This is a genomic window from Streptomyces sp. NPDC059534 (assembly GCF_042743475.1).
Taxonomy (GTDB): Bacteria; Actinomycetota; Actinomycetes; order Streptomycetales; family Streptomycetaceae; genus Streptomyces.
This window is the reverse complement of the sequence record NZ_JBHWAQ010000044.1, coordinates 1-54200: the sequence shown is the minus strand read 5'-3', so window position 1 is coordinate 54200 and position 54200 is coordinate 1. Positions and strand designations below refer to the sequence as shown.

Sequence of the window (54200 nt, the reverse complement as noted above, 5' to 3'; positions counted from 1 at the left end):
GCCTACGTCGAACAGGACCTCCACGAGATCTACCAGGGCGAGGTCCGCTACGCCCGCGACGCCTTCGAGGGCCTGCGCCTCATGGACGCCCTCATGGGCGTCAAACGCGGCGTCCCCGGCGCCGCCCTCCCGCCGCTCAAACAGCGCCGCGTCCCCCCGCGCGCCACCCCGCTCGCGGAAGCACGGGAACCCGAACCGGCCGGCCGCTCCGACATCGCCGCCGACAACCCCGTACCCGAACCCCCCTTCCTCGGGACCCGGGTCGTCCAGGGCATCCCGCTCGCCGAGTACGCCCCCTGGCTCGACGAGAGCGCCCTCTTCAAAGGCCAGTGGGGCCTCAAGGACGCCGGGTCCGCCGAGACGGAGGGCAGACCGCGGCTGCGGGCGCTGCTCGACCGCGTCGCCCGCGAGAACCTGGTCGAGGCGGCCGTCGTCTACGGCTGGTTCCCCTGCGTGTCCAAGGGCGACGACCTGATCGTCCTGGACGAGGACGGAGGCGAGCGGACCCGCTTCTCCTTCCCCCGCCAGCAGCGGGGCCGCCGCCTCTGCCTGGCCGACTTCCACCGCGCCGAGGACTCCGGCGAGGTCGACGCGGTCGCCCTCCAGATCGTCACCGTCGGCTCCCGGATCGGCCAGGAGACGGCCCGCCTCTTCGCCGCCGACGCCTACCGCGACTACCTCGAACTCCACGGCCTCTCCGTCCAGTTGGCCGAAGCACTCGCCGAGTACTGGCATGCCCGGGTGCGCACCGAATGGGGCATCGCTCAGGAGGACCCCTCCGGCCTCGACGGCATGCTGCGCACCGAGTACCAGGGCTGCCGCTACTCGCTCGGCTACCCGGCCTGCCCCGACCTGGAGGACCGGGCGAAGATCGCCGCACTCCTGCGCCCCGAGCGGATCGGCGTCGAACTGTCGGAGGAGTACCAGCTCCACCCCGAGCAGTCGACGGACGCGATCGTCGTCCACCACCCGGAGGCGAGCTACTTCAACGCGGGAGGCCGACGCCTGTGAACCCCACGTACTCGTTCGAGTTCTTCCCGCCCAGGACGGACCGGGGAGAACAGACCCTCTGGGACGCGATCCGGCGCGTCGAGGCGCTCAGGCCGGACTTCGTCTCCGTGACCTACGGCGCCGGCGGCTCGTCCCGCGACCGGACCATCGACGTCACCCAGCGGATCGTCACCGAGACCACCCTGCGGCCCGTCGCCCACCTCACGGCCGTCGGCCACTCGGTCGCCGAACTGCGCTCCATCATCGGCGCGTACGCGGACGCCGGCGTCCGCGACGTCCTCGTCCTGCGCGGCGACCCGCCCGGCGACCCGCGCGGCACGTGGACCCCGCACCCCGACGGATTCACCCACGCCCACGAACTCGTCGCCCTCGTCCGCTCCCTGGGCGACTTCCGGATCGGCGTCGCCGCCTTCCCCGAAGGCCACCCCCGGTCCCCCGACCCCTCCACGGACCTCGCGCACTTCGTCGCCAAATGCCGGGCAGGCGCCGACTACGCCATCACACAGATGTTCTTCGACCCCGAGGACTACCTGCGGCTGCGCGACCGGGTCGCCGCCGCCGGCTGCGACACCCCGATCATCCCGGAGATCATGCCGGCCACCGACGTACGCCAGATCCGGCGCTTCGCCGAACTCAGCGACGCCGCCTTCCCCGAAGACCTGGCACACCGCCTGGACGCGGCCAGGAACGACCCGGCCGCCGCGTACCGCATCGGCGTCGCGCACGCCACCGCGATGGGCCTGCGGCTGCTCGACGAAGGCGCGCCCGGCCTGCACTACATCACGCTCAACAAATCGACGGCGGCCCTCGAAATCCACCGAACCATCCTCAGCGCAAGGAGCGTTGTCCATGTCTGACGTCACCACCGGGTTCACCGACTACAAGGTCGCCGACCTCTCCCTCGCCGCCTTCGGCCGCAAGGAGATCACCCTCGCCGAACACGAGATGCCCGGCCTCATGTCGATCCGCCGCGAATACGCCGCCACCCGGCCCCTCGCCGGCGCCCGCATCACCGGCTCCCTCCACATGACCGTGCAGACCGCCGTCCTCATCGAGACCCTCGTCGCCCTCGGCGCCGAGGTCCGCTGGGTCTCCTGCAACATCTACTCCACCCAGGACCACGCCGCCGCCGCGATCGCCGCCGCCGGCATCCCCGTCTTCGCCTGGAAGGGCGAGACCCTGGAGGAGTACTGGTGGTGCACCGAGCAGGCCCTGACCTGGCCGAACTCGCCCACCGGCGGCCCGAACATGATCCTCGACGACGGTGGTGACGCCACCGTCCTCGTCCACAAGGGTGTGGAGTACCAGAAGGCCGGCGCCGTCCCCGACCCGTCCACCGCCGACAACGACGAGCACCGGGTGATCCTGGAACTGCTGCGGAGCACGACCCTGGACTGGTCGGTGATCGCCGCCGGCATCCGCGGCGTCACCGAGGAGACCACCACCGGCGTCCACCGCCTGTACGAGATGCAGCAGGCCGGCGACCTCCTCTTCCCGGCGATCAACGTCAACGACGCCGTCACGAAGTCGAAGTTCGACAACAAGTACGGCTGCCGCCACTCCCTCATCGACGGCATCAACCGCGCCACCGACGTCCTCATCGGCGGAAAGACCGCCGTCGTCTTCGGCTACGGCGACGTCGGCAAGGGCAGCGCCGAGTCGCTGCGCGGCCAGGGCGCCCGCGTCATCGTCACCGAGATCGACCCCATCTGCGCGCTCCAGGCGGCGATGGACGGCTACCAGGTCGCCACCCTGGAGGACGTGGTGGAGACGGCCGACATCTTCATCACCACCACCGGCAACAAGGACATCATCATGGCGTCCGACATCGCCCGCATGAAGCACCAGGCCATCGTCGGCAACATCGGCCACTTCGACAACGAGATCGACATGGCCGGCCTCGCGCGGATCCCCGGAATCGTCAAGGACGAGGTCAAACCGCAGGTCCACACCTGGACGTTCCCCGACGGCAAGGTCGTCATCGTCCTCTCCGAAGGCCGCCTCCTCAACCTCGGCAACGCGACCGGCCACCCCTCCTTCGTCATGTCGAACTCCTTCGCCGACCAGACCCTCGCCCAGATCGAGCTGTTCACGAAGCCCGAGCAGTACCCGGTGGACGTCCGCACCCTCCCCAAGCACCTCGACGAGAAGGTCGCCCGCCTCCACCTCGACGCCCTCGGCGTCCACCTGACGACCCTCCGCCCCGAGCAGGCGTCGTACATCGGGGTCCCCGTCGAGGGCCCGTACAAGCCGGACCACTACCGCTACTGAGGACCGCATGTGTACCGACTGTTCGCCCGCGCAGGACGTACGTGACCCGTGGCTCCCCGACCGTCTCCTCACGACGGAACGGGACCTCCTGATGCCGCTCCTCCGCCGCACCCCCGAAGAGGCGTACGCACTCCGCACCGCCTGCCCCGGCTGGACCACCCGACAAGTCCTCGCCCACTGCGGAGCAGCCCTCGTCCGCATCGTCGAGGACCGCCTGGAAGAAGGCGTCTTCCTGCCCGAAGCCAACGCCGCCGACGTCGCCGAACGCGAGGACTGGCCCCTCGGCCGCGTCCTCGACGAACTCGAACACGGCCTCACCCAGGCGGGACCCGTCATCGCCGCCCGCGACGACGACCGGCTCGACGCCGTCGCCCTCGGCGAATGGGTCCACGCCGGCGACGTCCGCGAGGCGCTCGGCGAACCCGGCGCCTACTGCGGCGCCAGCCTCGACCTCGCCCTCCCCCTCCTCTCCGTCACCAGCCGCAACCGCTCCACCCCCCGCCTCATGGGCCTCCTCGCCGACCGCGACGACCACCCCGTCGCCCTCGGCAACCCCATCCCCGGCCGGGCCCCCGCCACCTTCCACGGCGACTCCGCCACGCTCATCCGCATCTACTCCGGACGTCCCCTCGTCCGCACCCGCTACCACCTCACCGGCGCCACCGAACAAGAACTCCTCCTCTACCGCTAACCCCCACCCGTGGTGCCCGCACCCCGTGGGCCCCGCACCCCGTGGGCCCTGCTCGTGGCGCCCACCCCCAAGCGGGCCCACCCGCGAGTGGACCCCGCACCCCGTGGACCCCGCCCGTGGTGCCCGCACCCCTGGGCCCCGCCCGTCGCGTTCCGGTCCGTGGCCCCGCCACCCGTGGGACCCACGCCCCCGGGGCGCCCTCGTGCGGCCCCACCTCCGTGTGGGCAATCGTCCCGCTGGGGCGGGACGGGTGGGCACACGGGACGGCGCCCTTGGCGGCGCCTCCGCCCCTTGTGCCTGGGCCCGCACCCGTACGACGCCGAGCTGTCGGTGCGGGTTCGGGCGCGGAAGCCTAGGCCCGGCAAGGGGCGCCGTTCCGTTGTGCCCACCCGTTCCGCCCCAGCGGAACGATTGCCCACAACGGGGTGGGCCCGGACTGGCCGGCCCGGCTCGGCCTGCCCGGCAACGAGTGCCGTCCGTGGTGCCCACCCGTTCCGCCCCAGCGGAACGATTGCCCACAACGAGGGGGGGGGCTCGGACTGGCCGGCCCGGCAACGGGCGCCGTCCGTGGTGGCCACCCGTTCCGCCCTGGGGGAGGCACCTCCCGGACGGGCGGAACGCATGCCCACAGCGGGGGCCCGGCCCGGCCTCGCCTCAGTAGGCCGACGCCGCTCGACGGCCCGGCCCGGCCGCCTGTTTCGCATCATCGACCCGAAGGGACCCAGTCATGTCCGCAACGCTCGACCGTCTGCTCCGCGCGGAGACCTTGGCGCACGCCGACGCCCCGGCTGTCGAGTTCGAGGGGGAGGGGCTGACGTTCGGGGAGTTGTCGGAGGCGGCGTTGGTGGTGGCGGGGAGGTTGAGGGGGTTGGGGGTGGGTGCGGACGTGCGGGTGGGGGTTTATGCGGAGCCGTCGTTGGAGTTGGTGGTGGGGGTGTGGGGGGTGGTGTGTGCGGGCGCCGCGTATGTGCCGCTGTCGCCGGAGTATCCGGAGGAGAGGGTCCGGTACATGATCGAGGACAGCGGGGCGCGGTTGGTCGTGACGCAGGAGCATCTGCGGGATCGGGTGGGGGAGTTGGCGCCGCCGGGGACGGTGGTCGTGACGCTGGGGGACGCCGTGCGGCACGCGTGGCGGTCGGCGGACGCGAGAGACGCGAGGGACGCGAACGACGCGACGGACGCGAACGACGCGAGCGAGCCGGAGGCGTACAGCGTCGGCGAGAGGGATCTCGCGTATGTGATCTACACGTCGGGTTCGACGGGGAAGCCGAAGGGCGTGATGGTCGAGCACCGCTCGATCGTGTCGCAGATGCGGTGGATGGCGGAGGAGCACCGGCTCGGCCGGGGCGCCGTCGTGCTGCAGAAGACGCCGATGAGTTTCGACGCGGCGCAGTGGGAGATCCTGGCGCCGGCGGTCGGGGCGCGTGTGGCGGTGGGCCCGCCGGGGGTGTACCGGGATCCGGAGGGTCTGGTCGATTCCGTGCGGGCGCACGGGGCGACGATGCTGCAGGGCGTGCCGACCTTGCTGCAGGCGTTGGTGGACACGGAGCGGCTGGCGACCTGCACGACGCTCCGCCGGGTGTATTCCGGCGGCGAGATCCTTTCCCGGAACCTTGCCGCGCAGCTCCTCGCGGAGCTTCCGGACGTGGAGTTGATCAATCTCTACGGGCCCACCGAGTGCACCATCAATGCTTCCTCGCACACGGTCGACCGTGCCACGGTCGGGGCGGAGGGTCCGTCCGCGATCCCGATCGGGAGACCGGCTCGGGGCACGACGTTCCACATACGCGACGGTGAGTTGTGCATTGGTGGTGTCCAGGTGGCGCGGGGGTATCTGGATCGCCCGGAGCTGACGGCGGACCGTTTCGTCGTGGCGGAGTCCGGGGAGCGGTTGTACCGTACGGGCGATCTGGCGCATTGGAACGAGGACGGCACCGTCCAGTTCGCGGGCCGGGCGGACAACCAGATCAAGTTACGCGGCTTCCGTGTCGAGCTGGACGAGATCGCGCTCGCGATCGAGGACCACGACTGGGTCAGGAACGCGGCGGTCATCGTGAAGGACGAGCTCCGCACCGGCTTCCAGAATCTCGTGGCCTGCGTCGAGCTGTCCCCGAAGGAGGCCGCCCTCATGGACCAGGGCAACCACGGCGCGCACCATCGGTCCAAGGAGTCGAAACTCCAGGTCAAGGCCCAGCTTTCCCATGCCGGTACCCGTGATGACGCCGACCTCGCCGGCCGTCTCGCCGTGCAGCTTCCGGGCGTCGTTCCCACCGCCCGCATGCGAAGTGCCGTCTTCGCCCGCAAGACCTACCGCTTCTACGAGGGCGGCACTCTCACCCGCGGGGACCTCCTCGCGGCCTTGGCCCGCCGTCCCGAGGGCATCGGCTCGCGTGCGATCGGCAGTCTGACGCTCGCGGATCTCGGCGAGATCCTGCGCTGGTTCGGCCAGTTCGCCAGTGAGGAGCGTCTTCTTCCCAAGTACGGCTATGCCTCGCCGGGCGCCCTGTACGCCACGCAGCTCCATCTCGAAGCCCGCGGTATCGCCGGCCTCGATGCGGGCACGTACTACTACCACCCGGTCCGGCACCGGCTGTACTTGACGGCTGCCGCGGCGGCCGACGGGGACCCGGTGCTCCGCTTCTCCTTCCACGGCAAGCGGTCCGCCATCGAGCCCGTGTACAAGAACAACATCCAGGAGGTCCTGGAGATCGAGACCGGCCACATGACGGGTCTCTTCGAGGAGATCCTCCCGGGGTACGGCCTCGACGTCCGCCCGTACGGCGAGCACGGCGGCGTCGAGGTGGTGCCGTACGACGTCGGGACGCGCACCGACCCGGACCTGGACCTCTACGTCCAGGTGCACGGCGACGGGATCCCCGACCTTCCGCGCGGCCACTACGCCTACGCCGACGGCGACCTGCTGCGTATCTCGGACTCCCTCGTCGAGAAGAAGCACGTCATCGCGATCAACCAGGCGGTGTTCGAGCGCGCCTCCGTCGGCATCACCGCCGTCAGCCGCACGACCGACCCCTCCCGCGCCTACGTCGACCTGGGCCGCGCCCTCCAGCGCCTCCAACTCGGTGACCACGATCTCGGGTTCATGTCCTCCGGCTACAGCTCCAGGACGGGTCACCCCCTCCCCGCGGCCCGCCGTGTCGACGAGATCCTCGCCGCCGCCGGCCGCCCCACCGGCCCGTCCTACTTCTTCGTCGGAGGCAGGGTCAGCGAGGAGCAGCGGGCGAGTGAGGGCATGTACGAGGACACGGTCCACATGAAGGGCCCCGCGGAGATGATCCGCGACGACCTCGTGCACCACCTCCCCGACTACATGATCCCCAACCGGGTCGTCGTCCTGGACCGGCTTCCCCTTTCCGCCAACGGCAAGGTCGACACCAAGGCCCTGGCCGACCTGGCGGTCGTCAACGCCGGCCTCCACGGCCGTCCCCACGTCCCGCCCCGTACGCGCACGGAGGGCCGCCTCGCGGAGATCTGGGCGGCGGCCTTGAAGTACGAGGACGTGGCGGCCGTCTCCGTCCTGGACGACTTCTTCGAATCCGGCGGCAACTCCCTGATAGCCGTCACGCTGATCACGAGGATCAACCGCGAGTTCGACGCCCGGCTCCCCTTCCAGATCCTCTTCGACCGTCCCACGGTGGAGAAGCTCGCCCATCAGCTCGACGGCGCCGCCGCCACCCCCGCCTCCCGTCTTGTCCGGCTCCACGCGCCCGGCGCCCAGTCGCCCGTCTACTGCTGGCCCGGCCTGGGCGGGTACACCATGAACCTCCGCCATCTGGCCGAGGAGATCGGCATCGACCGCCCCTTCTACGGGGTCCAGGCGCACGGCATCAACCGGGGCGAGGAGCCGTACTCCACCATCAGCGCCATGGCCGCCGCCGACGTCGCCGCCATCCGCCGCCGTCAGCCCACCGGCCCCTACACCTTGTGGGGTTACTCCTTCGGTGCCCGCGTGGCCTTCGAGTCCGCCCACCTCCTGGAGGCGGCCGGCGAGCAGGTCGAGCACCTGTTCCTGATCGCGCCGGGTTCCCCGAAGGTCCGCTCCTCGGAGACGGGCGGCGCGACCTACGACAACCCGGCGTTCGTGGCGATCCTGTACTCCGTCTTCGCCGGCACGATCGACCCGACGGTGACGGCCGCCGACCGGGAGGGGTTCGTCTCCCGGGTCGCGGAGGACTTCCCGTCCCTGGACCCGGACCTGGTCTCCCGCATCGTGGCCGTCGTCGAGGAGACCTTCGAGTTCACCTACACCTTCCGCGAGCTGCGGGAACGCCAGGTCCGCTGCCCTGTCACCCTCTTCAAGGCGCAGGGCGACGACTACTCCTTCCTGGAGCACGCCACCGGCTGGTCCACCCGCCCCCCGACGGTCGTCGAACTGGACGCGGACCACTACAGCCTGTTGCGGCAGCCGGACCTGAGGGAGCTGGTGAAGAAGATCCGCTATCGGCTGGGGTTGTAGCCGGGAGGGGGAGGCATGGCCGCGAGGGTGGCCCGGAAGGCGCGGGTGTCGGGGTGATCGGGCCCCTGGACCCGTTCGGAGTCCGCCACCACTTCCTGCCACAGGCGGTGCGCGTCGGCGTGGCGGCCTGTGTCCCCGTAGAGGGTGGCGAGGTTGGCGCGGCTGGCGAGAGTGTCAGGGTGGTCGCCGCCCAGGAGGCGTCGGCGGGCTTCTGCGACCTCCTCGGTGATCGCAAGGGCTTCTGTGTCGCGGCCCAGGTTCGAGTAGACGGCGGCGAGGTTGCCGCGGGTGATGAGAGTGTGGGGATGGTCGGCGCCCAAGAGGTGCAGGCGCGCGGTGAACACGTCTTCGAGGATCTCGGCGGCTTCGTTGTTGCGATCCGCTTGCCAGTAGCCGGTGGCGAGGTTGTTGAGGGCGGCGAGGGTGTCCGGATGCTCGGCGCCCTGGAGCCGACGTCGGCGCGCGACCACGAGTTCCTGGATCTCGATGGCCTCACGGGTGCGGAGTGCTTCCCAGTAGCTGCTGGCGAGGGTGTTGAGGACGGTAAGGGTTTGGGGGTGATCGGCGCCCAGATGTCGCTGACAGGTGGTGACCACTTGTTCTTGGATCTCGATGGCCTCGTTGACGCGGCCCGCACGCAGGTAGCTTGAGGCGAGGTTGTTGAGGGCGGCGAGGGTGTCCGGATGCTCGGCGCCCAGACGCTCCTGACGGACCGCGGCCACCTGTTCTTCGATCTCTATTGCTTCGTTGACGCGGCCCGCACGCAGGTAGTTCGCGGCGAGGTTGCCGAGGGCCATGAGGGTGTCGGGGGCGTCCGCGCCGAAGAGTCGCCGACGGGTGGCGACTACCTGCTCTTGGATCTCCATGGCTTCGCTGATCCGACCCATTGCCCCGTAGCTGCCGGCGAGGTTGTGGAGGGCGGTGAGCGTGTCACGGTGCTCGGGGCCCAGGATGCGTTCGTGGTCGGCGGCCACCCGCTCCTCGATGGCGATGGCTTCGCCGGTCCGTCCCGCCTGGTCCAGTGCCAGGGCTACATGAGCGCGGGCGATGAGGGTCTCGCTGCGCTCGGCGCCCAGCAACCTGTGGGCGGTGTCCGTCATGACCGTCCAGAAGGCGATTGCGGACTCGGCGAGACCCGCGTCGAGGAGGCTGCTGCCGGAACGGTGCAGTACCGGATGCGGCTGAGGACGCCACAGGTGGTTCTGAGCATGGTCGGCCAGGACGTCCGTATTGGCACGCAGGATGGCTGCCAGTTCCTGGTGCACCTGGTCGACCTGTGGCCAGATGTCGAGGAGCGCGTCCCCCACCGTGATCGCCAGCGGACCGAGGACGGACTCGGGCATGGCTTCCCGGACCGCTCGTGCGGTGAGGGCGTGGATGCGGACCGCCCGGGGCTCGGCGCGGGTGTCGTAGGTGATCAGCGCGTAGCGGTGGAGGAGGCGCAGTACCGCGTGCGTCCGGTCCGGCGTGGCGGGGGCGTCTCCGGCCACGGAGAGGTGGTCGAGAAGCGGCGTCGTCGTCCACAGGCTGTGGGGATGGCCGGCCGGGTCGAGCAGGGCGGCCATGCGGAGGGCGGGGACGGCGACGCCGGTGCGGTCGGTGGCCTGGGCGGCTTCCAGGGAGAGGAGCAGTGCGGCGGAGATCTGGCGGCCGTAGCCCTCGGCGTCCGCGGTCTCCGGGAGGGCTTCGTCGAGTCGGGTGCGGCGGTCGGTGAAGAGGTGGAGGTAGGCGGTGCAGGTCAGCTCTTCGTTGATCATGTGGGCGGCGGCGAGGCCGAGGGCGAGGGGGAGGTGGCCCAGGGCCTCCGCGAGGCCCGGGGCGCGGTCGTCGAGGAGGTGGGCCATGTCGTCGCCCGTGAGGCGCTCCCGCAGGTAGGCGTCGGCTTCCTCGGGGGAGTACACGTCGATGTCGATGCGGTTCCGCCCGCCGCCCGTCAGTCGGGAGTCGTTGAGGCGGGTGGTGGCGAGGACCCAGCCCGTGCCGGTGCGTCCGGCGGGCCACCAGGAGCCGAGGTCGGTGGGGTGGGTGATGTCGTCGAGGACGACGAGCCAGCGGCGGTCCGTCGTGGCGAGCCAGCGGAGGAGAGTGCGCGCGTCGGACTCGGGGTCCTTGCCGGTCGCGCCGGGGAGGTGGAGGTCTGCTGCGGCCTGGGCGTACTGGGTGATGACCTGCTGGGCCTCGGTCGCGGACGCCCAGATCACCAGGTCCACCCCGTCGGCCAGCGCGTCGAGGGCGCAGGACGCGGCCAGTTGGGTCTTGCCGAAGCCGCCGCCGCCGGAGAGGACCTGGGTGAGGACGACGGTGCCGCGGGCGGACCGGAGGGCGTCGATGCGTTCGCGGAGGCCGCTGCGGGGCTGGAAGGCGGAGGCGAGGGTGGGGATGGGGCCGACTTCGACGGGCCAGGTGACGCCGTCGGCGCCGGGTGTGGCGGGTCGTGCGGTGACGGGTTCGGCGGCGGTGGTGGTGCCGGGGTGGCCGTGGCGGGCGATGAGCGGGGCGAAGCCGGGGCGTTCGAGGGCTTCGTGGAGGGGGACGGCGTGGAGGCGGCGCCAGTCCATGGTGCGGTTGTCCTCGACGGCGACGCCGACGAGCCGGTTCTGGCAGAAGATCGCCGAGCCGGAGGCGCCGGCCCACGGGCGTTGTCCGTCGCGGCCGGGTGCGGGCCAGACCGGGCAGTCGAGGACCCAGCCGGGGAGGGAGGTGCCGATGACGGACAGGTGGCCGTGCAGGTCCTCGAACTGTGCGGCGGGGGCGTCGTCGGCCGCGAAGGCCGGGAAGCCGGCGCCGGTGAAGGGGATGCGGGCGGTGCCGTCCGGACGCCCCCACCGCACGGGCCCCTTCCCGGCGTGCACGGGTGCGTCGAGCCAGAGCAGGGCGATGTCCGGGGCGTCGTCGGGGGGTATGCCGTCCCGGGTGTCCGGCCAACACACCTCGGCCTGGCGCTCCGTGGTCTCCCCGAAGCGGGGGTGGCCGACGCGGGCTTCGACCCGCCCGGCCCATCGGCCGCCGTCGAGCACGACGTGCAGCGCGGTGAGGACGAGCTGGGGGCCGACGAGATAGCCGGAGCCGGACCCCTGGGGGTCGGCGGTGCGGACCCAGACGAGTCGCTGTGGGTCCATGGCGGGCCTCCGGTTCGAACGAGGGCGCCAAGGAGCGGCGTCCCGTCATCAGTGTCGCCCAACCGCCCCGCCCGCCGCAGGGGTTCGACGGGTGGGGCGGATCACTTGGAGGTGATGAAGCGGAGGGCGAATCCGGAGGCGGTGGTCCAGTGGGTGACGAGCTGGCCGTCGTCGGCGTAGAGCCTGGCGGCGGGCATGGGGACGTCGATGGCGCTGCCCGCGTGGGTGCCGGGTGTGGCGCCCTGGAGCGTGATCGAGATGCTCGTGGCCTCGTACTCGTCCCGGCCGCCGCCGGCGACGAGGAGGGCTGCGTGGCCCTCGCGGCCGGGGTCGAGGGTGACGGGCTTGCCGGGGTCGGGGTCGCTGTCCTTGATGACGGGGGTGTCGGCCTGGGAGTCGGCGCCGACCCTGACGTGCGGGTAGCGGTGGAGGTTGCACTTCTTGTCGCTGACGTTCTGGACGGTGAGGAGCACGTGGCGCGGGTCCTTGCTGTCCGCGGGCTCCAGCTGGGAGGAGACGGCGAGCTGTTCCTGGGTGCAGGTGGCGACGGTGGTGGTTCCGCCGCCCGAGCCGCCGCCCGGCTTCTTCGTCGCGGTCGCGCTCGGCCTGGCCGTGGGCGTGCCCTCGGGTTCCGACGTGGTCGTGTCCTCGGGCCGCGGCGACGCGGTCCCGCCGGGTGCGGCCGAGCCCGTCGCGCTCGGCCGCCCCGCTCCCGTGTCGTCGCCGGTCCCGTCGTCCCCGCTCGGCCCGCACGCGGTGGCGGCGAGCAGGGCGGCGGCGACCGCGGCGCCGACGGCGTGGGGCCGCAGGCCCCTGGACGTGGTGGTCGGCCTGGCAGAAGTCCTCATGATGTATCCCCCGTGGTCGGCCCTGCGAGGCCGTGTCCGTCGTCTCGCCCGGTGGCGCGGGCGAGCGGATTCTGCTCGGCGACGAACCACGACACACGGGCACAGATGTTCTGTTACCGACTCAGGGCAGGGAGGGGTCGGTTCCGTCGGCAGTCGCCGCAGTGCGTCTCGCTCCCGTCGGGACGGAACAGCATCGGCTGGGTGTGCCCCTCGCCCGCGCACTCCCGCGCGCCCTCCAGTCGGACCGACAGCCGTGGCTCGGGCGGTCCTTCGGCCTCGGCGGCGGGGACCACGCGTGGCGGCACCTCCCGCAGCAGGTACCTCACCAGCCCGCCCGGGCGGTGTACGGGCGTCCCCGCGCCCGGCAGTCCGCGCAGGACGTGCTCGTGCACCTCGGCCGAGCCGTACCCGGCCTCCAGCCACCGCGCGGCGAGCCCGGTCAGTTCCTCCCGCATCCCCGGCGGGATGTTCCGCAGCGCGGGGGAGAGCAGGGGCAGGACGCCGACGAGCGCGCGGGCCTCTTCGTGGAGCGGGCTCTCGGGTGGGGCCGGGGCTTGGGGCGGTGCCAGGTTCTGGGGCGGCGCGGGGGCCTGGGGCGGTGCCGGGAGTCCTCCGGCAGGTGCCGGGGCCGGGGCTGCCTCGGGAGGTGACCCCGCCTCCGCCGGCGGAAGGTCGGAGGTGTCTTCTCCCGGTTGTTCTTCTGGATGACCGCCAGTGGGCCGGATCCCCGGCCCACCGGCGACCGGCCCACCGGCCGCCGGAAAACGACGACCCGGTGCGAGCTGCGGGGACATCCGCTCCGGGCTGGCCGGCACGGGGTCCCGCGCGAGGAGTTTCACGGCCTGCTCGGGGCTCAACGGAACGCTGGAGAGGAGTTGTTGGGTCGTCCAGCGGCCGCCCGCCACCTGGACGCGCCGCTCGTGGAGGAAGCCCTCATCCTTGAGCTGGAGCTTGGCCTTGGTGAAGGCGCATGCCCCGATCCGGGCACGTTCGGCTGTTCGGGACAGGGGTTCCCGGGCGCCGCGCGGAAGCGAGAGCTGCCAGGTCAGGAGCCGGACGGCGTCGGAGCTGAGCCGGGGATGGCGAATGATGTCGTGCGAGAGCTGGGTGAAGGCCCGCACGGGCGCGTTAAAGTGCCGGTAGATCACGGTGGACTCGTATTCCACTAGTGGTTCAGGCCCCCGTCGATGGTTGCGAGCCATCGGCGGGGGCCGTTTTTCGTGAACGTAGCGCATATGCCAAGCGCATCCGGCCGTACTTCATGAAGATCGCTCTTGTGGGTGACGGGACGTCACCGGCGTTGCCGCTCAGGCGGAAAGCGCGCCCTCCCGCGGCTGTACGTCCGCCGCCATGTCCACGACGGTGTCCGCCGCCTGGGTGACGACCGGGTCGTGCGTCGCCACGACCGTCACGCAGCCGTGTTCGTGCGTGGTGCGGGAGATCAGGCCGACGAGGTCGTCGGCGCGGGTGCGGTCGACGGCGGCCGTCGGTTCGTCGACGAGGAGGAGTTCGGGTGCGAGCAGGAGGGCCCGGGCCAGCGCGACGCGCTGGCGTTCGCCGCCGGAGAGCTGGTCGGGGCGGTGGGCGAGGCGGTGGCCGAGGCCGACCTCGTCGAGGAGGGCGCGGGCCTGGGCGTGCAGGGTGCGGGGGCGGCGCCCGGTGAGCGAGGCGGCGGCGAGGAGCTGCTCCTCGGAGGTGAGGCCGGTGAGGAGGTTGCCGCTCTGGAACATGTAGCCGATGCGTTCGCGGCGGGCACGGGCGCGCTCCCCGTCGGTGAGCGCGGCGAGGTCGGCGCCGTTCAGGAGGACCTGACCCCCGTCGGGCCGCAGCAGGGCTCCCGCGACGGCGAGGAGCGTCGACTTGCCCGAGCCGGACGGGCCGACGAGGGCGGTGAGGACGCCCGGGGCGAAGGACACGTCGAGTCCGCGCAGGGCGGTCGTACGGGACTCGCCGCGGCCCAGGGTGACGGTGACGTCGTGGAGGTGGAGGCTCATCGGGCGGCTCCCAGCATGGTCATGGGGTCGACGGTGGTGACGCGGCGCAGGGTGAGCGCGGAGCCCGCGAGGCCGACGAGGGCCACCGCGGCCATGGTGCCCGCGAGGGTCCCGGCGGGCAGGCTGAAGGGCACCTTCTCGCCGACGAGCAGGCCGAGCCCGGCGGCGAGGGCCGCGCCGACGGCGGTGCCGGTCGCGACGACCACGGCGGCCTGCGCGAGGGTGTGGCCGAGGAGGCGGCGCCGGGAGGCGCCCATGGCCCGGAGCAGGGCGAGTTCGGGGGTGCGCTGGACCGTCCAGACGGCGAAGAACGCGCCGACCACGAGCGGGGCGATCAGGAACAGGAAGGTCTGGATCGAGGTCATCGTGAGGCGCTCGCCGTCGTAGCCGGGGGCCGCGGCGAACGCGCTCTCCAGGGGAACGGCGGCGGTGTCGTGACGCCGGTCGGCTGCTTCGAGCACCGCGGTGTCGGCCCCGTCGGGGAGCCGGAGCGCCATGGCGCTGTACTGGACCGGGAGCCCGGCGGTCGGGGTCGACGCGGTCGCGCCGGGTGCCGTGAAGCGGATCTGGCGCCAGGCGTCGGTGGTGACGTACGCGACGGGCACGTGCCCGTACGAGGAGCGGCCGGTGCTGCCGACGACCTCCAGGCGGATGCCGAGGCGGTCGACGGTCAGGATGTCGCCGACCCGCACGCCCTCGTTCAGGAGCTGGCGGGAGACGACGACGCCGTGCGGGCGGGCGGCGTCCAGCGGGCGCCCGTCGTCGGCGCCGGGGTCGGTGAAGGCCCCGGGGACGACCCCGAACGCGGCCAGGTCGACCTCGGTGCCCCGGCCGGTCGTGCCGCGCGTGATCGTCACGCCCAGCGGGGTGGCCTCGACGCCCTTCTCGCCGCTCCAGCCGGCGGCGGTGCGGTCGTCGATCAGGCTGCGGGCGAACTGGTCGGAGTCCGAGCCCGAGGCGAAGGCGACATGGGTCGCGGGCAGGCGGCGTAGGGCGGAGACGGTGTCGTCGCCGAGTCCGGTGGTGAAGCCGGACACGATGCCGACGAGCGCCGAGACGAGGACGACGACGCTGCCCATCAGCAGGAAGCGGCCGCGGGCCGCTCTCAGTTCCAGCAGGGCGAGGAACACGGGTTCCCTCCAAGGATAGGGACGATGCGTCCCCAAGATAGAAGATGGCGACGCTACGTCCCTAAGGGGGTCCCCAAAGGGCCGGGCTCATAGACTTGACCCGTGCCCAAGATCCACGCCGCCACGGTCGCCGACCACCGCTCCCAGCAGCGCGCCGCCCTGCTCGAAGCGGCCCGCGAGGTACTGGAGGAGGGCGACGCCTCCCAGGTGACCTTCGCCGAGGTCGCCCGCCGCACCGGCCTGGCCCGCAACAGCGTCTACAAGTACTTCCCCGACCGGCACCACCTGCTCACCGCCGTCGTCCGCGAAGCCGCGCCCCGCTGGACCGGCCGCATCCACGCGGCCCTGGCGGCCGCCGGCGACTCCCCGGAGGAGCGCGTCGCCGCCTACGTCACCGCCCAGCTGGAGATGGTCCGCGACGGCGAGCACCGCCTCGCCCGCGCCGTCGCCGACGAACAGGACGCCGCCGCCCTCCGCGCCGGCGCCGACACCGCCCACCGCGCGCTCCTCGACCCCCTCGTCGACGCCCTCCGTGACCTCGGCGACGACGACCCCCTCCTCACCGCGCGCTTCCTCCAGGGCTTCGTCAACGCCGCCACCACCGCCCTGGAATCCGGCAGCGACTACGACACCGTCACCGACCGGGCCGTCCGCCTCACCGTCGCCGCGCTCAAGGGCCTCACCCCCGCGTGACCCCCACGTCCGCCGCGATCAGGAGGACCGCCGCGCCGGCGACGCCGACGTGCTGATGACCCGTACGGCCCCGCGCGGCGTCAGACTCGCCCGCTCCTCCGGACTCGCCGGCCAACACTGATCCGCCACGGCCTCCCACAGATATCCGCTGGGCCGCACCAACGTCACCAACGCCCCGTGCACGTACCGCACTCGTCCCGTCAGCGCCCGCTGCGCGTCCGTCACCACATCCCCGACCCGGTACCTCACCCGGCCTCCGTCCGCGCCGCCGCCGCGCACAGCAGCGCCGTCAGCAACTTCGCCCCGCCGACGCCGACGACCCCCAGCCCGAACCGGTGCACATCCCCGCCCGGCGCGTGCGTCACATCCCGGTAGAGCCCGTTCGTGGGAAGACCCGCGGCATCCATGGCCGCCTTGAGATCGCGGTAGACGCGGGCGGCCTCGGGCTCGGACACGGGCCGGATCGGGGGAGCGTGCGTGGTCGTCGGCATGGAGGGCTCTCTTTCTGGTGGATCTCCTCCGGAACGACTCCACGATGACGTGACCGGACCTACGCTCACCAGGAGTTGAGTTCCATGGCGCGGGTGAGGAACGAGGCATATGCCAGGAGCGAAGGAACTGGACCCCGGCGACAGCATCGAGCAGTACCTCGGAAACGTGGTGCGCGAGGCACGCCTGGCACTGGGGCGTGAGTGGACCCAGGCGTACCTGGCGACGAAGGTCTTCAGCAGCGGCAGCCGGATCTCCGAGATCGAGCGCGGCGAAGACCCCCCGGACCGCGACCTGGCGAAGAAGCTGGAGATGGTCCTGCGGCTCCCGCCGGGTTCTCTCGTCAACCTCGTCAAGATCCTGACCGACCAGAACGTCCGCGACTACGCCAAGACCTACATGCGGCGCCAGCTCGAAGCCACCGCGATACACGAGTTCTCCATCGTCGTGCCCGGCCTCCTCCAGACCGCCGGCTACGCCCGAGCCGTGATGGAGGCGGGCCTCGCGGGCGACTCCGGCCAGATCGGCGGCTTCGTCGGCAGACGACTGGAACGCCAGGCCGTACTCGACCAGCCCGACCCGCCCTGGATGATGATCGTCCTCGACGAGGCGTGCCTACGCCGCGACATGGGCGGCGGTCAGGTCATGCGGGACCAGATCGAGCACCTGATCACCATGTGCGAACGCCCCAACGTGAACATCCAGGTGCTTCCCATGAAGGCGACACCGGTGCCGGGTTCCGTCGCGCTCCTCACCCTTCCCAGAGGGGAACGCGGGGCATACACCGAAGGGTTCAGCGCCGGTAACTACACGGAGGAACCAGCCGAGGTGATGCGATTCCAGCGTGTCTATGATCTGTTGCAGCAGGGTGCGTTGGGCGTCCGGGCGTCCCTGGAACTGATGCGTGCTATCGCGAAGGAACACCATGACTGAAACCTCCCCGAGCTGGCACAAGAGCACGTTCAGCGGCGCCGACAACGACGCCTGCATCGAGGTCGCCGACAACCTCCCCGGCACCGTCCTCGTCCGCGACACCAAGGACCGCGCCAAGGGCGAGCTCACCGCCACCCACGCCGCCTGGTCCGCCTTCACCGCGTTCGCGGGGACGTACGCGGTCTGACGGCCGGACTCAACGCGCCTTCCGCTTCTTCCGGTTGGGGCGGGACACGCGCACCAGCGTGTCCAGTTCGCCCACGGCCGCGTGGAGGTGGGACGGGCCGCGGCGGAGGCGTTCGCCGGCGCACCACCAGGACAGTCGGCCGTCGGCGTCGCGCGGGTGCATGCCGAGGTCGTGGTCGGGGCACAGTGGCCATGCCTGCCACAGGCGCTCGACGACGGTCTCCTGGGCGGCGTCGGCGACGGCCTCCAGGGCGGTGGCGGGGTCGTCCGCGGCTTCCGGGGGGAGGGAGTTGCCGTGCCACTCGCCGTTGGCGAGGGCGATGTGGACGGCCTCCGGCTCGCCCTCGGCGTAGGGCGGAAGGGCCATCAGTCGCAGGGGTTCCCGGTCGGGCAGGGTCGCCGCCAGGTCCCGGTTGAGGAGGGCGAGGGCGCGGTCCCACGCGGGGTACTCGCCCGGTATGACGTGGCGGGACTGGAGGGGGTCGATGAAGGGGTTCATGGGGCCATCCTCGGGCCCGTCGCGCGGGTAGCTCGTTCGGGCCCGTCGTCGTGCGGGTGGGCGAGGGGGCTGGTCTGCTGGTCGGGAATCCCTTTCCCGGCAGGTACAGGAGCAGAACCATGGCCGTCATCGTCACCGTCGAGATTCCCGGTGGTACGCAGGCGCAGTACGAGGAGAACACCGCGCAGCTCAAGGCCGCGGAATGGTTTCCGCCGGCGGGGTTCATCGCGCACGCGGCGGGTCCGGACGGGACCGGCGGGTGGCGGGTGGTGGACTTCTGGGAGTCGGAGGACGACTTCCTGGCGTTCGTGGAGAACGCGCGGCCGATCTTCGAGCGGAACGGGATGCGGACGATGATCCCGAAGGTGCAGGAAGCCGTGAACGTGATGCTGCGCCAGTAGCGGCGAGCGGGCCGAAAACCCTTTGCGGGGCGGGTACGGGGGCGGCAGTCTCTCGGCCATGACCCGTCATTCCGACCGCCCTGCCGCGGACTCCGGCCTGCCCGCCGCCGGCCCCCGCCCCGTCGCGGACCTGTTCTCCGCCGACGGGCGCCTCAAGGCGATCCCGCGCAAGCCCGCCCGCCGGGAGGCGCTTCTCGCGCACCTGACCGAGACCCTGTTCGACGCGGAGCGGGACTACCGCGAACCCGAGGTCAACGAGGCCCTGCTCACCGTCCACGAGGACTTCTCGGCGCTGCGCCGGTATCTCGTCATCGGCGGCTTCCTCGCCCGGACGAAGGACGGTTCGGCGTACCGCCGACAGCAGCAGCCCGGCGTCCCCGGAGGCTCGATTCCCGCCGTCGCGTGACCGGCACGGTGGTGGCCGGGCTGCTGGCCGGCTACGGGATCGCGATTCCGGTGGGCGCCGTCGGGGCGCACCTGGTGGCGGTCGCGGCGCGCTCCCCGTGGCGTACGGGTGCGGGCGCGGCGCTGGGCATCGCCGCCGCCGACGGGCTGTACGCGCTGCTCGCGGTGCTCGGCGGGGCGGCCCTGGTCCCGGTCATCGCCCCGGTGACGACGCCGCTGCGGTGGATCTCGGCCGTGGTGCTCGTCGGGCTGGCGGTACGGGCGACGTGGACGGCCGTACAGGCGTACCGGGCGCGCTCGGCACCGACACGGGACGGAGCGGATGCCCCGCTCACCCCGGTCCGGGCCTTTCTCGCCTTCCTGGGCATCACGATCCTCAACCCGATGACCGTGATCTACTTCGCCGCCCTCATCCTCGCCCGGGGCCCTTCGGCCGCCTTGACCTTCACCGAAGGCGCCGTCTTCGTCGCCGCCGCCCTGCTCGCCTCCGTCAGCTGGCAGCTGCTGCTGTCGACCGGCGGGACCCTGCTCGGCCGGGTGCTGACAGGGCCGCGGGGCCGGCTGACGACGGCCCTCGCGTCGAGCACGCTGATCGCCGTGCTCGCCGTGGGACTGGTGAGATGACGGATGGCGGGCCGGTCCCCGGAGCCCGTGCCCCGGGAACCGGCCCGCCGCAGCTTCGCTAGCGGCTCGGGATGTAGGTGGCGCAGCTGCCGCCGCCGTAGGTGGCGATGAGGAGATCGGTGCCGGTCTTCGGACCGACGATGCCGTCGGCGGGCAGGCCGTCCCAACGCTGGAACGCCTTGATCGCGCCGGCCGTGTCCGGACCGAAGGCACCGTCCTCGGCGATCTGGTGGTAACCGGTCGAGGCGTACAGGTCGTTGAAGAGGTCCTGGAAGCACCGCACGCCGTTGTACGTGTTCGCCTGGCCGTAACCGATCCAGGGCGCGGAGGGGTTGGCCTGGGCCGGCGCGACCCACGCGCCCGCGGCGAGCGCGGTGCTCGCGGCCACGAATCCGAGTCGCGCCATCGGCGTCCTGACGTTCATAGGTAAGCCTCGATTCCTGCTGGTGTCGGCGTTCCGGCTGCCCCACACCCCCGTGCCGGGGCAACCACCATCACCCTGCCGCCCTCCTCCAACACCCCGCCAACAGACGATCAACGGCTTGCCAGGAAGTCGAAGTCGAGGAAGCCCTCCGCGTTCCGCTGAAGCCACCGCAGCGACCGCGCGCGGTCGTCCGCGCTGATCGATGCCGCTACGGCCAGCGCCCGATCGATCGTGCCCTGCGTGGTCGTGGTGCCGAGCCGCCGCTGCGCCAAGGCGAGCATCTCGTCGTCGATGTCGACCAGGATCTTGGACATCAGGGCCTCCGGTAGGTCGTCTCTGCCGACAGGGGGAGTATGCGTCGAACTGCCCACAGGCTGTCCCTTCCCGGCTGTCCCTCGTCGAGTCGCCGCGTTCCCGGGGTCCCGGGACGTCTCGGGGGGCGGTATCGCCTTGCTTCCGTGGGGGAGGAGGCGTCAGGCTCCTGCGCTGGTCGTCGGAACGGCGGCCCGGGGTGTCGGAATTTCGGGGGGAATCGTGACGGGGCGGGGACTGGGCGGGGGGCTGCGGCAGCGGCATCTGGCGATGATCGCGATGGGGGGTGCCATCGGGGCCGGGCTGTTCGTCGGTTCGGGCTTCGGGATCGCCGCGGCGGGGCCGGGGATTCTCGTGGCGTACGCGGCGGCGGGGGTACTGACGACGCTGGTGATGCGGATGCTGGGGGAGATGTCCGCGGCCCGCCCGGTGACGGGCTCGTTCGCGGAGCACGCGCGGCGGGCGTTCGGGCCGTGGGCGGGGCTGCTCGCCGGCTGGATGTACTGGGCGCTGCTGGTCGTGAGCGTCGCCGCGGAGGCCGTCGGGGCGGCGCACATCGTCGGCGGCTGGCTGCCGGGGGTGCCCGGCTGGGCGTGGGTGGCCCTCTTCATGAGCGTGTTCACCGTGAGCAACCTCGCCGGGGTGCGGAACTTCGGCGAGCTGGAATTCTGGTTCGCCGGACTGAAGATCGCCGCCATCGCCGGCTTCCTCGTCCTCGGCGCCGTCGTGCTCGCGGGGCTGCTGCCCGGCCACCCCTCGCCCGGCGCCGCGCACCTCACCGGCGACGGCGGCTTCCTGCCGCACGGCTGGCACGGCGTCGCCGTCGGCATGGTCGCGGCCGTGTTCGCCTTCGGCGGCCTGGAGACGGTCACCATCGCCGCGGCCGAGTCCGCCGACCCGGTCCGCGCCGTGCGGACGGGCGTACGGGCCGTCATGTGGCGGGTCGCGGTCTGCTACCTCGGCTCGATGGCCGTCATCGTCACCCTCGTCCCGTGGAACGCGCCGGGCGTGGCCGACGGCCCGTACGCCGCCGTGATGGACCGCATCGGCGTCCAGGGCGCCGCCGACCTCATGAAGGCCGTCGTCCTCGTGGCCCTCCTGTCGGCGATGAACGCCAACATCTACGGCTCGTCGCGCATGCTGTACGCCCTGGTCGGGCGCGGCGACGCGCCCCGCGCCCTGGGCCGGCTCCGTGCCGGCGTCCCCTACGCGGCCGTCCTCGCCTCCGCCGCCTTCGGCTTCGTCTCGGTCGTCCTCAGCCTGCTCTGGCCGCGCACGGTCTTCCCGTTCCTGCTCAACTCCATCGGCGCCGCGATCCTGCTCGTCTGGGCCCTGATCGCCGCGTCGCACCTGCGGCTGCACGGGCCTTCCGTACGATCCTGCCTCGCCCTCGCGGGCATCGGCGCGGTGCTGCTCTTCATGCTCGGCGACGCGGCCAGCCGCACCCAGCTCCTCACGACCGGCGGCTGGGCGGCCGCCCTGCTGGTCTGGGCGTGGATCAGGAGCGCGCGTACCGGGCCAGGAACAGATCCACTCCCGAGCTGATCACCCGCGTCAGCTCCGCGTCGTCGATCTCGGCTTCGGGCGAGAAGGTACGGACGAGCTGCGGCACGCCCAGCGTCGCCGCCACCAACTGCTGCACGGCGAGCACCGGGTCGGGCGCGTCGAGGGAGCCCCGCGCGTTCAGCTCGGTGAACGCCTCGACGAGCGGGCCGTTGTTCATGTCGTAGCTCACCCGGTACCAGAGCTGCCCGAGCTGCGGGAAACGGTCGATCTCGCCGATCACCAGGCGCCGCAGCGACATGATGTCCGGGCGCAGCAGGATCCGCGCCCAGTCCGTCGTGAGCTTCACGAGCGCGGCCCGCAGGTCGGGGGCATCCGCGATCGTGGAGTTGGACGGCTCCAGATCGGCGTACGTCTTCGGCAGGACACCGCCGATGACCGCGAGGAACAGCCGCTCCTTGCTGCCGAAGTGCTTGTAGATCGTCGCCTTCGAGACCCCCGAACCGCGGGTGATCGCGTCCATCGAGGCCGCCGAGTACCCCTCCGCCAGGAACTCCGCCAGAGCCGCGTCGATGATCGCCTGACGCTTGCGCGAGGCGGCGTCCGCGGGGTCCGGGATGATCGGGATGCCGTACTCGTCGGTGGCGTCCTGGGTCTCGGCTCCGGCTCCCATGGGGTGTCCTTACGAGGGGTGACGGGGGAACCGTCAGTATATGAACTGAACGGTTTGGTCTGCAAAGCTCGGGACGGGGCCCCTGCGGGGCGGCGGGCCGACACGGGGTGGGGCGGGGTCGGGCTCGCCGGTCGGGCGGCCGGTCGGCTGGTCCGCGTTGGCTGATCGGCTGGTCCGCCCGGCCGGGCGGCCGGGCGCCAGTCCGTCGGTCCGCGTGGCCGGTCCGCCGGTCCGCGTCTGACGGTCCGCCGGTCAGGTCGTCGGGGCGGCCAGGGCCGCCAGGGCCGGGCCCGCCGCCACGCCCGTCAGGAACGCCAGGTTGAACAGGCTGATCGCGAGGCCGTGGCGGGCCGTCGGCAGGCTGCCGGTCGCGGCACCGGTGAGGAGCCCCTGACCGCCCGCGGTGACGAGCGCGCTGGTCCCCGAGCCGACGAGGACGGCCACCGGCCACGGCGCGGTCAGGGCGAGGACGAGCGCGCCGGCCGAGCCGAGTGCCAGGAGGACGCGGACCCGGCGGGCCCCCAGGACCAGCGCCGAGCGGATCAGCAGCCAGGACAGCAGGGCCCCGGCGAGCGCCGCCAGCGACGCGGCCGCGCCCGTCTCCACGGAACCCCAGCCGGTGAGAGCGGCGACGCGGCGCGGAGCCGCGTACATCAGGGCGAAGTTGACCGTGGCGACGGCGAGCATGAGCCCGGCGGCGGCGCGGAAACGGCGGTTGCCGAGGATGTCGAGAGGGAGCGGGAGGGGACGGCTCCGGCGGCGGTCGTTCTTGGCGCTCGGGCCCGCGCCTGCGCTTGGGCTCGGGCCTGGGCTCGGGCTCTGGGCCCGGCCTGGGGTCGGGCTCTGGGTCTGGGACAAGCTCTGGGGCCGGCTCTGGGTCGGGCTCGGGGTCCGGGGCTGGCTCGTGCTCGGGCTAGGGAGATGGGGCTGGGGCCGGCTGTGGCCGTCGCCTTCGCCCCGGACCACGGACGCGCCCTGTCCCTCTTCCGCCAGGCGGAGGGCCGGGAGGAGGGCCAGGAGGCTGAGGAGGGGAAGGATCAGGGCCGCGCGCCAGCCGAGGGCGCCGGCGACGGCCGCTCCGGCGAAGAGGCCGACGGTGCCGCCGGCCGCGCTGCCGATGGCGACGAGACCGGGGGTGCGGCCGGTGGAGTCCCGGCCGGCGAGCTGGAAGGCGGCGACGTTCAGGCCCGCCGCGCCCGCCGCCTCCAGGGCCCGGCCCGCGACCGACAGGGGGAGGCCGGGCGCGAGGAGGACGAGCAGCGCGCCGAGGACGACGAGGACGGCGGCGGCCCGGATGACCCCGGCCGGGCCGTGCCGCCGCCCCGCCGTGGCCGACAGGAGGGGTGTCCCGGCCGCCATGCCGAGCCCGAACGCCGTCATCAGCCAGGCCGCCGACGCCGGCGAGACGGCCAGCTCGCGGGCCGCCTCCGGCAGGGCGAGACTCGGACCGGACACGCCCATCGCGGCGGGCGCGGCGAGCGCCGCCAGAAGCAGGCCGGTCCTGGCCCCACTGCGCGGAGCCGCCGTACGCGCGGGTGCCGACAGGGCGGTCACGACGCCATCCGCCCCATCAGGCCCCGCCTGAAGTCCTGCTCCGCCTGCCGGAGTTCGGCGACGGTGTTCATCACGAACGGTCCGCTGCGGGCCACCGGCTCGCCGATCGGCTCACCGGCGAGGACGAGCACCTCGGCCGCCCAGCCGGAGCCCGTGGCGCCGGGGGCCGTACCGGCCGGGGGCGTGGCGACTGGGGTCGTACCGGCGGGAGTTGTGGCGCCGGGGGCGGTATCGGCGGAGCCCGCGCCGCCCGGGGCCGTTCCGGCGGAGGCAGTGGCGCCCGGAGTCGTACCGGCGGGGTCCGATCCGGCCGTCGGGTCCTCCTCGGTGCCAACCGCGTGGACCGTGAAGCGTTCGCCGTCGCGGGCGAGGACCGCGAGGTGGCCGTCGGCGAGGTGTTCGCCGGCGACGGTGGCCGCGCCTCGGAGGACGTACACCATCGCGTTGTGTCCGGCGGGGACGGTGAACTCGGCGCGGCCGTCGGGTGCGAGGCGCCCGTGGACGACGAGGAGCGGGGTACGGGTCGCGAACGGTCCGGTCGCGCCGTGGCTGCTCCCGGCCAGGACGGTCAGCGAGGCGCCCTCGGGGGTGACGGCGACGGGGAGGTCGGCGGCCTCGGCGTTCTGGCTGTGCGGCGGGACGCCCTTGAGGCGGGCGGGGAGGTTCACCCAGATCTGGAGCATGTGCTGCCGCCCGCCCGCGGCGAGGAACTCCTCGGTGGGCAGGGCCTCGTGGACGATCCCGGAGCCGGCGGTGAGCCACTGGACGCCGCCGGCGCGGACGACGGCCCGGTGGCCCCGGGAGTCGGCGTTCGCGATGTCGCCGTCGAGCACGTACTGGATCGTCTCGAAGCCGCGGTGCGGATGCGGGGGCGCGCCCTTCGCCTCGCCGGGGCCGAGGTCGGTCGGGCCGACCTGGTCGACCATCAGGAAGGGGTCGACGAAGGGGACGTCCTCGGTCGGGAAGGGGCGGCGGACCGGGAATCCGGCGCCTTCGTACGTGTGGAGGGGGCGGGTGGCGCGGGCGACGGTCCGCTCGGTGACGGTCCGGTCGGCGGCGACGGCGGGGGACTCGCTCGGGTGAGTGGCCATGCGTCGAATGAACTACACGATTCAGTTCACTGTCAATACTGAACCGTTTGGTTGACAGACTGAACCGATCGGTTTAGCTTCATGGTCGTCGAGTCCGGCACCCGCCGGCTCACCCGACGAACTGGGGGGTTCCCATGTCCACGTCCACGATCCTCGCCATCTCCGGCTCGCTCCGCGCCGACTCGCACAACACGCAACTGCTGCGCGCCGCCCAGAAGTTCAACCCCGGCGGTCTGGAGATCGAGATCTACGAGGGCCTGCGCGACCTCCCGCCGTACGACCTCGACCTCGACACCCCCGAGCTGCGGCCGGCCGTCGTCGACGAGCTCCGCCGCCGCGTCACCGAGGCGGACGGCCTGCTCATCGCCACCCCGGAGTTCAACTACTCCGTCCCCGGCGTCCTCAAGAACGCGCTCGACTGGCTGAGCACCGACTGGACCCGCACCGAGGGGCTGCCCCTGAGCCGCAAGCCCACCGCGATCCTCGGCGCCGGGCCGGGCAGCTTCGGCACCGTCCGGGCGCAGCTCGCCCTGCGCCAGATCCTCGTCTGCACGGACAACGACGTCGTCGTGAAGCCCGAGGTCCACGTCTTCCGCTCCCACGAGCGCTTCGACGCCGACGGCAACCTCACCGACGAGGCCACCATCGAGCTCCTCCAGGGCCTCCTGACGAACCTCCGGGCCAAGATCGACACGGTGGCGGTCCGCGCATGACGTCCCCCGCCACCGTCACGTACGTCGGAACGGCGACGATCCTCCTCCGCCTCGGCGACCTCACCGTCCTCACCGACCCCGCCTTCGACCCGGCCCCCGCCGACTACCCCGGCGCCCGGCCCCTCCGCCGCACCGCCGGCCCCGCGCTCACCGCCGATCAGCTGCCGCCGATCGACCTGGTCCTGCTCTCCCACGACCAGCACTTCGACAACCTCGACCTCGCCGGCCGCGACGTCCTCGCCCGGGCCGCGACCGTCCTCACCACACCCGAGGCCGCCGAACGCCTCCTCGGCGACGACGGCGACGGCCGGCCGGCCGCGCGGATCGAGGGCCTCGCGCCCTGGGAGAGCCGGAGCGTCACTGCCGGGGCCACCACCGTGACCGTCACCGCCACCCCCGCCCGCCACGGCCCGGAAGGCACGGAACACGTCACCGGCCCCGTCACCGGCTTCGTCGTCCAGTACGACGGCGGGACCCTCTACGTCTCCGGCGACACCGTCCGCCACGACGCCCTGGCCGACATCGGTGCCCGCTTCACCCTCGACACCGCCTTCCTCCACCTCGGCGACGCCCACTTCCCCACCACCGGCGACCGCGCCTTCTCCATGAGTGCCCGCGAAGGCGCCGCCCTCGCCCGCACCCTCGGCGCCCGCACCGTCGTCCCCCTCCACTTCGACTCCTGGGCCCACCTCGCCGAAGACCCCGCCCGGATCGACGAAGCCTTCGCCGCCCCCGACCTCGCGGGCCGCCTCCGTCGCCTCCGGCCCGGCGTGGCCGAAACGCTCTGACCGCCTGGCCGACACCATGCGATCTTCGGTAACTGTCGGCAGGGGGCCGACACTTGGGGGGAGTACCCCCTGAAAACACGTCCGGCCTTCCTCGCTCTGCGCGGGGGAGGCCGGACGTGTTTTTCAGGGGGTGCGGAGGGCGCGGGCGGTGAGGGTGACGGTGCCGGCGAGGGCGAGGGTGGCGCAGGCGGCGAGGACGCCGCGGTGGGAGCGCCAGGAGAGGACGGACCAGGTGGACTGGGCGGAGAGGAGGGAGCCGGTGCTGACCCAGGAGCCGATGGAGCCGAGGGAGGCGGCCGAGCCGATGGAGCCGACGGAGAGGACGGAGCCGACGGAGCCGATGGAGAGGGCTGAGCCGACGGAGCCGATGGAGAGGAAGGAGTCCCGGGACCAGAGGGACAGGCAGGACCGTGTCGAGGCGGGTCGGTGGGTGGTCATGCGGCGATCCTAGGCACGGGCGGGGCGGCCCGCGTGGATTCGGGCCCGGACCGGCGATGAGTTCGGCCCGTGCGGACGGTCTCCCCCTTGTCGGTATGGCGGCACGAGGAGGATGGACGTGGAGCAGTTGTTGAGGGTGCAGAACTTCAATGTCTCCGGTGACGGGTACGGGGCCGGGGTGGGGCAGAGCCTGGAGCGGCCGTTCGGGCACGCGGACCCGGGGGCGATGTTCTCGTGGGCGGGGGCGACGGCGAGCTGGCCGATGCGGACGGACCCCGGGGGCAGCCGGGGTCTCGACGACTACCTCACGCGGGACTACGCGCGGAACATCGGGGCGGAGATCATGGGGCGGAACAAGTTCGGGCCGCAGCGCGGGCCGTGGCAGGACCACGAGTGGCAGGGCTGGTGGGGCGACGAGCCGCCGTTCCGTACGCCGGTGTTCGTGATGACGCACCACACGCGTCCGTCGTTCACGCTGTCGGACACGACGTTCCACTTCGTGGACGACGAGCCGGTGAAGGTGCTCGCGCGGGCGCGGGAGGCCGCGGAGGGCAAGGACGTGCGGCTCGGGGGCGGGGCGGCGACGATCCGGGAGTTCCTGGACGCCGGCCTCGTCGACACGCTGCACGTGGCGGTCTCGCCGGTGGAGCTCGGCGCGGGGTCGCGGCTCTGGGAGTCCCCGGACGAGCTGGACGACCGGTTCCACCACGAGGTCGTGCCGAGTCCTGGCGGTCGGGTGACGCACCACCTGTTCTGGCGGCGGTGACGGGTACGGGCACGGGCGGTCCCCGGCCGCCGGTCAGTCCTCGATCAGCGGCGAGACGGGGCGCTCGAAGAACGTCTCCAGCACGACGGTGGCCTGGGTGCCGCTGACGCCGTCGATGGCGTAGATGCGGCGCAGGACGTCCTGGAGCTGTTCGGTGCCGGCGGTCCTGACCTTCACGAGGACGGAGGCGCTGCCGGCGATGACGTGGGCCTCCAGGATCTCGGGGAGGGCGGCGAAGGCGTCGGCGGAGTCGCCCATCCAGGAGGTGGAGTCGACCATCACGTAGGCCAGGACGGCACTGCCGACGGCGGCGGGGTCGACGTCGGCGGCGGTGCGCCGGATGACGCCGCGTTCGCGGAGTTTCCGTACGCGTTCGTGGGCGGCTCCGGCGGAGAGGCCGGCGGCCTGGCCCAGGGCGGCGTAGGACTGGGTGGCGTCCTGCTGGAGTCGGGCCAGCAGGACGCGGTCGATGTGATCCACGACTCTCCGTTCGGTGATGTGTTGTCATGACCGTAGCTCATCCAGCAGTGTTGACTCTGAGCGGGATGTGGTTCGGCACATGATGTCGGTGCGAAGGGGAAGGGTTCCATGACCAGCGAACGCCCTGGGCTGTACGAGATGCTCGACGACCGGTTCCGCACCGGGCGGTGCATGAACGGCGACGACGCGCTGGAGGTGCTGTACACCGGCTGCCGCTGGGCCGAGGGGCCGATCTACGTGCCCGCGTGGCGGCAGGTGGTGTGGAGCGACATCCCCAACGACCGGATGCTGCGCTGGGACGAGGAGACGGGCGCGGTGGCCGTCTTCCGCCGCACCGCCGGGCACACCAACGGCAACACGCTCGACCGCGAGGGCCGGCTGGTCACCTGCGAGCAGGGCAACCGCCGGGTGACCCGGACCGAACACGACGGCACCGTGACCGTCCTCGCGGACCGGTGGAACGGCAAGCGGCTGAACAGTCCGAACGACGCGGCGGTCAAGTCCGACGGGTCGATCTGGTTCTCCGACCCGGACTTCGGCATCACCAGCGACTACGAGGGCCACCGGGCGCAGAGCGAGATCGGTGCCAACAACGTCTACCGGATCGACCCGGCCACGGGTGACGTGCGGCTGGTCGCCGACGGCTTCGGGGCGCCGAACGGGCTGGTCTTCTCGCACGACGAGCGGCAGTTGTACGTCTCCGACACCCGGGCGGGCCTCATCCGGGTCCTCGACGTGCGCGACGACGGGACGCTGTCCGAGGGGAAGGTCTTCGCCGACGCGGCGCGCCGCGAGCGCGCGCGCTTCGACAACCTCCGCTTCGACGACGAGGGCCGTCTGTGGGCCGCCGCCATGAATGACGGCGTGCACTGCTACGACCCCGACGGCACCCTCATCGGCCGGCTGAACGTCCCCGAGGCGGTCGCCAACATCTCCTGGGGCGGCGCCAAGCGCAACCGCCTCTTCATCGCCGCCGAGACCAGCCTCTACTCGGTGGTCATGGCCGTCACCGGCACCCACCCGACGGGGCCGGGCCGCCGGCCCTGGCCGGACCGGACGGCCTGACGGAGTCAGGGCGACACGAGCTCGCCGAGCCGCTCCATCGCCCGCTCCAGCTCGCCACGCGCCCCGAACGGGACGAGCGCGGCGCGGCCCGGGACGCGTACGCCGCCGGTGAGGGCGACCCGGGTCCCGCCGTCGCCCTCCGCGACGGCGGCCATGCCGATGACCAGGAAGCGGCTCTGGAGCCAGCACCAGCCGGGCCGCAGCACGCCGTGGAAGCGGGCCCGCAGGCCGTAGCGGCTGCGGGCCAGGGCCTCGACGCGGTCGCCGTCGGCGCGGACGATCCTGACCGCGCGCATGTCCGGCTGGAAGTCCCCGAACCCGCCCTCCAGGTCGCTCATCACGCCCCACACGACGGGGAGTTCCGCGGGCAGGACGCGCTCGACGAGGCGGGCGCCCCGGACCCCCGCGGTCATGACGTGGAGCCGCCGTACGTCGTCGATCATGCCGTCCGTCATGCGGACCACGCCTTTCTGAAGCTCTGCCGGGCCCGGTGCAACCGGGACTTCGCGGTACCGGCGGGGACGCCGAGAACGGCCGCCGCGGACTCCTCGTCGAGACCCTCGACGTCGCGCAGCACGAGGACCGCCCGGTGCTGCGGCGAGAGCCGGGAGAGCACGTCGTCGATGTCGGCGGCGAGTTGGGGATCGCCCCGCTCGGGTACGTCGGTCAGTTCGGCCGGACGGTGCCGGGCGGCCCGTACCGCCTCGCGTACGGCGATCGTCCGCACCCAGCCGTAGAGCGCCTCGGGTTCCCGCAGGGACCTCAGCCGGGTGAAGACGGCGACCAGCGCCTCCTGGGTGGCGTCGGGGCCGTCGTCGAGCGCGATCGGACGGCAGATCCGGGCGATGTACGGGGTGAGGTGGTCGAGCAGGTCGTGCAGGGCGAGGGTGTCGCCGCGCCGGGCCGCCCGGGCGAGCGCGACGCCCCGCTCCCGGGCCGGGTCAGCGGCGGAGCTCACGGAGCACCGCCCAGCCGAGCCCCAGGCACAGGGGCGTGTAGACGAGGGCGTTCAGCCAGGGGAACACCGGCCCGGCCCCGTCCTTGCCGAGGACGGCCCACCCGACCCCCACGGCCCCGCGCGCCAGCAGCCCGGCGGCGAAGGCGCCCGTGACCAGCCGGGGAATCCTGCCGCGCCGGTCCCGCCCGAACGCGTACACCCCGGCGCCCGCGACCCCCTCCAGTACGGCCGGCGGCAGCACGACGGCCGGCCCGAAGGACACCACGCTCCCGAGGACGGCGAGCGACAGCCCCCGCTCGCCGTCGGCGGGCCAGGTCGCCCCGGTGGCCCAGTACACGTGCACCAGCGCGAGGACGGCGAGCAGTACCGCGCTCGCCCGGGTCGTCCGGGGCATCCGGCCCGCGCCGGTGGTGCCGCCCGCGCGTCCCTGTTCCGTGACCGCCATCGCTGTCTCCTCGTCTCCTCCGTGTCGAAAGCCGACACCCGAAGGAGGGGACGGGGAGGCCGTACGTTCCCTGTGTCCCGCGTCACACGCGGGGCCGGTCCCGGGGCGGCCGCCGGGCCGCGTCAGTCGTTCCAGAAGCCGAAGCGGCCCCGGCGGGTTTCGTCGGTCTCCTTCTGTTCCTTGGCCACGGCGCGGACGCTGTCGCGGAGCGGCCCGTCGAGGTGGTCGGCGAGGGCGCGGGCGGCGCTGTCGAGTGCGTCGAGGAGCGGGGTGTAGTCGGCGGCGATGGCGGCGCCGAGGGAGCCGCTCGCGGCGAGCGCGTCGAGGTCGTACATGGCGCGGGCGAGGGTCGTCGTGGTCTTGCCGCGGAGGTGTTCGGCGGCCTTGGCGAGGCCGTCGGCGGCGCGCTTGTGCTCGTCGTGGTCGACGAAGACGTTCCAGCTGCTCGCGGTCGTGCCCGAGAGGCGGCCGGGATGGCTCGCGTCGCCTCCTCGGGCGATCCCGGCCCCCGGGCCGATGCCGCCTTCCGCGCCGCCGCCCGCCCCGCCGCCCGCCGCGCCCCCGGCGGCGCCGCCCGCTCCGGCGATCCCGGCCCCCGCGCCGATGCCGCCGCCGGTCGCCCCGGCGATCCCGGCGCCGCCGCCGACGCCGGGGGCCACGCCCCCGGACGCGCCGCCGAGGAGGGCGGGGATCGTCGGCAGGGCGACGACGTCGGCCGCTCCCCGTACGAGGGACGCGCCCGCGTGGGCGTCGGCGGTGGTCGTCCGGACGTTCTCCTCCAGGTCCTCCCGGCTGACGTCGATGTGCCGCTGGAGGGTGCTGTCGGGGGGTGTGGTGGCGATGTCGGGGTGGATGTTCCTGAGGTAGGCGACGATGTCCTGGGCCCGGTGCTTGCCGATGGCGATGGTGTCGCCGCAGCTCTGGATGCCGGCGGCGATCTCGATGGCGGCGCCGGCTGTCTGGCCGAAGCAGGTGTGGACGCGGGCCCAGTGCTCCTCCAGTGCCTTCATCGCCTCGCCGCGCCCGCTGGAGAGCAGCCGTTCCACGGCCTTGTTCGCGTCGGCCCCGTCGTTCCCGAGGGACGACGAGTAGGAGCGCAGGCGGTCGTCGGCGTCGGAGGACCGGTCCTCGTTCGCCTCGATCCAGGGCAGTGCGTACTGGCGCATCAGCGCCTTGTCCTCGTCGGTCCGTTCGATCGCCATGGTGCGAACTCCCCCCGAGCCGGCCGCTGTCGGGCATCGACGGTCTCATGTGGCCGGTGCACCTACAAGGGGCGGGCGGGGGCTTCGCGCGGTGGGGCGAGGGCCCGCTCTCAGTCGATGTGCACGATCTGGAACGCCTCCGCCATGCGGCCCGCGGGGAGGCCGCCGGCCGTCGCGTGCTCGCCGAGCCAGGTGCGCAGGAGGCCGGCGAGGTCGTCGAAGTGGGCGGTCTGGGAGGTGTGGATGCGCAGGGCCTCGACCTTGCGGTCGAAGACGGAGGTGACGTCGACGTACTGGTTCGGCGTGGGGCCGGTCATCAGCCACAGTTCGTGGACGGTCCAGGGTTCGAGCCCCTCCTCCCTGAGGAGTTCGGGGTGGGCGAAGGGGTTGCGGGCCTCGGGGTACACCGCGCGCAGGCAGGCGTCCCCGACCGCGCGGTGGTCGGGGTGCAGGTCGGCGACGCGCGCCCAGTTGATCTCGGGCGAGGGGATGACCGCCCGCTGGGGGCGTACTTCGCGGATGACCCGGCACAGGTCGCGGCGCAGCTCGACGGAGGCTTCCACGAAGCTGTCGGGGTAGCCGAGGAAGCGGACGTCGGCGACGCCGCTGAGCTTGGCGGAGTGGACCTGTTCGGCGCGGCGCAGGTCCGCCATCGCCTGCCGGGGGAGCCGGTCGTCGTAACCGCCGGCGCCGCCGTCGGTGACGATGCAGTACGTGACGCGGGTGCCGCGCTCGATCCACTGCATGACCGTGCCGCTGACGCAGAACTCGATGTCGTCCGGGTGTGCGGCCACGACCAGCAGGGATTCGGGCGCGCCCCGGTCGGTGAGCTGGGTGAGATCGGTCGCCAAGTCCTCCATGCGCCCAGCCTGTTGGGGTGGCCGGGGGCGTCGCAAGGTCAACTCGTGGCGTGAACCGGACATGGCACTTACGCGCCATTCAAAAACTTGGTAGATTCAAATCATTGAGGTCGACCAGTGTGGCAAGTGCGTGAAGGCGTCCAGGACAGACACTTCGGATTCGGAGGCGACCGCCATGTGCAGGATTCTCGGCTCCTTCGCCGCGGGGGCGGACCGGCCCGACCCCGCCGAGCTCTCGGCGGTCTCGGCCCGCCAGCGGCACGGCGGACCCGACGAGCACCACGTGCTCAGCGGACCCGGCTGGTCCCTCGGCTGCGACCGGCTCGCCGTCACCGACCCGTGCGGCGGACAGCAGCCCTACCGGCTGCCGCACCTCCCCGGCATCCTCGCCGTGCTCAACGGCGAGATCTACAACCACGCCGAGCTGCGCCGCGCGCTCGCCGCCCGCGGCCACCGGTTCCCCGACCTCTGCGACGGCACCGTCCTCCCCGCGCTCTACGCCGAGTACGGCCCCGCCTTCGCCGAACACCTCGACGGCATGTTCGCCGTCGCCGTCCTCGACCTGCGCCCCGGCGGCACCCGGCTCGTCCTCGCCGTCGACGACATGGGCATGAAACCCGTCCACCTGCACCACGACCCCACCGACGGCTCCACCCGCTTCGCCTCCGAGATCCCCGCCCTCCTCGCCTTCGAAGGAGTACGGATCTCCCCGCGCGACGACGCCCTCGACACCGTCCTCGCCACCCGCACGTCCTTCTCCACCCACACCGCCCTCGACGGCGTCAGCGTCCTGCCGCCCGGCGCCACCGCCCTCGTACGGCCCGGCGCCGCACCCGTCGTCCGCCGCCGCGGCGCCCACCGCGCGACCCCCGCCGGCGACACCCAGGACGTGCTGCGCCACGAGGTCCGCCGGCTCGCCCGCGCCGAGGTGCCCGTCTGCGCCATCACCAGCGGCGGCCTCGACTCCGGGCTCGTCACCGCGCTCGCCGCCGAACACGCCCGCGAGACCGACGCGCCGCCGCTGCACACCTTCCACCTGACCTACCGGGGCCGGTGGCCCGGATCCGAGGCCGCGTACGCCCGCTCCGTCGCCCGCCGGGCCAGGACCGTCCACCACGAGGTCGCCGTCGACCCCGACGAACTCGGCTCCCTCCTCACCCGGACCGTCCGCCACCTCGGCCAGCCCAACGCCGACCCCATCACCCTCTCCACGTACGCGCTCTTCCGCGCCGTCCGCCAGAACGGCTTCACCGTCGCCCTCACCGGCGACGGCGCCGACGAACTCTTCGGCGGCTACGACCGGATGCGCGCCGCCCTCGCGGCCCCCGCCGGCGCCGACTGGGCCGGCGCCTACACCGACGCCCTCTCGGCCGCCCCGCGACTCCTCCGCGAGCACCTCTACACCGCCGACTACCGCGCCCACATCGCCGATCAGGGCTCCGCGGCCGACCGCATCGAACAGGAACTGCGCTCCGCCGAGGCCGTCGGCGAGGACCGGCTCACCGCCATGACCGCCTTCGAGACCCGCTGGCGACTCCCCGCCTACCACCTGCGGCGCGTCGACCACCTCTCCATGGCCTGGGCCGTCGAAGCCCGCATGCCGTTCTGCCAGCCCTCCGTCGTCGCCCACGCCCGCTCCCTGCCGACGCCCGCGCGCACCGGCAAGGCCGCGCTGTACGAAGCCGGCGCCGAACTCCTGCCCGCCGGCGTCCTGCGGCGGCCCAAACAGCCCTTCACCCTGCCCGTCGCCGCCATGCTCGCCCCCGGCAGCCCCCTCCTCGACACCGTCCGCGAACTCCTCTCCCCGGCCCGCCTCGTCCTCGGCGGCAAAGTCCGCGCCGACCGCGTCCGCGCACTCCTCGCCCGCCACCTCGAACGCCCCTCCCACCACGACGCCCAGGCCCTCTGGGCCCTCGCCGTCCACGAGCTCTGGACGGAGGTCGTCCAAGGCATGCGCATCCCCCTCGGCTGCGCGGCATGACCCCTGCGACCCCGCCGGTTCCCGTGACCGTCGTACGCGCGGAAGACGCCCCCGGCCCCACCCTCGTCGTGCGGCTCGACCGACTGCCGCCCGGGGCACTGGCCTCGACGGGCGAGCTGGCACGGCTGCGGCGCGCTCTCGCCGGGACGGCCCACGCGCGGATCGACAAGATCGCCGTCTACGGCCCCGACGCCGGCGCGCTCCGCTACCGCTTCGTCCAGGCCCTCCCCGGCGGGAGCTTCGACTTCCGGGCCGGCTGCGGGCACTCGCTGCTCGCGTGCGTCGTCGCGGACGGACGCGCCGGACCCGTGACCGTGCGGGCCCTCACCACGGGCGACACGGTGCTGTGCGAGCCGCAGGGAGACGCGTACACGCTCAGCTTCCTGAGAGCGCCGGACGGGCCGGGCACGCTCCCCACGGGCAGGCGCGTCGACGTCCTCGACGGTGTGCCGGTCTCGGTCGTGCGGTACGGCAACCCGTACGTGTTCGTCGACGCCCGCCACCTGCCCGCGGCGGAGGACGCGCTCCGGGACCGGCTCCTGGCCCTGAGGGCGGCGGGCGCCCGTCTCCTGGGACACCCGCCGCACTCCGCGCTGCCCAAGATCGCCGCGTTCACGGCGGGCCCCGGCGGGCTGGCCGTCCGGGCCCTCACCGTGGGCGGCTGGCACCCCCGCCTGGCCGTCACCGGCGCCGCCGCGCTCGCCGCGGCGGGCGCGATCGGAGGCACGGTCGTACCGCCCGCCGACGGTCCGGTACGGACCCCCGGCGGCACCGTCACGGTGTCCGCCGCGCACGACCGCGTCCGGGTCCACCACAAGCGCGCGAAGGTGCTGGAATGCCTGGAACTGCCGTGGCGCATCCACGCAACGGCGTGAACGCGCACCCCGCCCACCGGGTTCGGGGGCTCTTTCCTCTGCCACGCTGAAATGGACCGGCAATCGGTATCCGTGGGGAGAGCAGACACACATGAAATTCGAGAATCTGCGTGTCGTCGTGACCGGAGCGTCCCGCTATTTCGGTCGCGCGCTCGCCGTCGGATTCGCCCATCTCGGCGCCGAGGTCTATGTGTCGGCGAGGACCGTCGAGGCCGCCGAACGGACCCGCGCGGAGGTGATGGGTTCGGCACGTGACCGTATCCACGCGTTCGGCTGCGACCTGAGCAGGCCGGCGGAGATCCGGGAGTTCGCGGCGAAGGTCGGCGAACGCACCGACCGCGTCGACCTGTTGGTGAACAACGGGGCGCGCTGGCTCGACGGCATGGACCTGGAGGCGGCCAGCGACGCCGAGATCGTGGAGACGATCGAGTCCACCGCCGGCGGCACGGTCCTGATGGTCAAGCACTTCCTGCCGCTGCTCCGCGGCTCGCTGCGGCCCGACATCGTGAACATGGTGGCCGTCCGCGACGCCCTGGGAGCCTCCGCGGCGACCGCCGGCGCCGCGCACGAGGCGTTCTGGGCGGCGAAGAGCGCCCAGGCCGGCTTCGCGGACATCCTGTCGCGGCGGCTGCGGCCGTCCGGGGTGCGCGTCTTCTCGCTCTTCCCGCCGGACTTCTCGACGTCGGACCCGCGGTTCGCGGAGTGGGACGGCTCGAACCCGGACGGGATGGCACCCGACGAGAAGCTCACCACGCAGGCCCTCTTCGAGTGCATCGTCTACGCCGTCGAGCAGCCCCGCGACTGCTTCATCCGCTCGTTCCACTTCGAGCCCCGCTGACCGCCCCAAGAAACCGTGACCCGCTGACCGCCCTGCGCCGACAGCGCCCCGCCGCACGCGACCGCTGAAGCCCACCGCACCACAGCGTCAAGGAGGTCCCATGAGCACCCCTGTCTGGATCACCGCGACTCCTCCCGCCACCCACGGCGAACTCCACATCGGCCATCTCGCCGGGCCGTACGTCGCCGCCGACGTCCTCACCCGCTTCCTGCGGGCGGAGGGCGAGGCGGTCCGGTTCACCACCGGCACCGCCGACCACGCCTCGTCCGTCGAGGTACGGGCGCTGCGGCACAACCGCAAGCCCGAGGAGGTCGCGGAGGGCTACCGTGCCGCGATCACCGCGGACTGGCTCCGCTCGGGCGTGGAGTTCGACCACATCGTGCGCCCGCGCCGCGACAAGGGCTACGGACGCTGGGTGCAGGACCTGTTCGGCCGGCTGTTCGCCCAGGGGGTCATCGCGCCCCGCACCCGGCTCCTGCCGTACTGCGAACCGTGCGACCGCTGGCTGTACGGGGCCCACGCGACCGGCAGCTGCCCGCACTGCGGTGCGGTCAGCGACGGCGGCATGTGCCACGAGTGCGCCCGCCCCAACGACGGCGGCGACCTCATCGCGGCCCGCTGCGCGCTCTGCGACACCCCGGCGGTGGCCCGCCGTTGCCGCCGGCTCTACGTACCCCTGGAGCCCTTCCGCGAGACGCTCGCCGACTACTGGGCGACGGCCGGGCTGCCGCCGCGCCTCGCCGCGCTCTGCGAGTCGCTCGTCGAGGACGGCCTGCCGGACATCGCCGTGGGCCACCCGGCCGAGTGGGGCCTGCCGGTGCCCGTCGAGGGGTTCCCCGACCACCGCATCGACGGCTGCTTCGAGGCCGCCGCGATGCACCTCTTCGGCTACGACACCACGGGCCCGCTGCCCCGCCGCGCCATCCACTTCTGCGGCTTCGGGCACGCCTTCTGCCACGCGGTGCTGCTGCCGGTGCTCCTCCTCGCGCAGGACATCAAGCTGCCGCAGGACTTCAACGTCAACGAGTCGTACGTCATCGAGGAAGGCGTCCAGGAGGGCAACGTCTGGGCGCTCGACCTGCTCACCGAGTACGGCTCCGACACCCTGCGCCGGCACGTCCTGCAGGCCCGCCCGCTGGGCCGCCGCACGGTCTTCCACCGGGAGCGGCTCGCCGCCGCCCGCCGGGAGCTCGACGAGAGCTGGAACAGCTGGCTCTCGCGGCTCTTCGCGTCGGTGCGCGAGGAGTGCGGCGGGCTCGCCCCGCAGGCGCTGCCCGGCGGCACCGGCTGGGACGTCCTGGAGCGCCGGCTGCACCGGGGCGTGGACGATCTGCGCGAGGCGTACGGCCCCGACGCGTTCGACCCGCGGCGGGCGGTCGCGGTCCTCGACGAGATGGTCCGCTCGGTGGCCGACTTCGGCCATGTGAACGCCCACGAGCGCTGCCGCCCCAGCACGTCCTGCCGTCATCTCCCCGCTCTCGCCGCACAGTTGGCGGTGGCCTCGGCGCTGTCCGCGTGGGCCCGGCCGGTGATGCCCGAGGGCGCCGACCGGCTCGCGGCGGCGCTCCAGGCGGAGCCGGGCCGCCCGGTCGACTGGCAGGCCCTGTCGGCCCCGCTGCCGGGGACCAGGCTGGCGCCGCCCTCGGGCCCGGTCTTCGGCTTCTGACCCGGGGCCCGCCCGGCAACGGGACCCGCAGTCGTATTCCGTATCCCGCACCCGTATCCCGCAACCCGCAACCCGCACCCGTAACGCGTCACTCGCACCCCGCACTCCGCACCGACGTACGACCCCGCACCCCGCACCCCGCACCCGTACGACCCCGCACCCTCACCCACCCTGCCGCGTGACCGTGCGCGCGCGAGCGACGCGCAGGGACACGTGGCCCCCCACTCCACAGGAGCTCCACGTGTCCCTGCGCGTCGCCATGCTCAGCGTCCACACCTCCCCGCTCCACCAGCCCGGGACGGGGGACGCCGGCGGGATGAACGTCTACATGGTCGAACTCTCCCGGGCCCTGGCCGAACAGGGCGCGGAGGTCGACCTGTTCACCCGCTGCCGGGGCGAGGACCGGCCCCCGCTCGTGGAACTGGCCCCGGGGGTGCGGGTCCGCCATCTGCACGCCGGGCCGCGCGGTCCGCTGCCGAAGGAGGCCATGCCCGATCTGGTGGTGCCGTTCTCGCTGGCGCTGCTCAAGGAGGAGCGGCGCTACGACCTGGTCCACTCGCACTACTGGCTCTCCGGGCAGGCGGGCCGGATCGCCTCGGTGGGCTGGCGCGTCCCGTTCGTGCACACCGCGCACACCCTGGCGCGGGTCAAGAACGCGTCGCTGGCCGCGGGCGACACCCCGGAGCCGGAGCTGCGGGTGCGCGGCGAGCACCAGGTGGTGGGCGCCGCCGACCGGCTGATCGCGAACACGGCCGACGAGGCGGAGGCGCTGCGCACGCTGTACGGGGCGGAGGGGGAACGGACCGAGGTCGTGCGGCCCGGGGTCGACCTGCGCACCTTCCACCGGGGCGACGGGCGGGCGGCCGCACGGCGGCGGCTCGGGCTTCCGGCCGGTGCGTTCGTGCCGCTCTACGCGGGACGCATCCAGCCGCTGAAGGGTCCGGACGTGCTCGTGCGTGCGGTCGCGGAGCTGCTGCGGGAGGCCCCGGACCTGCGGCGCAGGCTGCTGGTGCCGGTGATCGGAGGGCATTCGGGGGCGACCCGTGAGGGCACGGCGTGGCGGCTCGCGGAGGAGCTGGGCGTCACCGACGTGCTGCGGCCCTGCCCGCCCGTACCGCAGGCGGTGCTGGCGGAGTGGTACCGGGCGGCGGACGTCCTGGTGGTGCCGTCGCGCAGCGAGTCGTTCGGGCTGGTGGCCCTGGAGGCGCAGGCGTGCGGGACACCGGTGCTCGCGGCGGCCGTCGGCGGGCTGCCGACGGCGGTGTGGGACGGGGTGTCGGGGCTGCTGGTGCGGGGTCACGACCCGGTGGAGTACGCCCGCCGGCTGCGGTGGCTCGCGGCGCACCCGGAGGCCCTGGAGACGATGGGGGAGGCGGCGGTCCGGCATGCGCGCGGGATGAGCTGGCGTGCTTCCGCCGCGCGGACCATCGAGGTGTACCGGGGGGCGCTCGCGGAGACGCGCCGGCCGGCCGTGCGCGGGATGGTGGGGCAGGGGCGGCGGCACGCCCCTGCCCCGGCGGCCCCTCTCTCCTGGAGGAACGAGAAGGCCGTAGCACAAGTCTAGCATCTCTTTTGGTTCAACCAAAGGTATGACGCGCTCCGGATGCCTCAATTCCGTTGCGGGAAAGGCGGATTGACGCATCCACGCCATGGCGGGTCCACGCAGCGAGTATCCCTGGATTGATTCTCGAGGCCGGGACAGTATGGAGATGTCTTCAGGGAACGCCCGGCGGCACGGGCCCCCGGAAGGCGGAATTCACATTCCAAGTCCTGGAGGAATCATGTCCGCTGCGCAGAACACCCGCATCACCAAGGCCGTCCGCCAGCTCCTCGTCGCGATGGTGGCGTGTACGGCCGTCGCCGGTGGCGCCGCCTACGCCGTCTCGCCCGACAGTGCCCCGGTCGCCCCGCAGACCGTCGCCGGCGTCGCGGACGACAACGGCTGGCCGGTCGCCCCGCCGAAGCCGACCCCCACCAACTGAACCCGCCCCCCGGGACATCCGCCCGGGGAACGACGTACCGCCAGGCCCCGTGCATCGCTGCCACGATCGCGGGGCCCCGGTGTTTCCCGGCGCGCCGTCAGTCGAGCCAGCCGAGCCGCACCGCCCGCGCCCCCGCCTCGAAACGGCTCGTCGCCCCCAGCTCCTGCATCAGCTCCGAGATCATCCGGCTGACCGTCCGCAGCGACACCCCGAGCGTCCGCGCGATCCGCTCGTCCTTCATCCCCGAGGCCAGCATGTACAGCGCCGCCCGCTGCTGCTCCGACAGACCGTCGCCGCCCGCCTCCGTCGCCGCCTCGACACCGTACGGACTCGCCGTGTGCCAGCAGTGCTCGTACAGGCTCAGATACGGCCGCACCAGCGCACTGCCCCGCGCCAGGATCGCGCCCTCGCCCGGCTCCTCGGGCCGGATCGGCACCAGGGCGAACTGCTGGTCCGCGATGATCAGGTTCATCGGCACGACCGGGGCCAGGCGGATCTCCACCCCCAGCTCGGCCCGCTGCCCGAGGAACTTCTCCATGTGCGGGTCCGTCGCCTCCTGGCGGCCGTAGATGGCGCGCACCCGCACCCCGTTGGCGATCTGGCGCCGGTCCCGGTCGAGCATCCCCTCCGGGTTCTGCCGCCCCGGCGTCCCCGGGTGCATCGCCGCGGAGCTCTCCTGCATCACGTCCGTGATGTCCTCGATGGCCTGCTGGATCCGGCGGTAGTCGGTCAGCGCCTCGATGTGCGCCTCCGCCCGGGCCAGCGCCTCGGCCCGCAGATAGGAGCTCGCCAGCACCTCCAGGGTGCCGTACGCCTCGTCCGCCTCGGCCAGGTGCTCCCGCAGCCGCTCCCGCTCCCGCTCCAGGAGCCGCAGCAGCGCGATCTCGGGGTCGATCGCCGCCACCGTGTCCGTCTCGGAGCGCCAGCTGCCGTCCTGCACGGCCGTGACCGTGGCGTGTGCCTGACCCGTCGGCACGATCAGTCCCAGGGCGAGGAGTTCGCCACGACATCGCTCGTACTCCTCCGGCGCGAGCCCCAGCGTCCGGCGGACCTCCTCGAAGTCCGAGACGCCCCGGCGGCGCAGCTCCTGGTACACGGCCAGCAGGACGTCGGTCGCCCCGTCCCCGATGCCGTCGCCCGCAGTGACCATGGCGAAGTGACCCCCCTCATCCTCCGAGTCGCCCCGCCTTCACCTGTCATACGGCTCGGCGGGCATCCGTCGTGCAGTCCGTGCGCCTCGCGCGGTGCGCCGGGCCGCCGTGGTCGGTGCGGTCCGCGCGCGCCGCGCGCCTGTTCCCTGTCATGTGAACTCCTCGCACTAGGCCACGGGTTCCGGCCCCTCGCCGTCCAGCAGGCCGAGCCGGGCGGCCTTCACGCCGGCCTCGAAACGGCTGGCCGCGCCCAGCTCCTGCATGACCTCCGACAGCAGCCGGCTGACCGTCCGCAGCGACACCCCGAGACTGCGCGCGATCTGCTCGTCCTTGATGCCGGACGCCAGCATGTGCAGCGCGGCCCGCTGCTGGTCGGAGAGACCGTCGCCGCCGCTCTCGCCCGGCTCCTCGCCGTACCGGGAGGCCGACTGCCAGCAGTACTCGTACAGCGCGAGGTAGGAGCGGACCAGGCCCGGGCCGCGGGCGAGGATGACGGGCGACTCCGGGTCGTGCGGGTCGGTCGGCAGCAGGGCGAAGTTCTCGTCGGCGAGGACCATGTTCATCGGCACGACGGGCGAGAGCCGCAGTTCCACACCGAGCGCGGCCCGGTCCGCCAGGTGCTGGGTCATCTCGGGGACGGTGCCGACGCGGCGGCTGTACATGGCGCGGACCCGCACCCCGCGGGCCGCCCGGGAGCGGTCCCGCTCCAGCTCGGCGTCCATGTCGTCGCGCCGCACGGAGCCGGTGTGCATGACGTGGACGGCGGTGCGGACCGACTCCGTCAGGTCCGCCAGCTCGCGCGCCACCCGCTGCGGGTCGGTGACGATCTCCACCTCGACCTCGGAGCGCGGGGCGGCCCCGGCCCGCAGGAACGGTCCGGCGAGGGCCTCGATCGCGGTGTGCGCCCGGCTGGTGGCGGCGAGCCGGTCCTGGAGCCGGTCACGCTCGCGGCGCAGCAGCCGCAGCAGGGCGACGTCGGGGTCGACGACGCGGGTGGGGGCGGTGAGGGCGGTCGGGTCCGCGGGGGTGGTCAGTCCTAAGGAGGCGAGTTCGTCGCGACATCGGCGCCGCTCGTCGACGGAGAGGCCGAACCGGTCCGCGACCTCGTCGAAGCCGGCGTCGGGGCACGTCCGGAGCTCCTGGTACAAGGAGAGAGCCTGTTCGCTCCCCACGCGGGTCACGGCGGCGTTTCTGGACACGGCGCAGCAGACTCCCCTCGGATCCCACCGGATCCCTGATGAATCGCCCCGCTAGACCCTGCCACAATTTCGAACGACACGCACGGAGTTGACCGTGGCTCAGGCGGCGGGGGCGCTCGCCCGGCAGTCGGGGCACAGGCCCTTGAAGACGATCTCCGCGTCGTCGACCCGCCAGTGCGGCAGGGCGCGGCGGGGCGGCTCCGGCGCGGCCGCGGCGACGTTCTCCACCCGGCCGCAACCGGTGCACAGGGCGTGCTGGTGGGCCGGTCCCGAGATCTCGAACACGGCCGGCAGGCCGGGCCGGTCGAACTTGCTGACCAGGCCGGTCTCCTGGAAGTGCCGCAGCATCTCGTACACGGCCTGGCTGGTCAGCGTGCCGAGGCGCTCGCGGGCCGTCGTGGTGATCGCCTCGACGTCGAGATGGCCGCCGGCGGCGAGCACGGTGAGCACCTCCAGGCGCGGGCCCGTGACCCGCAGCCCGACGTCGCGCAGGCGCTGGATCACCGCCTCGCGGCCCGTCAGCTCTTCCACGACTGCCATCTTCTCCGCCCGCCACCTGGTCGGCTCAAACTTTTGTGGGCATCGTACCTCTTGCTCGTCAACCTCGTCAGGAGTCCGCCGGCCGTTCCGCCGTCCGCCGGGCCGCTCGTCACCTCGGTCGTCGGGTCGGTGGTCAGGTCAGTCGTCCGTCCTGCACACGAGCAGGACGCTCTCGGTCCGGTCGTCGATCCGGTGCCGCCGCCGGCCCTCGATGTGCAGCCCCGCCGCGTGGAGCTCGGCCGCGAGCCGCTCGGGGTCCACGATCCACTTGTCGGTGGTCAGCACGACCCGCTCCGTCGACAGCTTGCCGGTCCGGGCCGCGTAGTACGTGATCCGCTCGCTCATCGACGGCAGGTCGAAGACCTGCCGCGCCACCACCCACTCGTCGATGCCGTCGAAGCGGGGCACCTGGAAGGCCCAGGTCCGCTGCGGCTCCGCGATCAGCCCCGGCAGCCGGTGCGCGGTGTAGTCGAGGGCGAGCGCCCCGCCCGTCTCCAGGTGGGCGGCGACCTCGCGCAGCAGCTCCGGCCGCTTCGCCGGGGGGACGGCCGTGACCATCGCGCCCGCCAGGAGCGCGAGCCGGTAGCTGCCTTCGAGGCGCAGCTCGGCGAGGTCCGTCCGGTGGGTGACGACGAGCCCGGCCACCTGCGGACCGATCCGCCGGGCCCAGCCTTCGAGGCGCTCCAGGGCCGAGGCGTCCCGGTCCACGGCTTCCACGGCGAAGCCGTGGCGGGCGAACGGGACGGCGAGCCGCCCGGCGCCGGAGCCGAGGTCGAGGACGGGTCCGCCGGTGGAGCGGGCGAGGCTGAGGTAGCGGACGATGTCCGCGCTGTGCGGGCCGAGCAGGGCGTCGTGCAGCCATACGGAGCTCTCGTCGGCGGCGGAGACCGATTCGAGCCCGGGCAGGGTGTCCGCGGTGACCCGGACGCCGGCGCCGGGGGCGGGCTCCGCGCCGCGGTCGTATCGGGACGGCAGGACCGGCGCGAGCGCTGCGGGCACGGCGGGCAGGGAAGTGCCGCTCGGTGTGTGCATCCGCTCCTCCAGGGGCTCGCTCGGTCCATGCCGTCCGGACGAGGCACCCGTGCCGCCGGGACCGCGCCGCTGGACCCATCGTGACCTGGGGAGGGAGCCCCGATCCACCGGATCGGGCTGCGTGAACACGCGATGGCGTGGATCTGCCACGCTCGCGGCGAGGGTGACGGCGGCGGCGAGGTTGACGGAGGTTTGGGGTGGGCCGCCGTGGCCGGGGCTAGAGCGGCCTGGCCAGGCGGCCGGGGCCGAGGGCCGTGAAGCCCTGGTCGGCGTAGAAGGGCAGCGCCGGATCCGCCTCCACCGGGAGCTTCACGCGCTGCTCGTGGGCGTCGTAGGCCCGCATCCGCTCGCTCGCGGCGGTCAGCAGGGCCGTACCGACTCCGGTGCGGCGCGAGCCGGGCGTCACCGCGAGCGCGTACACCTCGCCCTCGCCCGGGACCGGGACACCGCCCGCGGCCATGCCGACGACCGCACCCTCGTCGTCCGTGGCGACCAGCCAGCCGAGCCATCCGGGAGCGCCCCCCGGAATTTCAATTTCCGCGCGTATGCGGGGGAGTGCGCATTGGGCCGAGATCAGCCGCCGCATCGGGATTTCGTCCAGTATTCCGGCGTAGCTGCTCCGGATGATGTCGGCAAGCAGTCTGGATATCGTCGTCGCGTCGCCGGCCGCTGCCGTACGAACGCCAGCGAGCTGCATTGGTTTTGCACCCTTCGACGTGCCGTGTCCGAGCCCCAACGTACCCACGATAGCGGCGAATTCCGTGTTCCGTGACCGATGCGAAATCTACGAATTCGCTTAGTAAATACCGGCGTTCACCATTACCGGGGGAACGCGCAGCAGGCGACGACCAGGGGCGCCATCGCGAGGCCCGCGGCCGCGATCGTCGACAGCCCCAGGAGCACGGGGTGTCCGGCGCTGTACGGAGTCAGGATGCGCCGCATCCGCAGCGCGGCCGACGGCCCGCCCGCCGCGAACGCGGAACGCGGCGCCCGCCCCGAGGCCAGCGCGTACAGCGCCGTCGCCAGCGCGTCCCGGGTACAGCGCCGCAACGCCCGGTCGTCCGCGGCCATTTCGAGCAGCAGGGGCACGGCGCTCCCGCCGTGCCGGGCCAGCGGCAGGCGCGGGAAGACGGCCGCGAACGCCTCGGCCGCCGCGACGAGGAGGTGGTGCCGCCCGGTGATGTGCGCCCGCTCGTGGGCGAGGGCCGCCGCCAGCTGGGCGGGGGTGAGGGTGTCGACCGCGCCCGAGGAGACGACGACCCGGCGCGACCGGCCCGGCAGGCAGTAGACCGCGGGCCGCTCGTCGTCGAGCACGGTGGCGCGCAGGGCGGGGTCGTACCGCCCGACGAGGCGCAGCACCCCCGCGTGCCGCGTCCGCACCCGGCGGGCCCGCACCAGCCGGCGGACGAAGGACGTGGTGGGCACCGACAGGACCGCGAGCGAGAGCGACAGGGCGAGCAACTGGCGGCCGTCGAGGGCGAGCAGCCGGGCGGGGGCGGGGAAGTGGAAGGTGAGCACCATGTCCGTGAGGCGGTGGCTGCTCTCGTTCGTCAGGACGAGCTGGGCGGGCATCAGGGCGGTCGCGCCCGCGAAGACGGCGCCGCAGGCGGCCCAGACGGCGAGCGCGAGGCGTGGCACCTGCTGGGCCCAGCGGGCCCGGGCGACCAGCCAGGGGACGAGGCAGCCGGTCAGCAGGACGAGTCCGGCCGGAACGAGGACGTGGTGGTTCACGCGCCGCTCCCGGCCGGTCCGTCGGGGGCCGCGCCCCGGGCGGCGCGGAGGGCCGCGTCCAGGGCTGCCATGTCCTCGTCCGAGATGACCTCGACGAACCGGAGCAGGGCCGCCGGGCGGTCCTGGCTGTCGCCGAGGGCGTCCCGCATGAGACCGGCCGTGTACTCCTCGCGGCTGCGGACGGGCTCGTACAGCCAGGCCCGGCCGGCCTTCTCGCGGCGGAGCCAGCCCTTGCGGTGCAGGATGTCCGCCACGGTCATCACGGTCGTGTAGGCGACCCGGCGCCCCCGGTTGATGTCGTCGACGACCTCGCGGACCGTGGCGGGCCGTTGCCAGGCCCACAGCCGGTCCATGATCTCGGCCTCCAGCTCTCCCAGCCGGCGCACATGGATCCCCTTCCCCCCTGGGCGGCTCATCGTACGGTCCGCCTCCCCGCCCCAGGTATACCCCCCAGGGGTACGATGGCAGGATGTCGACCCCCCAGCGGAACCGCCCCTGCGCGAAGGTCTGCGGCCCCGGCCTGCCCGGCTCGGCGGAGCTGGTGCTCCTCCGGCAGGTGCTCGGGCTCTGTCTCCGCCTGAGCGTCAGGCTCTCCGCCGACTGTCCTTCGCCCAAGGGCGGTTGATCCCCCGCCAGGGGGTGTCGAGCCCGGCCTGACCGGCGGGACACCCCCTGGCGGGGGGCTACGTCCGGATGAGCCGGGCGATCGCCTTCGACGCCTCGCTCACCTTCGCCTTCGCCTGGTCCCCGCCCTGGGCGATGGCCTCCGTGACGCAGCAGCTCAGGTGCTCGTCCAGGAGGGCCACCGCGCAGGACTGGAGGGCCGCGTTGATGGCGGAGACCTGGGTGAGGACGTCGATGCAGTAGACGTCCTCGTCGACCATCCGCTGCACCCCCCTGACCTGGCCCTCGATACGCCTCAGGCGTCTGATGATGTCTTCCTTGTGCTGTCCGTAACCGGCCACGACGGGCTCCTCGGTGTTCGGCGGGAAGGGGCTGCGTCAGCGGTCGGCGGCCTGGAAGCCGCGCAGCCGGAGGCTGTTGCCGACCACGAAGACCGAGGAGAAGGCCATCGCCGCGCCCGCGATCATCGGGTTGAGCAGACCGGCCGCGGCGAGCGGCAGCGCGGCCACGTTGTACGCGAAGGCCCAGAAGAGGTTCGAGCGGATCGTGCCGAGGGTCCTGCGCGAGAGCCGGATGGCGTCGGCCGCCGCCCGCAGGTCGCCCCGGACCAGGGTCAGGTCGCCGGCCTCGATCGCGGCGTCCGTGCCGGTGCCCATCGCCAGACCCAGGTCGGCCTGGGCGAGCGCCGCGGCGTCGTTGACGCCGTCGCCGACCATGGCGACCGAACGGCCCTCCGTCTGGAGCTTCTTGACGACGTCGACCTTGTCCTGCGGCATGACCTCGGCGATGACCTCGTCGATGCCGACCTCGGCGGCGACGGCCTCGGCGACCGCCTTGTTGTCACCGGTGAGCAGGATCGGGGTGAGCCCCAGGGCCCGCAGCCGCCGGATCGCCTCCGGGCTGGTCTCCTTGACCGCGTCGGCGACCTCCAGGACCGCGCGGGCCTCGCCGTCCCACGCCACGGCGATGGCGGTCCGGCCGTCCTTCTCGGCCGCGTCCTTCGCGGCCTTGAGCTCCACAGGCAGGGTCATCGCCCACTCGTCGAGCAGCTTCTCGCGGCCGACGAGGACGGCGTGGCCGTCGACGATCCCCTGGACGCCGAGGCCGGGGATGTTGGCGAAGTCCTCGGGAGTGGGGAGCGTGCCCACCCGGGCGGCGGCGCCGGTGGCGACGGCCTGGGCGATCGGGTGCTCGGAGGAGTGCTCCAGGGCGCCGGCGAGGCGCAGCACGTCGGTCTCGTCGGTGCCGTCGGCGGTGTGGACCTTCAGGAGCGTCATCCGGCCGGTGGTGACGGTGCCGGTCTTGTCGAGGACGATGGTGTCGACCTTGCGGGTCGTCTCCAGGACCTCGGGGCCCTTGATGAGGATGCCGAGCTGGGCGCCGCGGCCGGTGCCGACCATGAGGGCGGTCGGGGTGGCCAGGCCGAGGGCGCAGGGGCAGGCGATGATCAGGACGGCGACGGCCGCGGTGAACGCGGCGGTGAGTCCCTGGCCGGTGCCGAGCCAGAAGCCGAGGGTGCCGAGCGCGAGCGCGATGACCACGGGGACGAAGACGGCGGAGATGCGGTCGGCGAGCCGCTGGGCGGCGGCCTTGCCGTTCTGCGCGTCCTCGACGAGCTTCGCCATCCGGGCGAGCTGGGTGTCGGAGCCGACGCGGGTGGCCTCGACGACCAGCCGGCCGCCGGCGTTCAGGGTGGCGCCGGTGACCGCGTCGCCCACGCCGACCTCGACCGGGACCGACTCGCCGGTGAGCATGGAGGCGTCCACGGCGGAGGAGCCCTCGACGACCGTGCCGTCGGTGGCGATCTTCTCGCCGGGGCGGACCAGGAAGCGGTCCCCGACCTGGAGTTCGGCGGTCGGTACGGTGACCTCGCGGCCGTTCCTGAGGACGGTCACCTCCTTCGCGCCCAGCTGCATCAGCGCCTTCAGGGCGGCGCCCGCCTTGCGCTTCGAGCGGGCCTCGAAGTACCGGCCCGCCAGGATGAAGGCGGTGACGCCGGCCGCGGCCTCCAGATAGATGTTCCCGGCGCCGTCGGTGCGGGCGATCGTGAACTCGAAGGGGTGCGTCATGCCGGGGGTGCCGGCCGTGCCGAAGAACAGCGCCCACAGGGACCACAGGAAGGCGGCGATCGTGCCGACCGAGATCAGGGTGTCCATGGTGGCCGCGCCGTGCCGGGCGTTGGTCCAGGCGGCCTTGTGGAACGGCCAGGCGGCGTAGACGACGACCGGTGCGGCGAGCGTGAGGCTCAGCCACTGCCAGTACTCGATCTGGAGGGCCGGGACCATCGCCATCGCGATGACGGGCACGGCCAGCGAGACGGCGGTGATCAGCCGCTGCCGGAGGGGCCGCAGCTCCTCGTCGGCCTTCTCCTCGTCGGAGGGCCCGTCCTCGGCGCCGCCGCCCGCGGGGCGCTCGGGCCGCGGCTCGGCGGCGGTGTAGCCGGTGGCCTCGACGGTGGCGATCAGGTCGGCGACGTCGATGTCGGCGTCGAAGGTGACCTTCGCCTTCTCGGTGGCGTAGTTGACGGTGGCCTCGACCCCGTCCATGCGGTTGAGCTTCTTCTCGATGCGGGCCGCGCACGAGGCGCAGGTCATGCCGCCGATGGCGAGCTCGACCTGGGCGGTGCCCGGAGTGGTCGTGGTCATTTCCTGCTCCCTCTTTCTGGGGGCTCGGTTCGCCTCCGGGGCGCTGGAGCCTGGCTCACAGCGCGCCCCTTCGGCTCACTCGCCGGTCGTGGCGGCCGCTCTTCGGAGGCGGGGACGGGGGCCGGGGCCCGTGCGTGGTGGGCGGGCCCCGGCGGCCGGGGTGGTGCGGGCGGTGGCCGCCTGCCGGGCGGACCGTCGGGTACCGGGACGGGGGACGCCGGTGGGGTGTCGGTCGGCCCGGCGGCGGATCAGGCCCGGCCGGTCAGCTCGTAGCCCGCGTCGTCGACGGCCGCGGTGATCGCGGCGTCGTCGGGCTCGCCGCCGGTGGTCACGGTCACCAGGCCGCCGGCGATGTCGACGTCCACGGAGATGACGCCGTCCAGCGCGCCGACGGAGTTGGTGATCGCGGTCCTGCAGTGGCCGCACGTCATGCCGGATACGGCGTAGACGGTGGCGGTGCTGTCGGCGACCGCGGTGGCGGTGGCCTCGCCGCCGGTCGAGCAGCTGTTGTCGGGGGTGCAGCAGGAGCCCATGGCTTCCTCCTCGGTCGGTTCCACTTCACCGATACCCTCGGGGGGTATCTGGTCCTGGATCCATGTATACCCCCCAGTGGTATTCGACGCAAGCGGATCCCCGGCTTGACTTGATACCCCCCAGGGGTATGGTGAAGTGCATCGAAGGGGTCACCACGTCTCACGCCACGTCTCACCACCTCCACACACGCACGGGAGAGCAGCCATGAACACCGGAGTGAAGATCACCGCCTTTGCCGCCGCGCTCGCCGCGACCTTCGGCACCGCGTACGGGGTCGGCAAGGGCGTCGGCCCCGTCGAGGAACCGCAGAAGGCCGGACATGGCGAGCACGCGGCCGCGCCCACCCCCTCGGAGAGCCCGGCGGCCGACGGCCACGCCGGTCACGAGGAGGGCGCGACCGCGGACGCCTCCGCCGCCGCGAACCTCCCCGGCGGCCTCCAGATCTCCCAGGACGGCTACACGCTCGCCCTGGAGACGCCGACACCCGCCGCCGGCCGGAGCGTCCTGAAGTTCTCGATCAAGGACGCGGCCGGGAGGAAGGTCACCGCCTTCACCACCGAACACGGCAAGGAACTGCACTTCATCGTCGCCTCGCGCGACCTCACCACCTTCCGCCACCTGCACCCGGTGAAGGCCGCCGACGGCACCTGGTCGGTGGCCGCGGACCTCCCGGCCGCCGGCGGCTACAAGGCGTTCGCCGACTTCAAGCCCGCCGCCCCCGGCGCCAAGGGCGTCACCCTCGGCGCCGACCTCTCCGTACCGGGGGCGTACGCGCCGAAGCCGCTGCCGGCCGCCGCGCCGACCGCGACCGTCGACGGCTACCAGGTCCGGCTCGGCGGCACGCTCGACCCGGGCAAGGCCGGTGAGCTCCGGCTCACCGTAACCGGGGGCGGGAAGCCGGTCACCGACCTGGAGCCGTACCTCGGGGCGTACGGACACCTCGTCGCCCTCCGCGACGGCGACCTCGCCTACCTCCACGTGCACCCGAACGAGGGGGGACCCGGCCCGGACGTGTCGTTCACGGCGACCGCGCCCAGCGCGGGCACGTACCGTCTCTTCCTGGACTTCCAGCACCAGGGCAAGGTGCGGACCGCGGCCTTCACCGTCACGGCGGGAGCGGCGGGGGCGGCGGGAACGAACGGTACGGCGGCCGGCGGGGCGACCGTTCCCGCAGCTGGTGAGGCCACGCACGGTGCGGCGGGCCACGCGCACGGCTAGTCTGGTCATTGGACTAGACCTGTAGCTGGCATTCATGGAGGAATGGGCTCGATGAGCAACCGTGCAGTCCTTGAGGTGATCGCCCTCGACGAGGAGGACGCGGTCGCCGCCCAGACGGGTGGCGCCGACCGCCTCGAACTCGTCACCGACATGGCGGCGGACGGGCTCACCCCGTCCCGGGCCGGCTTCGCCGCGATCCGCGCCGCCGTCGACATCCCGCTGCGCGTGATGCTCCGGCTCACCGACGGATTCTCGGCCGGCGGCCCCGAGGGCGTCGACGCCCTCGTCGCACGGGCCGAGGACCTCCGCGAGGCCGGCGCCGACGAGTTCGTCCTCGGCTTCCTCACCCCGGACGGCGAACCGGACCTGGTGGCCGTCGAGCGGCTGATCGCCGTCCTCGACGGCTGCCGCTGGACCTTCCACCGGGCCATCGACCGCGCCGCCGACCGCGACGGCCTGCGCAAGCGGCTCGCCGACCTCCCCGGCCTCGACACCTACCTCACCGCCGGCTCCGCCACCGGTGTCGACGACGGCCTCGCCACCCTCAAGGCCGAAGCCGCCCGCGCCGGCGAACCCGGCTACGAGGCCCGCGTCCTCGTCGGCGGCGGCCTCCGCCTCGACCACCTCCCCGAGCTCCGCGCCGCCGGCCTCGACGCCTTCCACATCGGCGGCGCCGCGCGCCCCCACGGCTGGACCGCCCCGGTCTCCGCCGACGCGGTACGCACCTGGCGGGCGGCGATCGACGGGTAGCGGCCACCCGACGGACCGGGGCCGGACCGGCCCCGGCCACCGACCGCCGCGTCCCCGCGGGTGAAAACGCCTGGCCGGGCGGGCGGGGCGGCCGCTAGCCTCCCCGCCATGGCAGCCACCACGACGCAAACCGACGAGCCCGACATCGACACCGCGCTCGTCGAACGGCTCGTCGCCGGACGCTTTCCCGAGTGGACCGGGCTTCCCGTGCGCGCGGTGGACTCCGCGGGCACGGACAACGCGATGTTCCGGCTCGGCGACGAACTCGTCGTACGGCTGCCCCGGGTCCCGTACGCCGCGCGGCACGTGGAGAAGGAGCAGCGGTGGCTGCCGCTGCTCGCCCCGCACCTGCCGCTGGCCGTACCCGTACCCGTGGGGCGCGCCGAGCCGGGGGACGGGTTCCCGCTGCCCTGGTCCGTGTACCGCTGGCTCGACGGAGCCGACGCCTTCGACGCGCCCGTCGCCGATCTCGCCCACGCCGCCGTCGAGTTGGGTCGCTTCGGCAAGGCGCTCCGCGGCCTCGACGCGAGCGGCGGCCCCACGTCCTTCCGGGGCGGCCCGGTCACCGACTGGGAGGAAGGCCAACTGCCGGGCGCGATCCGCGACCTCGGGGCCGACGGTCTCGTCGACACCGAACTGGCCACCACCGCCTGGGAGTCGGTGCTGCGGCTCCCGCAGTGGGAGGGCGCCCCGGTCTGGGTCCACTCCGACCTGCTGCCCGGCAACCTCCTGACCCGCGACGGCCGCCTCAGCGCCGTCATCGACTTCGGCGGCCTCGGCACCGGCGACCCGGCCTGCGACATGATGCCCGCCTGGACCCTGCTCACCGCTGGCACCCGGGACCTCTTCCGCGAGGCGTCCGGCGCCGACGACGCCACCTGGGCGCGCGGCCGCGGCTGGGCCCTTGCCTGGGGCCTGGTGACCGAGCACTACTACCGCGTCACCAACCCGGTCCTCGCGGAGGTCGCCCGCCGGACGCGCACCGAGGCCCTGGCGGAGTTCGCGGCCGCCCCCTGACCGCACGGCGAAGGCCCGTCCCTGCCATCGGGTGATGGCGGTGACGGGCCTTCGCGGGGTCGGGGCTCGTGGGGACCTGCTCTGGCCGTGCTCTCCGGTCGTCCCGGGGCGCGGGCCCTCGTACGCAAGACGCCTACTTGGGGTCGCGGTCGAACTGGGCCTTGGACCAGCGGTACCCGAGGAGGGTGAGCGCCACGCACCAGGCGACGGCGATCCAGCCGTTGTTGCCGATCTCGGTGCCGAGGAGCAGGCCGCGCAGGGTCTCGATGGCGGGGGTGAAGGGCTGGTACTGGGCGATCGGCTGGAACCAGCCCGGCATCGTCTCCAGCGGGACGAAGGCACTGGAGATCAGCGGCAGCAGGATCAGCGGCATCGCGCTGTTGCTGGCGGCCTCCGCGTTCGGGCTGCCCATGCCCATGCCGACCGCGATCCAGGTGAACGCCAGGGCGACCAGCGCGAGCAGACCGAAGGCGGCCAGCCACTCCAGGACGGTGGCGTCCGTGGACCGGAAGCCGATCGCCGCGCCGACGGCGCCGACGAGGACCACGCTCGCGACCGCCTGCAGGACGCTGCCGGCCACGTGACCGAAGAGGACCGAACCGCGGTGGATGGCCATGGTGCGGAAGCGGGCGATGATGCCCTCGTTCATGTCGGTGGCGACGGACACCGCGGTGCCGACGACGGTCGAGCCGATGGTCATCATCAGGATGCCGGGGACGATGTAGGCGATGTACGCCTCGCGGCCGCCGCCTCCGCCGAGCCCCGCGCTCATCGCGTCTCCGAAGATGTAGACGAAGAGCAGCAGCAGCATGATCGGTGTGAGCAGCAGGTTCAGGGTGAGCGACGGGTAGCGGCGCGCGTGCAGCAGGTTGCGGCGCAGCATCGTGGACGAGTCGCGCAGGGCGAGGGAGAGGGAGCTCATCGGACGTTCTCCTTGGACTGGTTCTGCTGGGCGGGGATGTCGGTGGTGCCGGTGAGGGCGAAGAACACGTCGTCGAGGTCGGGGGTGTGGACGGTGAGCTCGTCGGCCTCGACGCCGGCGGAGTCCAACCGGTCCAGGACCGCGCGCAGTTCGCGCTGGCTTCCGTCGCTGGGGATCTGGAGGGTGAGGGAGTCGTCGTCCCGCACGGCCTCGGTCAGGGCGGTGGCGGCGTCGCGGTAGGCGGCCGGGTCGGTGAAGCGGAGGCGGACGTGGCCGCCGGGGACGAGTCGCTTGAGTTCCTCGGCGGTGCCTTCGGCGGCGATCCTGCCGTCGTTGAGGACGGCGATGCGGTCGGCGAGCTGGTCGGCCTCCTCCAGGTACTGGGTGGTGAGGAAGACGGTGACGCCGTCGGAGACCAGTGCCCGGATGATCTGCCACATGTTGTGGCGGGAGCG

At 73.1% G+C, this 54200-nt stretch carries 57 protein-coding genes; 26 read left to right on the top strand and 31 right to left on the bottom strand.

The features are described 5' to 3' along the window. The 5 genes from ACFVZH_RS34530 to ACFVZH_RS34510 all read left to right on the top strand — a co-directional run. A partial coding sequence (locus ACFVZH_RS34530) for a vitamin B12 dependent-methionine synthase activation domain-containing protein (protein WP_384903687.1) occupies positions 1–1011 on the top strand: 1011 nt, incomplete at its 5' end. Then, positions 1008–1868, top strand: a complete 861-nt coding sequence (gene metF, locus ACFVZH_RS34525; RefSeq protein ID WP_384903686.1) for a methylenetetrahydrofolate reductase [NAD(P)H] — start codon at positions 1008–1010, stop codon at positions 1866–1868. The genes ACFVZH_RS34530 and metF, both read left to right, overlap by 4 nt. Then, a complete protein-coding gene (gene ahcY / locus ACFVZH_RS34520; RefSeq protein ID WP_384903685.1) occupies positions 1861–3282 on the top strand; it encodes an adenosylhomocysteinase in 1422 nt (473 codons plus the stop codon). The genes metF and ahcY overlap by 8 nt, the downstream gene beginning before the upstream one ends. Positions 3283–3289: 7 nt before the next feature. Then, complete coding sequence (locus tag ACFVZH_RS34515) at positions 3290–3973, top strand: maleylpyruvate isomerase family mycothiol-dependent enzyme (RefSeq protein WP_384903683.1); 684 nt, start codon at positions 3290–3292, stop codon at positions 3971–3973. A gap of 727 nt (positions 3974–4700) precedes the next feature. Beyond that, complete coding sequence (locus ACFVZH_RS34510) at positions 4701–8447, top strand: amino acid adenylation domain-containing protein (protein ID WP_384903681.1); 3747 nt, start codon at positions 4701–4703, stop codon at positions 8445–8447. On the opposite strand, the gene fxsT is transcribed toward ACFVZH_RS34510, so the two are convergent. The 5 genes from fxsT to ACFVZH_RS34485 all read right to left on the bottom strand — a co-directional run bounded on the left by fxsT (position 8429) and on the right by ACFVZH_RS34485 (position 15538). Then, the gene (fxsT, locus tag ACFVZH_RS34505; RefSeq protein WP_384903679.1) at positions 8429–11566 is read right to left on the bottom strand and encodes an FxSxx-COOH system tetratricopeptide repeat protein; all 3138 of its coding nucleotides are present in this window, start codon (positions 11564–11566) and stop codon (positions 8429–8431) included. The genes ACFVZH_RS34510 and fxsT overlap by 19 nt on opposite strands. 101 nt (positions 11567–11667) lie before the next feature. Then, entirely contained in the window at positions 11668–12414 is a 747-nt protein-coding gene (locus tag ACFVZH_RS34500) for a DUF4232 domain-containing protein (protein WP_384903677.1), read from the bottom strand. A gap of 113 nt (positions 12415–12527) precedes the next feature. Then, positions 12528–13562: a hypothetical protein gene (locus tag ACFVZH_RS34495; protein WP_384903675.1), complete on the bottom strand. Its 1035-nt coding sequence runs from the start codon at positions 13560–13562 to the stop codon at positions 12528–12530. Between the two features lie 159 nt (positions 13563–13721). Continuing rightward, on the bottom strand, positions 13722–14408 hold the full coding sequence (locus tag ACFVZH_RS34490; protein WP_384903673.1) for an ABC transporter ATP-binding protein: 687 nt from the start codon (positions 14406–14408) through the stop codon (positions 13722–13724). After that, positions 14405–15538 carry an ABC transporter permease gene (locus tag ACFVZH_RS34485; RefSeq protein WP_384903671.1) on the bottom strand — a complete coding sequence of 378 codons (1134 nt, stop codon included), beginning with the start codon at positions 15536–15538 and terminating at the stop codon, positions 14405–14407. Before ACFVZH_RS34485 ends, ACFVZH_RS34490 begins: the two co-directional genes overlap by 4 nt. A gap of 102 nt (positions 15539–15640) precedes the next feature. Here ACFVZH_RS34485 and ACFVZH_RS34480 point away from each other — a divergent pair, with 102 nt between their 5' ends. Then, positions 15641–16231 (top strand): TetR/AcrR family transcriptional regulator, encoded by a 591-nt coding sequence (locus tag ACFVZH_RS34480; RefSeq protein WP_384903669.1) that lies wholly within the window; start codon positions 15641–15643, stop codon positions 16229–16231. Positions 16232–16476: 245 nt separating this feature from the next. Here ACFVZH_RS34480 and ACFVZH_RS34475 read toward each other — a convergent pair whose 3' ends face one another. Continuing rightward, positions 16477–16722: a hypothetical protein gene (locus ACFVZH_RS34475; protein WP_384903667.1), complete on the bottom strand. Its 246-nt coding sequence runs from the start codon at positions 16720–16722 to the stop codon at positions 16477–16479. Between the two features lie 109 nt (positions 16723–16831). Between ACFVZH_RS34475 and ACFVZH_RS34470 the strand changes: the two genes are divergently transcribed. Together ACFVZH_RS34470 and ACFVZH_RS34465 are read left to right on the top strand one after the other, a co-directional pair. Next, on the top strand, positions 16832–17653 hold the full coding sequence (locus ACFVZH_RS34470) for a Scr1 family TA system antitoxin-like transcriptional regulator (protein ID WP_384903665.1): 822 nt from the start codon (positions 16832–16834) through the stop codon (positions 17651–17653). Further along, positions 17646–17840 carry a DUF397 domain-containing protein gene (locus ACFVZH_RS34465; RefSeq protein WP_384903664.1) on the top strand — a complete coding sequence of 65 codons (195 nt, stop codon included), beginning with the start codon at positions 17646–17648 and terminating at the stop codon, positions 17838–17840. Before ACFVZH_RS34470 ends, ACFVZH_RS34465 begins: the two co-directional genes overlap by 8 nt. A gap of 9 nt (positions 17841–17849) precedes the next feature. Here the strand turns inward: ACFVZH_RS34465 and ACFVZH_RS34460 are convergent, their stop codons facing one another. Beyond that, complete coding sequence (locus tag ACFVZH_RS34460) at positions 17850–18338, bottom strand: hypothetical protein (RefSeq protein ID WP_384903662.1); 489 nt, start codon at positions 18336–18338, stop codon at positions 17850–17852. Between the two features lie 119 nt (positions 18339–18457). Here ACFVZH_RS34460 and ACFVZH_RS34455 point away from each other — a divergent pair, with 119 nt between their 5' ends. The 3 genes from ACFVZH_RS34455 to ACFVZH_RS34445 are packed head-to-tail and all read left to right on the top strand — an operon-like array spanning position 18458 to position 19768. Then, entirely contained in the window at positions 18458–18739 is a 282-nt protein-coding gene (locus ACFVZH_RS34455) for an antibiotic biosynthesis monooxygenase (protein ID WP_384903660.1), read from the top strand. Positions 18740–18797: 58 nt separating this feature from the next. Next, positions 18798–19145, top strand: a complete 348-nt coding sequence (locus ACFVZH_RS34450; RefSeq protein WP_384903658.1) for a DUF2087 domain-containing protein — start codon at positions 18798–18800, stop codon at positions 19143–19145. Further along, positions 19142–19768, top strand: a complete 627-nt coding sequence (locus ACFVZH_RS34445; RefSeq protein WP_384903656.1) for a LysE family transporter — start codon at positions 19142–19144, stop codon at positions 19766–19768. The genes ACFVZH_RS34450 and ACFVZH_RS34445 overlap by 4 nt, the downstream gene beginning before the upstream one ends. A 58-nt stretch (positions 19769–19826) precedes the next feature. On the opposite strand, the gene ACFVZH_RS34440 is transcribed toward ACFVZH_RS34445, so the two are convergent. Together ACFVZH_RS34440 and ACFVZH_RS34435 are read right to left on the bottom strand one after the other, a co-directional pair. Beyond that, positions 19827–20174, bottom strand: coding sequence for a peptidoglycan-binding protein (locus ACFVZH_RS34440; RefSeq protein ID WP_384903654.1), 348 nt, complete (start codon positions 20172–20174; stop codon positions 19827–19829). 128 nt (positions 20175–20302) lie between these two features. Beyond that, positions 20303–20506, bottom strand: coding sequence for a DUF2191 domain-containing protein (locus tag ACFVZH_RS34435; RefSeq protein ID WP_384903652.1), 204 nt, complete (start codon positions 20504–20506; stop codon positions 20303–20305). 268 nt (positions 20507–20774) lie between these two features. Here ACFVZH_RS34435 and ACFVZH_RS34430 point away from each other — a divergent pair, with 268 nt between their 5' ends. Then, on the top strand, positions 20775–22049 hold the full coding sequence (locus ACFVZH_RS34430; protein WP_384903691.1) for an amino acid permease: 1275 nt from the start codon (positions 20775–20777) through the stop codon (positions 22047–22049). On the opposite strand, the gene ACFVZH_RS34425 is transcribed toward ACFVZH_RS34430, so the two are convergent. The 3 genes from ACFVZH_RS34425 to ACFVZH_RS34415 form a co-directional block, all read right to left on the bottom strand. After that, positions 22003–22680, bottom strand: a complete 678-nt coding sequence (locus ACFVZH_RS34425; protein ID WP_384903650.1) for a TetR/AcrR family transcriptional regulator — start codon at positions 22678–22680, stop codon at positions 22003–22005. The two genes, ACFVZH_RS34430 and ACFVZH_RS34425, sit on opposite strands and share 47 nt — an antisense overlap. Before the next feature lie 252 nt (positions 22681–22932). Continuing rightward, positions 22933–24234, bottom strand: coding sequence for an MFS transporter (locus ACFVZH_RS34420; RefSeq protein WP_384903648.1), 1302 nt, complete (start codon positions 24232–24234; stop codon positions 22933–22935). Beyond that, on the bottom strand, positions 24231–25325 hold the full coding sequence (locus ACFVZH_RS34415; RefSeq protein ID WP_384903646.1) for a pirin family protein: 1095 nt from the start codon (positions 25323–25325) through the stop codon (positions 24231–24233). The genes ACFVZH_RS34420 and ACFVZH_RS34415 overlap by 4 nt, the downstream gene beginning before the upstream one ends. A gap of 134 nt (positions 25326–25459) precedes the next feature. Between ACFVZH_RS34415 and ACFVZH_RS34410 the strand changes: the two genes are divergently transcribed. Together ACFVZH_RS34410 and ACFVZH_RS34405 are read left to right on the top strand one after the other, a co-directional pair. Then, positions 25460–26038, top strand: a complete 579-nt coding sequence (locus tag ACFVZH_RS34410; protein ID WP_384903645.1) for an NADPH-dependent FMN reductase — start codon at positions 25460–25462, stop codon at positions 26036–26038. Further along, positions 26035–26826: an MBL fold metallo-hydrolase gene (locus ACFVZH_RS34405; RefSeq protein ID WP_384903643.1), complete on the top strand. Its 792-nt coding sequence runs from the start codon at positions 26035–26037 to the stop codon at positions 26824–26826. Before ACFVZH_RS34410 ends, ACFVZH_RS34405 begins: the two co-directional genes overlap by 4 nt. A gap of 123 nt (positions 26827–26949) precedes the next feature. On the opposite strand, the gene ACFVZH_RS34400 is transcribed toward ACFVZH_RS34405, so the two are convergent. Next, on the bottom strand, positions 26950–27264 hold the full coding sequence (locus tag ACFVZH_RS34400; RefSeq protein WP_384903641.1) for a hypothetical protein: 315 nt from the start codon (positions 27262–27264) through the stop codon (positions 26950–26952). Between the two features lie 118 nt (positions 27265–27382). Between ACFVZH_RS34400 and ACFVZH_RS34395 the strand changes: the two genes are divergently transcribed. Then, entirely contained in the window at positions 27383–28030 is a 648-nt protein-coding gene (locus ACFVZH_RS34395; RefSeq protein ID WP_384903639.1) for a dihydrofolate reductase family protein, read from the top strand. A gap of 33 nt (positions 28031–28063) precedes the next feature. Here the strand turns inward: ACFVZH_RS34395 and ACFVZH_RS34390 are convergent, their stop codons facing one another. Continuing rightward, the gene (locus ACFVZH_RS34390; RefSeq protein WP_384903637.1) at positions 28064–28510 is read right to left on the bottom strand and encodes an Lrp/AsnC family transcriptional regulator; all 447 of its coding nucleotides are present in this window, start codon (positions 28508–28510) and stop codon (positions 28064–28066) included. A 108-nt stretch (positions 28511–28618) separates the two neighbouring features. Here ACFVZH_RS34390 and ACFVZH_RS34385 point away from each other — a divergent pair, with 108 nt between their 5' ends. Continuing rightward, positions 28619–29575 carry an SMP-30/gluconolactonase/LRE family protein gene (locus ACFVZH_RS34385; RefSeq protein WP_384903636.1) on the top strand — a complete coding sequence of 319 codons (957 nt, stop codon included), beginning with the start codon at positions 28619–28621 and terminating at the stop codon, positions 29573–29575. A gap of 5 nt (positions 29576–29580) precedes the next feature. Here the strand turns inward: ACFVZH_RS34385 and ACFVZH_RS34380 are convergent, their stop codons facing one another. The 5 genes from ACFVZH_RS34380 to ACFVZH_RS34360 form a co-directional block, all read right to left on the bottom strand. Beyond that, positions 29581–30030, bottom strand: a complete 450-nt coding sequence (locus ACFVZH_RS34380) for a hypothetical protein (RefSeq protein WP_384903635.1) — start codon at positions 30028–30030, stop codon at positions 29581–29583. Next, positions 30027–30533, bottom strand: a complete 507-nt coding sequence (locus tag ACFVZH_RS34375; RefSeq protein ID WP_384903633.1) for an RNA polymerase sigma factor — start codon at positions 30531–30533, stop codon at positions 30027–30029. The genes ACFVZH_RS34380 and ACFVZH_RS34375 overlap by 4 nt, the downstream gene beginning before the upstream one ends. Continuing rightward, positions 30517–30978, bottom strand: coding sequence for a DUF3995 domain-containing protein (locus tag ACFVZH_RS34370; RefSeq protein WP_384903631.1), 462 nt, complete (start codon positions 30976–30978; stop codon positions 30517–30519). The genes ACFVZH_RS34375 and ACFVZH_RS34370 overlap by 17 nt, the downstream gene beginning before the upstream one ends. A gap of 122 nt (positions 30979–31100) precedes the next feature. Beyond that, entirely contained in the window at positions 31101–32180 is a 1080-nt protein-coding gene (locus tag ACFVZH_RS34365) for a hypothetical protein (RefSeq protein WP_384903630.1), read from the bottom strand. 110 nt (positions 32181–32290) lie between these two features. Continuing rightward, complete coding sequence (locus ACFVZH_RS34360) at positions 32291–33040, bottom strand: PIG-L deacetylase family protein (protein WP_384903628.1); 750 nt, start codon at positions 33038–33040, stop codon at positions 32291–32293. Positions 33041–33215: 175 nt separating this feature from the next. Between ACFVZH_RS34360 and asnB the strand changes: the two genes are divergently transcribed. The 6 genes from asnB (at position 33216) to ACFVZH_RS34330 (ending at position 40382) form a co-directional block, all read left to right on the top strand. Further along, on the top strand, positions 33216–35021 hold the full coding sequence (gene asnB / locus ACFVZH_RS34355) for an asparagine synthase (glutamine-hydrolyzing) (protein WP_384903626.1): 1806 nt from the start codon (positions 33216–33218) through the stop codon (positions 35019–35021). Continuing rightward, the gene (locus tag ACFVZH_RS34350; protein ID WP_384903624.1) at positions 35018–35896 is read left to right on the top strand and encodes a hypothetical protein; all 879 of its coding nucleotides are present in this window, start codon (positions 35018–35020) and stop codon (positions 35894–35896) included. The genes asnB and ACFVZH_RS34350 overlap by 4 nt, the downstream gene beginning before the upstream one ends. 91 nt (positions 35897–35987) lie before the next feature. Beyond that, positions 35988–36734, top strand: a complete 747-nt coding sequence (locus ACFVZH_RS34345; protein ID WP_384903622.1) for an SDR family oxidoreductase — start codon at positions 35988–35990, stop codon at positions 36732–36734. 100 nt (positions 36735–36834) lie between these two features. After that, a complete protein-coding gene (locus tag ACFVZH_RS34340) occupies positions 36835–38400 on the top strand; it encodes a class I tRNA ligase family protein (RefSeq protein WP_384903621.1) in 1566 nt (521 codons plus the stop codon). A gap of 178 nt (positions 38401–38578) precedes the next feature. Then, the gene (mshA, locus tag ACFVZH_RS34335) at positions 38579–39964 is read left to right on the top strand and encodes a D-inositol-3-phosphate glycosyltransferase (protein WP_384903619.1); all 1386 of its coding nucleotides are present in this window, start codon (positions 38579–38581) and stop codon (positions 39962–39964) included. 217 nt (positions 39965–40181) lie between these two features. Then, positions 40182–40382 (top strand): hypothetical protein, encoded by a 201-nt coding sequence (locus tag ACFVZH_RS34330; protein WP_384903618.1) that lies wholly within the window; start codon positions 40182–40184, stop codon positions 40380–40382. A 97-nt stretch (positions 40383–40479) separates the two neighbouring features. Here ACFVZH_RS34330 and ACFVZH_RS34325 read toward each other — a convergent pair whose 3' ends face one another. From ACFVZH_RS34325 to ACFVZH_RS34295, 7 genes are all read right to left on the bottom strand, one after another. Then, positions 40480–41532, bottom strand: coding sequence for a LuxR C-terminal-related transcriptional regulator (locus ACFVZH_RS34325; RefSeq protein ID WP_384903616.1), 1053 nt, complete (start codon positions 41530–41532; stop codon positions 40480–40482). 168 nt (positions 41533–41700) lie between these two features. After that, positions 41701–42681 (bottom strand): LuxR C-terminal-related transcriptional regulator, encoded by a 981-nt coding sequence (locus ACFVZH_RS34320; protein WP_384903614.1) that lies wholly within the window; start codon positions 42679–42681, stop codon positions 41701–41703. Between the two features lie 150 nt (positions 42682–42831). Next, entirely contained in the window at positions 42832–43272 is a 441-nt protein-coding gene (locus ACFVZH_RS34315) for a Fur family transcriptional regulator (protein WP_384903613.1), read from the bottom strand. Positions 43273–43410: 138 nt separating this feature from the next. Beyond that, positions 43411–44304, bottom strand: a complete 894-nt coding sequence (locus tag ACFVZH_RS34310; RefSeq protein WP_384903611.1) for an SAM-dependent methyltransferase — start codon at positions 44302–44304, stop codon at positions 43411–43413. A 217-nt stretch (positions 44305–44521) separates the two neighbouring features. Next, positions 44522–45001, bottom strand: coding sequence for a GNAT family N-acetyltransferase (locus tag ACFVZH_RS34305; protein WP_384903610.1), 480 nt, complete (start codon positions 44999–45001; stop codon positions 44522–44524). 122 nt (positions 45002–45123) lie between these two features. Then, on the bottom strand, positions 45124–46035 hold the full coding sequence (locus ACFVZH_RS34300; RefSeq protein WP_384903609.1) for a M56 family metallopeptidase: 912 nt from the start codon (positions 46033–46035) through the stop codon (positions 45124–45126). Further along, a complete protein-coding gene (locus ACFVZH_RS34295) occupies positions 46032–46421 on the bottom strand; it encodes a BlaI/MecI/CopY family transcriptional regulator (RefSeq protein WP_384903608.1) in 390 nt (129 codons plus the stop codon). Before ACFVZH_RS34295 ends, ACFVZH_RS34300 begins: the two co-directional genes overlap by 4 nt. A gap of 83 nt (positions 46422–46504) precedes the next feature. Between ACFVZH_RS34295 and ACFVZH_RS34290 the strand changes: the two genes are divergently transcribed. Beyond that, a complete protein-coding gene (locus ACFVZH_RS34290; RefSeq protein ID WP_384903606.1) occupies positions 46505–46660 on the top strand; it encodes a hypothetical protein in 156 nt (51 codons plus the stop codon). Positions 46661–46718: 58 nt separating this feature from the next. On the opposite strand, the gene ACFVZH_RS34285 is transcribed toward ACFVZH_RS34290, so the two are convergent. The 3 genes from ACFVZH_RS34285 to ACFVZH_RS34275 all read right to left on the bottom strand — a co-directional run bounded on the left by ACFVZH_RS34285 (position 46719) and on the right by ACFVZH_RS34275 (position 49837). Beyond that, on the bottom strand, positions 46719–47000 hold the full coding sequence (locus tag ACFVZH_RS34285) for a metal-sensitive transcriptional regulator (RefSeq protein ID WP_384903605.1): 282 nt from the start codon (positions 46998–47000) through the stop codon (positions 46719–46721). A 36-nt stretch (positions 47001–47036) separates the two neighbouring features. Continuing rightward, the gene (locus ACFVZH_RS34280) at positions 47037–49304 is read right to left on the bottom strand and encodes a heavy metal translocating P-type ATPase (RefSeq protein WP_384903603.1); all 2268 of its coding nucleotides are present in this window, start codon (positions 49302–49304) and stop codon (positions 47037–47039) included. A 248-nt stretch (positions 49305–49552) separates the two neighbouring features. Then, on the bottom strand, positions 49553–49837 hold the full coding sequence (locus ACFVZH_RS34275; RefSeq protein WP_384903689.1) for a heavy-metal-associated domain-containing protein: 285 nt from the start codon (positions 49835–49837) through the stop codon (positions 49553–49555). Positions 49838–50042: 205 nt separating this feature from the next. On the opposite strand from ACFVZH_RS34275, the gene ACFVZH_RS34270 reads away from it, so the two are divergent. The 3 genes from ACFVZH_RS34270 to ACFVZH_RS34260 all read left to right on the top strand — a co-directional run bounded on the left by ACFVZH_RS34270 (position 50043) and on the right by ACFVZH_RS34260 (position 52823). Further along, a complete protein-coding gene (locus ACFVZH_RS34270; RefSeq protein WP_384903601.1) occupies positions 50043–51056 on the top strand; it encodes a hypothetical protein in 1014 nt (337 codons plus the stop codon). Positions 51057–51107: 51 nt separating this feature from the next. Beyond that, on the top strand, positions 51108–51806 hold the full coding sequence (locus tag ACFVZH_RS34265; RefSeq protein WP_384903599.1) for a copper homeostasis protein CutC: 699 nt from the start codon (positions 51108–51110) through the stop codon (positions 51804–51806). Positions 51807–51914: 108 nt separating this feature from the next. Beyond that, on the top strand, positions 51915–52823 hold the full coding sequence (locus ACFVZH_RS34260; protein WP_384903597.1) for an aminoglycoside phosphotransferase family protein: 909 nt from the start codon (positions 51915–51917) through the stop codon (positions 52821–52823). 133 nt (positions 52824–52956) lie between these two features. Here ACFVZH_RS34260 and ACFVZH_RS34255 read toward each other — a convergent pair whose 3' ends face one another. Continuing rightward, on the bottom strand, positions 52957–53745 hold the full coding sequence (locus ACFVZH_RS34255; RefSeq protein WP_384903595.1) for an ABC transporter permease: 789 nt from the start codon (positions 53743–53745) through the stop codon (positions 52957–52959). After that, positions 53742–54200, bottom strand: a 459-nt coding sequence (locus tag ACFVZH_RS34250) for a DUF4162 domain-containing protein (protein WP_384903593.1), incomplete at its 5' end; no start/stop codon positions are given. The genes ACFVZH_RS34255 and ACFVZH_RS34250, both read right to left, overlap by 4 nt.

Coding starts and splice junctions, on each gene's coding strand:
- ACFVZH_RS34305 (WP_384903610.1), bottom strand. CDS start 45,001: ATGCAGCTCGCTGGCGTTCGTACGGCAGCGGCCGGCGACGCGACGACG.
- ACFVZH_RS34470 (WP_384903665.1), top strand. CDS start 16,832: ATGCCAGGAGCGAAGGAACTGGACCCCGGCGACAGCATCGAGCAGTAC.
- ACFVZH_RS34465 (WP_384903664.1), top strand. CDS start 17,646: ATGACTGAAACCTCCCCGAGCTGGCACAAGAGCACGTTCAGCGGCGCC.
- ACFVZH_RS34415 (WP_384903646.1), bottom strand. CDS start 25,325: ATGGCCACTCACCCGAGCGAGTCCCCCGCCGTCGCCGCCGACCGGACC.
- ACFVZH_RS34360 (WP_384903628.1), bottom strand. CDS start 33,040: ATGGAGGACTTGGCGACCGATCTCACCCAGCTCACCGACCGGGGCGCG.
- ACFVZH_RS34405 (WP_384903643.1), top strand. CDS start 26,035: ATGACGTCCCCCGCCACCGTCACGTACGTCGGAACGGCGACGATCCTC.
- ACFVZH_RS34275 (WP_384903689.1), bottom strand. CDS start 49,837: ATGGGCTCCTGCTGCACCCCCGACAACAGCTGCTCGACCGGCGGCGAG.
- ACFVZH_RS34290 (WP_384903606.1), top strand. CDS start 46,505: ATGTCGACCCCCCAGCGGAACCGCCCCTGCGCGAAGGTCTGCGGCCCC.
- ACFVZH_RS34515 (WP_384903683.1), top strand. CDS start 3,290: ATGTGTACCGACTGTTCGCCCGCGCAGGACGTACGTGACCCGTGGCTC.
- ACFVZH_RS34455 (WP_384903660.1), top strand. CDS start 18,458: ATGGCCGTCATCGTCACCGTCGAGATTCCCGGTGGTACGCAGGCGCAG.
- ACFVZH_RS34310 (WP_384903611.1), bottom strand. CDS start 44,304: ATGCACACACCGAGCGGCACTTCCCTGCCCGCCGTGCCCGCAGCGCTC.
- ACFVZH_RS34325 (WP_384903616.1), bottom strand. CDS start 41,532: ATGGTCACTGCGGGCGACGGCATCGGGGACGGGGCGACCGACGTCCTG.
- ACFVZH_RS34450 (WP_384903658.1), top strand. CDS start 18,798: ATGACCCGTCATTCCGACCGCCCTGCCGCGGACTCCGGCCTGCCCGCC.
- ACFVZH_RS34460 (WP_384903662.1), bottom strand. CDS start 18,338: ATGAACCCCTTCATCGACCCCCTCCAGTCCCGCCACGTCATACCGGGC.
- ACFVZH_RS34260 (WP_384903597.1), top strand. CDS start 51,915: ATGGCAGCCACCACGACGCAAACCGACGAGCCCGACATCGACACCGCG.
- ACFVZH_RS34385 (WP_384903636.1), top strand. CDS start 28,619: ATGACCAGCGAACGCCCTGGGCTGTACGAGATGCTCGACGACCGGTTC.
- ahcY (WP_384903685.1), top strand. CDS start 1,861: ATGTCTGACGTCACCACCGGGTTCACCGACTACAAGGTCGCCGACCTC.
- ACFVZH_RS34435 (WP_384903652.1), bottom strand. CDS start 20,506: ATGTCCAAGATCCTGGTCGACATCGACGACGAGATGCTCGCCTTGGCG.
- ACFVZH_RS34425 (WP_384903650.1), bottom strand. CDS start 22,680: ATGGGAGCCGGAGCCGAGACCCAGGACGCCACCGACGAGTACGGCATC.
- fxsT (WP_384903679.1), bottom strand. CDS start 11,566: ATGGACCCACAGCGACTCGTCTGGGTCCGCACCGCCGACCCCCAGGGG.
- ACFVZH_RS34315 (WP_384903613.1), bottom strand. CDS start 43,272: ATGGCAGTCGTGGAAGAGCTGACGGGCCGCGAGGCGGTGATCCAGCGC.
- ACFVZH_RS34500 (WP_384903677.1), bottom strand. CDS start 12,414: ATGAGGACTTCTGCCAGGCCGACCACCACGTCCAGGGGCCTGCGGCCC.
- ACFVZH_RS34365 (WP_384903630.1), bottom strand. CDS start 32,180: ATGGCGATCGAACGGACCGACGAGGACAAGGCGCTGATGCGCCAGTAC.
- ACFVZH_RS34400 (WP_384903641.1), bottom strand. CDS start 27,264: ATGACCACCCACCGACCCGCCTCGACACGGTCCTGCCTGTCCCTCTGG.
- ACFVZH_RS34345 (WP_384903622.1), top strand. CDS start 35,988: ATGAAATTCGAGAATCTGCGTGTCGTCGTGACCGGAGCGTCCCGCTAT.
- ACFVZH_RS34255 (WP_384903595.1), bottom strand. CDS start 53,745: ATGAGCTCCCTCTCCCTCGCCCTGCGCGACTCGTCCACGATGCTGCGC.
- ACFVZH_RS34340 (WP_384903621.1), top strand. CDS start 36,835: ATGAGCACCCCTGTCTGGATCACCGCGACTCCTCCCGCCACCCACGGC.
- ACFVZH_RS34350 (WP_384903624.1), top strand. CDS start 35,018: ATGACCCCTGCGACCCCGCCGGTTCCCGTGACCGTCGTACGCGCGGAA.
- ACFVZH_RS34490 (WP_384903673.1), bottom strand. CDS start 14,408: ATGAGCCTCCACCTCCACGACGTCACCGTCACCCTGGGCCGCGGCGAG.
- ACFVZH_RS34330 (WP_384903618.1), top strand. CDS start 40,182: ATGTCCGCTGCGCAGAACACCCGCATCACCAAGGCCGTCCGCCAGCTC.
- ACFVZH_RS34430 (WP_384903691.1), top strand. CDS start 20,775: ATGATCGCGATGGGGGGTGCCATCGGGGCCGGGCTGTTCGTCGGTTCG.
- ACFVZH_RS34410 (WP_384903645.1), top strand. CDS start 25,460: ATGTCCACGTCCACGATCCTCGCCATCTCCGGCTCGCTCCGCGCCGAC.
- ACFVZH_RS34380 (WP_384903635.1), bottom strand. CDS start 30,030: ATGACGGACGGCATGATCGACGACGTACGGCGGCTCCACGTCATGACC.
- ACFVZH_RS34475 (WP_384903667.1), bottom strand. CDS start 16,722: ATGCCGACGACCACGCACGCTCCCCCGATCCGGCCCGTGTCCGAGCCC.
- ACFVZH_RS34370 (WP_384903631.1), bottom strand. CDS start 30,978: ATGGCGGTCACGGAACAGGGACGCGCGGGCGGCACCACCGGCGCGGGC.
- ACFVZH_RS34510 (WP_384903681.1), top strand. CDS start 4,701: ATGTCCGCAACGCTCGACCGTCTGCTCCGCGCGGAGACCTTGGCGCAC.
- ACFVZH_RS34270 (WP_384903601.1), top strand. CDS start 50,043: ATGAACACCGGAGTGAAGATCACCGCCTTTGCCGCCGCGCTCGCCGCG.
- ACFVZH_RS34440 (WP_384903654.1), bottom strand. CDS start 20,174: ATGGCGCGACTCGGATTCGTGGCCGCGAGCACCGCGCTCGCCGCGGGC.
- ACFVZH_RS34265 (WP_384903599.1), top strand. CDS start 51,108: ATGAGCAACCGTGCAGTCCTTGAGGTGATCGCCCTCGACGAGGAGGAC.
- ACFVZH_RS34280 (WP_384903603.1), bottom strand. CDS start 49,304: ATGACCACGACCACTCCGGGCACCGCCCAGGTCGAGCTCGCCATCGGC.
- asnB (WP_384903626.1), top strand. CDS start 33,216: ATGTGCAGGATTCTCGGCTCCTTCGCCGCGGGGGCGGACCGGCCCGAC.